The 55161-nt window shown below is 65.3% G+C and carries 57 protein-coding genes (2 of these 57 only partly in view); 30 read left to right on the top strand and 27 right to left on the bottom strand.

Annotated features, from left to right (window positions below; translation table 11 throughout):
* From KUH32_RS13245 to KUH32_RS13235, 3 genes are all read right to left on the bottom strand, one after another.
* Positions 1–133, bottom strand: partial view of a cation:proton antiporter gene (locus KUH32_RS13245; protein WP_217779104.1) — the start only. It extends 1688 nt beyond the left edge of the window; 133 of the gene's 1821 nt are visible here — the first part of the coding sequence; its start codon is at positions 131–133; its stop codon lies off the left edge, out of view.
* Positions 134–174: 41 nt separating this feature from the next.
* Positions 175–726, bottom strand: a complete 552-nt coding sequence (locus KUH32_RS13240; protein WP_217779103.1) for a hypothetical protein — start codon at positions 724–726, stop codon at positions 175–177.
* A 133-nt stretch (positions 727–859) separates the two neighbouring features.
* A complete protein-coding gene (locus KUH32_RS13235; RefSeq protein WP_348541139.1) occupies positions 860–2062 on the bottom strand; it encodes a deoxyguanosinetriphosphate triphosphohydrolase in 1203 nt (400 codons plus the stop codon).
* Positions 2063–2103: 41 nt separating this feature from the next.
* On the opposite strand from KUH32_RS13235, the gene KUH32_RS13230 reads away from it, so the two are divergent.
* Positions 2104–2427 carry a HesB/IscA family protein gene (locus KUH32_RS13230; protein WP_217779099.1) on the top strand — a complete coding sequence of 108 codons (324 nt, stop codon included), beginning with the start codon at positions 2104–2106 and terminating at the stop codon, positions 2425–2427.
* 26 nt (positions 2428–2453) lie between these two features.
* On the opposite strand, the gene KUH32_RS13225 is transcribed toward KUH32_RS13230, so the two are convergent.
* The 3 genes from KUH32_RS13225 to KUH32_RS13215 all read right to left on the bottom strand — a co-directional run bounded on the left by KUH32_RS13225 (position 2454) and on the right by KUH32_RS13215 (position 4981).
* The gene (locus tag KUH32_RS13225) at positions 2454–3344 is read right to left on the bottom strand and encodes a DMT family transporter (protein ID WP_217779097.1); all 891 of its coding nucleotides are present in this window, start codon (positions 3342–3344) and stop codon (positions 2454–2456) included.
* Positions 3341–4402, bottom strand: a complete 1062-nt coding sequence (locus KUH32_RS13220; protein WP_217779095.1) for a DUF6902 family protein — start codon at positions 4400–4402, stop codon at positions 3341–3343. Before KUH32_RS13220 ends, KUH32_RS13225 begins: the two co-directional genes overlap by 4 nt.
* An 87-nt stretch (positions 4403–4489) precedes the next feature.
* Entirely contained in the window at positions 4490–4981 is a 492-nt protein-coding gene (locus KUH32_RS13215; protein WP_217779093.1) for a DUF6749 family protein, read from the bottom strand.
* Between the two features lie 308 nt (positions 4982–5289).
* Between KUH32_RS13215 and xth the strand changes: the two genes are divergently transcribed.
* Positions 5290–6072, top strand: a complete 783-nt coding sequence (gene xth, locus KUH32_RS13210) for an exodeoxyribonuclease III (RefSeq protein WP_217779092.1) — start codon at positions 5290–5292, stop codon at positions 6070–6072.
* 38 nt (positions 6073–6110) lie between these two features.
* Positions 6111–6806, top strand: a complete 696-nt coding sequence (locus tag KUH32_RS13205) for a M48 family metallopeptidase (RefSeq protein ID WP_217779090.1) — start codon at positions 6111–6113, stop codon at positions 6804–6806.
* Positions 6807–6837: 31 nt separating this feature from the next.
* Here KUH32_RS13205 and KUH32_RS13200 read toward each other — a convergent pair whose 3' ends face one another.
* The 3 genes from KUH32_RS13200 to KUH32_RS13190 form a co-directional block, all read right to left on the bottom strand.
* A complete protein-coding gene (locus tag KUH32_RS13200) occupies positions 6838–8097 on the bottom strand; it encodes a DEAD/DEAH box helicase (protein WP_217779088.1) in 1260 nt (419 codons plus the stop codon).
* Positions 8098–8399: 302 nt separating this feature from the next.
* Positions 8400–9536, bottom strand: coding sequence for a hypothetical protein (locus KUH32_RS13195; protein WP_217779086.1), 1137 nt, complete (start codon positions 9534–9536; stop codon positions 8400–8402).
* Entirely contained in the window at positions 9536–10315 is a 780-nt protein-coding gene (locus tag KUH32_RS13190; RefSeq protein ID WP_217779083.1) for an SDR family oxidoreductase, read from the bottom strand. The genes KUH32_RS13195 and KUH32_RS13190 overlap by 1 nt, the downstream gene beginning before the upstream one ends.
* Positions 10316–10452: 137 nt before the next feature.
* Here KUH32_RS13190 and KUH32_RS13185 point away from each other — a divergent pair, with 137 nt between their 5' ends.
* Positions 10453–11469 (top strand): Hint domain-containing protein, encoded by a 1017-nt coding sequence (locus KUH32_RS13185; protein ID WP_217779081.1) that lies wholly within the window; start codon positions 10453–10455, stop codon positions 11467–11469.
* Positions 11470–11475: 6 nt separating this feature from the next.
* On the opposite strand, the gene KUH32_RS13180 is transcribed toward KUH32_RS13185, so the two are convergent.
* On the bottom strand, positions 11476–11838 hold the full coding sequence (locus KUH32_RS13180; RefSeq protein WP_217779079.1) for a nuclear transport factor 2 family protein: 363 nt from the start codon (positions 11836–11838) through the stop codon (positions 11476–11478).
* Between the two features lie 133 nt (positions 11839–11971).
* Between KUH32_RS13180 and KUH32_RS13175 the strand changes: the two genes are divergently transcribed.
* Complete coding sequence (locus KUH32_RS13175; protein WP_217779077.1) at positions 11972–13579, top strand: peptide chain release factor 3; 1608 nt, start codon at positions 11972–11974, stop codon at positions 13577–13579.
* Between the two features lie 289 nt (positions 13580–13868).
* Here the strand turns inward: KUH32_RS13175 and KUH32_RS13170 are convergent, their stop codons facing one another.
* Both KUH32_RS13170 and KUH32_RS13165 read right to left on the bottom strand, forming a co-directional pair.
* On the bottom strand, positions 13869–15122 hold the full coding sequence (locus KUH32_RS13170; RefSeq protein WP_217779076.1) for a vWA domain-containing protein: 1254 nt from the start codon (positions 15120–15122) through the stop codon (positions 13869–13871).
* 64 nt (positions 15123–15186) lie between these two features.
* Positions 15187–16095: an AAA family ATPase gene (locus KUH32_RS13165; protein ID WP_217779074.1), complete on the bottom strand. Its 909-nt coding sequence runs from the start codon at positions 16093–16095 to the stop codon at positions 15187–15189.
* Between the two features lie 222 nt (positions 16096–16317).
* On the opposite strand from KUH32_RS13165, the gene KUH32_RS13160 reads away from it, so the two are divergent.
* From KUH32_RS13160 to KUH32_RS13135, 6 genes are all read left to right on the top strand, one after another.
* On the top strand, positions 16318–17346 hold the full coding sequence (locus KUH32_RS13160; protein ID WP_217779072.1) for a glycosyltransferase family 2 protein: 1029 nt from the start codon (positions 16318–16320) through the stop codon (positions 17344–17346).
* Entirely contained in the window at positions 17343–17978 is a 636-nt protein-coding gene (locus KUH32_RS13155) for a sulfotransferase family protein (protein ID WP_217779070.1), read from the top strand. Before KUH32_RS13160 ends, KUH32_RS13155 begins: the two co-directional genes overlap by 4 nt.
* Positions 17978–20341, top strand: coding sequence for a glycosyltransferase family 2 protein (locus KUH32_RS13150; protein ID WP_217779068.1), 2364 nt, complete (start codon positions 17978–17980; stop codon positions 20339–20341). The genes KUH32_RS13155 and KUH32_RS13150 overlap by 1 nt, the downstream gene beginning before the upstream one ends.
* A 1-nt stretch (position 20342) precedes the next feature.
* Positions 20343–21041 (top strand): FkbM family methyltransferase, encoded by a 699-nt coding sequence (locus KUH32_RS13145; protein ID WP_217779066.1) that lies wholly within the window; start codon positions 20343–20345, stop codon positions 21039–21041.
* A gap of 87 nt (positions 21042–21128) precedes the next feature.
* Positions 21129–22178, top strand: coding sequence for a glycosyltransferase family 2 protein (locus tag KUH32_RS13140; RefSeq protein WP_217779064.1), 1050 nt, complete (start codon positions 21129–21131; stop codon positions 22176–22178).
* A 101-nt stretch (positions 22179–22279) separates the two neighbouring features.
* Positions 22280–23212 carry a phosphoadenosine phosphosulfate reductase gene (locus KUH32_RS13135; RefSeq protein WP_217779062.1) on the top strand — a complete coding sequence of 311 codons (933 nt, stop codon included), beginning with the start codon at positions 22280–22282 and terminating at the stop codon, positions 23210–23212.
* Here KUH32_RS13135 and KUH32_RS13130 read toward each other — a convergent pair.
* Positions 23209–23478 carry a hypothetical protein gene (locus tag KUH32_RS13130; RefSeq protein WP_217779060.1) on the bottom strand — a complete coding sequence of 90 codons (270 nt, stop codon included), beginning with the start codon at positions 23476–23478 and terminating at the stop codon, positions 23209–23211. The genes KUH32_RS13135 and KUH32_RS13130 overlap by 4 nt on opposite strands.
* A 100-nt stretch (positions 23479–23578) precedes the next feature.
* Here KUH32_RS13130 and pyrC point away from each other — a divergent pair, with 100 nt between their 5' ends.
* A complete protein-coding gene (pyrC, locus tag KUH32_RS13125) occupies positions 23579–24613 on the top strand; it encodes a dihydroorotase (RefSeq protein WP_217779058.1) in 1035 nt (344 codons plus the stop codon).
* Between the two features lie 85 nt (positions 24614–24698).
* Positions 24699–25376, top strand: coding sequence for an orotate phosphoribosyltransferase (locus KUH32_RS13120; RefSeq protein WP_217779056.1), 678 nt, complete (start codon positions 24699–24701; stop codon positions 25374–25376).
* Positions 25377–25380: 4 nt separating this feature from the next.
* Here KUH32_RS13120 and KUH32_RS13115 read toward each other — a convergent pair whose 3' ends face one another.
* Complete coding sequence (locus KUH32_RS13115; protein WP_217779054.1) at positions 25381–26142, bottom strand: vWA domain-containing protein; 762 nt, start codon at positions 26140–26142, stop codon at positions 25381–25383.
* A gap of 227 nt (positions 26143–26369) precedes the next feature.
* On the opposite strand from KUH32_RS13115, the gene KUH32_RS13110 reads away from it, so the two are divergent.
* Entirely contained in the window at positions 26370–27863 is a 1494-nt protein-coding gene (locus KUH32_RS13110) for a replicative DNA helicase (protein WP_217779053.1), read from the top strand.
* 74 nt (positions 27864–27937) lie between these two features.
* Here KUH32_RS13110 and KUH32_RS13105 read toward each other — a convergent pair whose 3' ends face one another.
* The 3 genes from KUH32_RS13105 to cobT are packed head-to-tail and all read right to left on the bottom strand — an operon-like array spanning position 27938 to position 30219.
* Positions 27938–28441, bottom strand: a complete 504-nt coding sequence (locus tag KUH32_RS13105) for a histidine phosphatase family protein (RefSeq protein WP_217779051.1) — start codon at positions 28439–28441, stop codon at positions 27938–27940.
* Positions 28432–29199, bottom strand: coding sequence for an adenosylcobinamide-GDP ribazoletransferase (locus KUH32_RS13100; RefSeq protein ID WP_217779049.1), 768 nt, complete (start codon positions 29197–29199; stop codon positions 28432–28434). The genes KUH32_RS13105 and KUH32_RS13100 overlap by 10 nt, the downstream gene beginning before the upstream one ends.
* Positions 29200–29202: 3 nt before the next feature.
* Positions 29203–30219 (bottom strand): nicotinate-nucleotide--dimethylbenzimidazole phosphoribosyltransferase, encoded by a 1017-nt coding sequence (cobT, locus tag KUH32_RS13095; RefSeq protein WP_217779047.1) that lies wholly within the window; start codon positions 30217–30219, stop codon positions 29203–29205.
* A gap of 103 nt (positions 30220–30322) precedes the next feature.
* Here cobT and alr point away from each other — a divergent pair, with 103 nt between their 5' ends.
* The 13 genes from alr to KUH32_RS13030 all read left to right on the top strand — a co-directional run bounded on the left by alr (position 30323) and on the right by KUH32_RS13030 (position 41799).
* Positions 30323–31360, top strand: coding sequence for an alanine racemase (alr, locus tag KUH32_RS13090; protein ID WP_217779045.1), 1038 nt, complete (start codon positions 30323–30325; stop codon positions 31358–31360).
* On the top strand, positions 31357–32139 hold the full coding sequence (locus KUH32_RS13085; protein WP_217779043.1) for an MlaE family ABC transporter permease: 783 nt from the start codon (positions 31357–31359) through the stop codon (positions 32137–32139). The genes alr and KUH32_RS13085 overlap by 4 nt, the downstream gene beginning before the upstream one ends.
* On the top strand, positions 32136–32882 hold the full coding sequence (locus KUH32_RS13080; protein ID WP_217779041.1) for an ABC transporter ATP-binding protein: 747 nt from the start codon (positions 32136–32138) through the stop codon (positions 32880–32882). Before KUH32_RS13085 ends, KUH32_RS13080 begins: the two co-directional genes overlap by 4 nt.
* On the top strand, positions 32879–33268 hold the full coding sequence (locus KUH32_RS13075) for a hypothetical protein (RefSeq protein ID WP_348541119.1): 390 nt from the start codon (positions 32879–32881) through the stop codon (positions 33266–33268). Before KUH32_RS13080 ends, KUH32_RS13075 begins: the two co-directional genes overlap by 4 nt.
* 213 nt (positions 33269–33481) lie before the next feature.
* The gene (locus KUH32_RS13070) at positions 33482–34237 is read left to right on the top strand and encodes a DNA repair protein (protein WP_254899166.1); all 756 of its coding nucleotides are present in this window, start codon (positions 33482–33484) and stop codon (positions 34235–34237) included.
* Between the two features lie 59 nt (positions 34238–34296).
* Positions 34297–35664, top strand: coding sequence for a DNA repair protein RadA (gene radA / locus KUH32_RS13065; protein ID WP_217779037.1), 1368 nt, complete (start codon positions 34297–34299; stop codon positions 35662–35664).
* Between the two features lie 28 nt (positions 35665–35692).
* Positions 35693–36265, top strand: a complete 573-nt coding sequence (locus KUH32_RS13060) for a CvpA family protein (protein ID WP_217779035.1) — start codon at positions 35693–35695, stop codon at positions 36263–36265.
* Positions 36266–36464: 199 nt separating this feature from the next.
* A complete protein-coding gene (purF, locus tag KUH32_RS13055; protein WP_217779821.1) occupies positions 36465–37919 on the top strand; it encodes an amidophosphoribosyltransferase in 1455 nt (484 codons plus the stop codon).
* Positions 37920–38070: 151 nt separating this feature from the next.
* Positions 38071–38349: an amidophosphoribosyltransferase gene (locus tag KUH32_RS13050; RefSeq protein ID WP_254899165.1), complete on the top strand. Its 279-nt coding sequence runs from the start codon at positions 38071–38073 to the stop codon at positions 38347–38349.
* Positions 38350–38420: 71 nt separating this feature from the next.
* On the top strand, positions 38421–39059 hold the full coding sequence (locus KUH32_RS13045; RefSeq protein ID WP_217779033.1) for an SDR family NAD(P)-dependent oxidoreductase: 639 nt from the start codon (positions 38421–38423) through the stop codon (positions 39057–39059).
* A gap of 67 nt (positions 39060–39126) precedes the next feature.
* Entirely contained in the window at positions 39127–39912 is a 786-nt protein-coding gene (gene surE, locus KUH32_RS13040; protein WP_217779031.1) for a 5'/3'-nucleotidase SurE, read from the top strand.
* Positions 39909–40550: a protein-L-isoaspartate(D-aspartate) O-methyltransferase gene (locus KUH32_RS13035; protein ID WP_217779029.1), complete on the top strand. Its 642-nt coding sequence runs from the start codon at positions 39909–39911 to the stop codon at positions 40548–40550. Before surE ends, KUH32_RS13035 begins: the two co-directional genes overlap by 4 nt.
* An 82-nt stretch (positions 40551–40632) precedes the next feature.
* Positions 40633–41799, top strand: coding sequence for a peptidoglycan DD-metalloendopeptidase family protein (locus tag KUH32_RS13030; protein ID WP_217779028.1), 1167 nt, complete (start codon positions 40633–40635; stop codon positions 41797–41799).
* Between the two features lie 162 nt (positions 41800–41961).
* Here the strand turns inward: KUH32_RS13030 and KUH32_RS13025 are convergent, their stop codons facing one another.
* Genes KUH32_RS13025 through KUH32_RS13010 form a run of 4 tightly spaced genes read right to left on the bottom strand, consistent with a single transcriptional unit; the run spans position 41962 to position 44404 of the window.
* Positions 41962–42759, bottom strand: coding sequence for an ATP-binding protein (locus tag KUH32_RS13025; RefSeq protein ID WP_254899218.1), 798 nt, complete (start codon positions 42757–42759; stop codon positions 41962–41964).
* A 38-nt stretch (positions 42760–42797) separates the two neighbouring features.
* Complete coding sequence (gene tatC / locus KUH32_RS13020; protein ID WP_217779024.1) at positions 42798–43739, bottom strand: twin-arginine translocase subunit TatC; 942 nt, start codon at positions 43737–43739, stop codon at positions 42798–42800.
* A complete protein-coding gene (tatB, locus tag KUH32_RS13015) occupies positions 43736–44185 on the bottom strand; it encodes a Sec-independent protein translocase protein TatB (RefSeq protein WP_217779022.1) in 450 nt (149 codons plus the stop codon). The genes tatC and tatB overlap by 4 nt, the downstream gene beginning before the upstream one ends.
* A 3-nt stretch (positions 44186–44188) precedes the next feature.
* Positions 44189–44404, bottom strand: a complete 216-nt coding sequence (locus KUH32_RS13010; RefSeq protein WP_217779020.1) for a twin-arginine translocase TatA/TatE family subunit — start codon at positions 44402–44404, stop codon at positions 44189–44191.
* 159 nt (positions 44405–44563) lie between these two features.
* On the opposite strand from KUH32_RS13010, the gene KUH32_RS13005 reads away from it, so the two are divergent.
* Positions 44564–45241, top strand: a complete 678-nt coding sequence (locus tag KUH32_RS13005) for a helix-turn-helix transcriptional regulator (protein WP_217779018.1) — start codon at positions 44564–44566, stop codon at positions 45239–45241.
* On the opposite strand, the gene KUH32_RS13000 is transcribed toward KUH32_RS13005, so the two are convergent.
* The 4 genes from KUH32_RS13000 to KUH32_RS12985 all read right to left on the bottom strand — a co-directional run bounded on the left by KUH32_RS13000 (position 45214) and on the right by KUH32_RS12985 (position 49657).
* Positions 45214–46119: a fructose bisphosphate aldolase gene (locus KUH32_RS13000; protein WP_217779016.1), complete on the bottom strand. Its 906-nt coding sequence runs from the start codon at positions 46117–46119 to the stop codon at positions 45214–45216. The two genes, KUH32_RS13005 and KUH32_RS13000, sit on opposite strands and share 28 nt — an antisense overlap.
* A gap of 107 nt (positions 46120–46226) precedes the next feature.
* Positions 46227–47576 (bottom strand): cytochrome P450, encoded by a 1350-nt coding sequence (locus tag KUH32_RS12995; protein WP_217779015.1) that lies wholly within the window; start codon positions 47574–47576, stop codon positions 46227–46229.
* On the bottom strand, positions 47573–48838 hold the full coding sequence (locus tag KUH32_RS12990; protein ID WP_217779013.1) for a hypothetical protein: 1266 nt from the start codon (positions 48836–48838) through the stop codon (positions 47573–47575). Before KUH32_RS12990 ends, KUH32_RS12995 begins: the two co-directional genes overlap by 4 nt.
* A gap of 69 nt (positions 48839–48907) precedes the next feature.
* Entirely contained in the window at positions 48908–49657 is a 750-nt protein-coding gene (locus KUH32_RS12985) for a cytochrome c biogenesis CcdA family protein (protein WP_217779011.1), read from the bottom strand.
* 93 nt (positions 49658–49750) lie between these two features.
* Between KUH32_RS12985 and KUH32_RS12980 the strand changes: the two genes are divergently transcribed.
* Complete coding sequence (locus KUH32_RS12980) at positions 49751–49984, top strand: sulfurtransferase TusA family protein (RefSeq protein ID WP_217779819.1); 234 nt, start codon at positions 49751–49753, stop codon at positions 49982–49984.
* A gap of 21 nt (positions 49985–50005) precedes the next feature.
* On the opposite strand, the gene KUH32_RS12975 is transcribed toward KUH32_RS12980, so the two are convergent.
* Positions 50006–52798: an Rne/Rng family ribonuclease gene (locus KUH32_RS12975; RefSeq protein WP_217779009.1), complete on the bottom strand. Its 2793-nt coding sequence runs from the start codon at positions 52796–52798 to the stop codon at positions 50006–50008.
* Between the two features lie 500 nt (positions 52799–53298).
* Here KUH32_RS12975 and KUH32_RS12970 point away from each other — a divergent pair, with 500 nt between their 5' ends.
* Positions 53299–54330, top strand: coding sequence for a trans-3-hydroxy-L-proline dehydratase (locus tag KUH32_RS12970; protein WP_217779007.1), 1032 nt, complete (start codon positions 53299–53301; stop codon positions 54328–54330).
* Positions 54331–54334: 4 nt separating this feature from the next.
* Here the strand turns inward: KUH32_RS12970 and KUH32_RS12965 are convergent, their stop codons facing one another.
* Positions 54335–55161: the 3' portion of an NAD(P)-dependent oxidoreductase gene (locus tag KUH32_RS12965; RefSeq protein ID WP_217779005.1), read on the bottom strand. 46 nt of this gene lie beyond the right edge of the window; 827 of the gene's 873 nt are visible here — the last part of the coding sequence; its start codon lies off the right edge, out of view; its stop codon occupies positions 54335–54337.

Raw genomic sequence — 55161 nt, 5'->3', positions numbered from 1 at the left:
GACCCGCGGCCAGCATCAGGACGATGGCCGGCATCCGCAGACGCCAGGCCAGCCATTGACTGCCAACCCCCAGGGCGCCCACGAGCGCGAAACCGAGTACCGGGTCGAAACCACCCGCCGCAGGGATTGCCATGCCGAAATCCTTCGCTGTCCTGCAAAGGTTCTAACGCGGCTTCAGGGCGCCTGCCAGTCGATCACCGCCCCCGGCGCCACTCCGCGCGACACCGGGTGGCACAGCATGAGCGCGGCATCGCCGGCCGACAGCAGCGCCTTGCGATCCCAGTCGGCGACCGGAGACAAACGCAAGCCGGCGATCCTTGCCGGCCGCGCGCGTTTGCCGATCTGCGACGAAAGACCGGCAAACCCGGCGCCGCGGGCGACCGTGAGCGTCGGCGCCAGGGGATCGACGGCTTCGAAGATGAACCCGCCAAGGGCGCGGCCCGACCCCAGCCCGTCGTGAAGCGCCGCCGCAAGATGCGCGGACCGTTCGATATCCGGTGCCGGGTCCGACGCTTCGGCCGTCGCGATCAGCGGCATCAGGTCGAGATAGATGTGCAGCGGATTGGCCGCCCAGGATTCAGACAGAACGCCGAACAACGTGCGCGGCTTGGAATCGAGCGTCAGGGTTTCGACCCGGTTGGGCATTTCGTGCGCCAGCGCCTCGAGCGGGGCCGACCGCACGCCGAGCGCGACGACCGCGGCACCGAAAGTCGAAAGCCGCTGCACCAAGGCCTGGCCAAGCGGATGATCGGCACCTGCGACAAACGCAATGCGGTTCTTAAAATACGATACGCCGAACACGAAAATGACGTCCTGAAATAACTTCCGACATCCATTGCGAACGGAAATGGGCGTTGTGTCAAACCCCGTCGTGCAAAATATCCGTACCGGTCAACTGCGCATGCTGTTGCAACGCGTAGCGGTCGGTCATCCCTGCGATGTAGTCCGCGACGATCCGCGCCAGCGCCGTTCGCGTCCGGGCGGCGGCGATCTCGGCCCGCCAGCCATCGGGCAGGAATTCGGGATTCGACATGTAGATCGGGAACAGACCGTTCACCACTTCGGTGACGCGTTCGCGTTGTTCCATCACGCGCGGCGCGCGGTACATGTTTGCAAAAAGAAAGGCTCGTATTTCCTTGATATTGCTATGCATTTCATTCGAAAAGCAGGCGACTGGGAACCCCAGTTCGCGCAACGCCTGGACCGAGTCGGGACGCGCTTCGGCCAGGCGGTTCCTGGTGGTCTCGATGACGTCGGACACCATGGCCCCGAACACTCGCCGCAGGGCTTCATGGCGGCGGCGCGATGCCCCCAAACCGGGGTAGTGACGGTCGACCTCGGCATAGGCCGAACCTACCAGCGGCAGGTCTGAAATCGCCTTTTCCGTGAAAAGTCCGGCCCTCAAACCGTCGTGCAAATCGTGGTTGTTATACGCGATATCATCGGACAGCGCTGCAACCTGTGCTTCAGCGCTGGCATGGGTGTGCAACTCAAGGTCGTGACAATCGTTATATTCGGCCAAAGCCAGCGGCAAAGGGTGCGCGACAGGCCCGTTATGCTTGGCGATTCCCTCAAGCGAATCCCAGGTCAGGTTCAGCCCGTCGAACTCGGCATAGTGGCGTTCCAGCGCGGTGACGATCCGCACCGTCTGCGCGTTGTGATCGAACCCGCCATAGGGCGCCATCAGCGCATCCAGGGCGTCTTCGCCGGTATGGCCAAAGGGTGTGTGGCCCAAGTCATGGGCCAGCGCCACCGCCTCGGTCAGGTCGGTGTTCAGCCCCAGAGCGCCGGCGATGGTGCGCGCCACCTGCGCCACCTCGATCGAATGGGTCAGTCGCGTGCGATAGAAATCGCCTTCGTGTTCGACGAAGACCTGGGTCTTGTGTTTGAGCCTGCGAAACGCCGAGGAATGTATGATCCGGTCGCGGTCGCGCTGGAAACACGATCGGAACGCGCTTTCTTCTTCTGCAACCAGACGACCGCGGGCCGCCGCGGGTGTGCAGGCATAGGGCGCGTGCATGGCCTCTCCTGTTCTTGTCGCCTGTCTCTGCCGCGCATATATTACAGCTTGCGCAACAGTTAAACCGTCCCGCGAGGCCAGCGATGCAACTGCCCCCCAAGGTCACCACCCGTGCCTTCGAACGCCTGTCCGAAATCGGCGCGGGCGCGCAGGGCAAGGCGCTGCGCGTCGCGGTCGAGGGTGGCGGCTGTTCGGGCTTTCAATACGAGATCAAGCTGGACGAACCGGCTGCGGACGATCTCGTGCTCGAGGCGGATGGCGAACGGGTGGTTGTCGACCAGGTGTCGCTGCCCTTCCTGGCGAACGCAGTGATCGACTTTTCCGACGAACTGATCGGCGCGCGCTTCGTGATCGAGAACCCCAACGCGACCAGCAGCTGTGGCTGCGGAACGTCGTTTTCCGTCTGAACGGCGAACGCCGCCGAACGCCGCTGTCACTCGGCGGGGACGATCCGGCTGCGACGCGGCAGCGCCTCGTCGGCCACCAGCCACAAACCCGACCCGATGACCAGCGCGACGCCCAGCAGCGTGGCGAGCCCCGGCATCTCGGCAAAGCCCACGTAGCCGATCACGACCATCCAGGCGAATTGCAGGTTCATCAGCGGCGTGGCGACATAGGCCGGAAGCAGGCGAAACGCCTCGGCCACCACGTAGCGGCCGGCGAACAGCAGCACGCTGTAGAACGCCACCCAGATCAGATCGGCCCCGGTCATCGGTTGCCACACGAAAGGCAGTGCAAGGCCCATCGTCACCAACAGCGCCAGGTTCGGCCAGAATACCTGCGCCAACGGCACGCGCTCGGCCCGCGCGATGTAGCGGCCCAGCAGCATCGACAAGGTGCCGGTCACGGCGGCGAGCAAGGCCCAAAGGTGCCCGAGTTGCACCGAACTGGGCCCGCCGGGCATCAGGAACAGGATACCAGCCGCTCCGATCGTCACGGCAATCCAGGCCGTTGGCCGGGGATGTTCGCCCAGGATCGGCCCACTGAACGCGGCGGCGAGAACGGGGATCAGGCCGATGAAAAGGAACACGTCGGCAAAAGGCAGATGCCGGAACGCCTGAAAGAAACCGATGGCGGCCAGCACGGTCAGACCCGACCGCAGGGCCATCACCCTGGGAAACCGGGTACGCAGGCCGTGCACGCCACCGTCTTGGCGCCGCAACAGCGTCATCAAGAGCGCCAGACCCAGAACCAGAAGCGCCGAGACGGCGAACAATTGCGGTGCCTCGAACTGCCCGGCGATCATCTTCGTGATGCCGTCCGCCCCGGCCATCATGCCGGTATAGACGACGATCAGCAGCGCCCCGAGGGTCAGCCCATTCATGCCTGACCCGCCCGTGCGAACCCGGCGAAGAACGCCTCGAAATGGGTGGAACTGGCCTCGGCCGCGTCCAAGACGTCCAGCGCCACCGGCGACAGGCTGTCGGCGATGCGGCGGCGCATCGCGGGCCAATCCGGCGTGCGCGCACCGTCCATCTGGAACAGCGCCTGGGACATCTCGCGCAACGCCGCGGCACGGCGCGGATCGCGATCAAAGCGCATCCGGCCGTCTTCCATCGGCTTGCGGAACGCAGCCCCGCCGGACGCGGCCTCGTGCCAGTTGCACACCAAGAATTCGTGGTAGTCGTCGGTCACCGAAACGCCTTCGCCGCTGGTCACCTCGAACAGATGCGTGGCGCGTGACAAAAGCGCCGTCCAGGCCTGGGGTGGCGTTTCGCCGGCATAGACCATCGCGGTGCAGATTTCGGCCAGCAAGTCGGCGTTCTGGTCCAGATAGGCCAGGATGCCGGCGAAATGCAGGCTTTGACGCGCCTCGAGCGGCATGTCCGGATCGCGGCGCCCGTATTCGCTGAGATAAAAGACAATGTGGGTCAGTTCATAGGCGGCCTTCTTGTTCGGCAGCGAAAAGGTTTCGCTGCGGGACGCAAAGGCGCGCAGACGGTCGTCAAGGCCCCGATCGCCGATCGGGTCGACGCCGCGCCGCGCCATGAGGCGCCGCGCTTCGGCCCGCTGCAAGTCGGACAGCTCAGCTCTCGCGAGATTCTGACCCATGGCCCAATCAACCATGCGTTGTCCCACCTGTCCAGAAAATCCAAGCGCTTCGAGATCGAGCACCATGGACAGCAGAAAACGGTAGTATTGCGGAAAGAATTCGAGGCGCCGCAAGGCGCTTTCGTAGAACGGCGCAAGCGGCGCAAGGCTTTCGACCGGGGGCGCGATGCCCGTGCATTCCAGGATGTTCAGCAGCTCGGCGTTTTCCTTCATCCAGAAAACATCGTCCGGGCGGCGCCGGTGGGTCGCGAAACTGCTGACCAGCGCAGCCAGACGGTCTGGCTGGGATCCGATCCGGGACCGCGACTGAAACGCGATGACGTTGCTCATGGCGTGACTCCCCTTGGTCTGACGACGCTTGTTGGCGTTTCGTGGCGCCCGGAGCGGCGCGCTGCTGCACCGCTCCGGTCACGCAGATCAGACCTTGCGGGTCTTGGGGCCGGACCACGAGGTGAACGCCTCGACCGCATCGCCGCTGTCGATCCGGTCTCCGGCCGGGCCGGACCAAGAGGTGAAAGCTTCGACCGCGTCGCCGCTGTCGATCCGGTCGCCGGCCGGGCCGGACCACGAGGTGAACGCCTCGACCGCGTCGCCGCTGTCGATCCGGTCGCCAGCCGGGCCGGACCACGAGGTGAACGCCTCGACCGCGTCGCCGCTGTCGATCCGGTCGCCAGCCGGGCCGGACCACGAGGTGAACGCTTCGACCGCGTCGCCGCTGTCGATCCGGTCGCCGGCCGGGCCGGACCACGAGGTGAATGCCTCGACCGCATCGCCGCTGTCGATCCGGTCGCTGGCCGGGCCGGACCACGAGGTGAACGCTTCGACCGCGTCGCCCATCAGGGCCGATGCACTGGTGTCGTTGCTGACAAGAATTTCTTCAGAAATGGTGTGCTTGAGTTTGGCCGACATGGAACCTTCTCCCGTTTTGGCATGGTTGGTTTCGATGTCGAAAACGCTGCATCTATAGCTTGAATATTTAAAACGTTTTTATCGCTATGATTGATGGATGCTGATTTTTCCACAGAAAGGACGGATCGCAGAAAACCGAGAAGCCAAAGCTAATCGGTTTACCAACAACAAGAAGAAAATTGTGGATATCCTTCGCCGGAACCCTCGCAGAAGTCTGTCTTCCGGTGAATTTCGGCCGAATCGAGCACCGTTGCTTGCGGATTTACCGATGCCTTGCGATACGGATTCGTCGGTTTCGGGAGGACGGGATGAAGATCGCGAGTTTCAACATCAACGGCATCAAGGCCCGGATCGGCGCTTTGACGGATTGGCTGGACGAAGCGCAGCCGGACGTCGCGTTGTTGCAGGAAATCAAATCCGTGGACGAGGGTTTCCCCCGCGAACTGTTCGAGGATCGCGGCTATGTCGTCGAAACGCACGGGCAGAAAAGCTTCAACGGCGTGGCGATCCTGTCCAAGCATCCGCTTGAGGACGTCAGCCGCGGCCTGCCCGGCGACGATGGCGACGAACAGGCGCGCTGGATCGAGGCGACGGTGGTCGGAAACACCCATGCCGTGCGGCTTTGCGGGCTGTATCTGCCCAACGGCAACCCGGCGCCGGGTCCGAAATACGACTACAAACTCGCCTGGATGGCGCGGCTCGAAGCGCGCGCCCGGCAATTGCTGGCCGATGAGATGCCGGCGCTGATGGCGGGCGACTACAACGTGATCCCGCAAGCCGAGGATGCCGCCAATCCGAAGGCCTGGGAAACCGATGCGCTGTTCCTGCCGCAAACGCGCGCCGCGTTCCGTCGGATCGTCAACCTGGGATTCACCGAAGCCTTCCGCGCCCGAAACCAGGCACCGGGGCACTATTCGTTCTGGGATTACCAGGCCGGTGCCTGGGAAAAGGACAACGGCATCCGCATCGACCATTTCCTGCTCAATCCCGCCTGCGCGGACCTGATGCAGGATTGTCAGATCGACCGCGCCATCCGCGGCCGCGAAAAGCCGTCCGACCATGTGCCGATCTGGGTGGAACTGGCACTGTGAACCCTTGGCAGCGGCGACCTCGCCCCCATATCTGAACCATGTTGAAATTCACCCCGATCCTCTTGGCCATACTCTATGCGCTGGCGATGTACCGCTTTTCGGCGTGGCGCACCGCGCGCGAACTGGACGAACGGTCGACCGAACTGGCCGATCCGCGGCTCAAGGCACTGACCGACCGGATGGCGGCGGCGCTGGATCTGCCGCGCATCCGCGTGCATGTCTACGAGATCGACCCGGTGAACGGGTTGGCCGCCCCGGACGGGCGGATATTCATCACACGGGGGTTCTTCCGCAAATACCAGAACGGCGAGGTGTCGGGCGAGGAACTGGCCAGCGTGATCGCGCACGAGCTGGGCCATGTCGCCCTGGGCCATTCGCGCCGGCGGATGATCGATTTTTCCGGCCAGAACGCGCTGCGCACGGCGCTGGCGATGATCCTGTCGCGGTTCCTGCCCGGGATCGGCGTCTGGATCGCCAACATGCTGACGACGCTGCTGGCCGCGCGGCTGAGCCGGGCTGACGAATACGAGGCCGACGAATATGCCGCCGCCCTGCTGGTCAAGGCCGGCATCGGCGTCGCACCGCAGAAATCGCTGTTCCGCAAGCTCGAGGATTTGACCCGCTCGCGCGCGGGGGCCGTCCCGGCCTGGCTGATGTCGCATCCCAAGACCGAGGAACGCATCGCGGCTCTGGAAAAGCTGGAAGCGAAATGGGCGGCCGTGCCGCAGCGCTGACCGCCCATTCCAATCCCTATTTTTCGCCGGATCAGGCTGCGCGACGCCGGCGCGAACGCTGCCGCTTGGCCGGGGCCGCAGGCGCCGAGGCCGCGCCGCCGGAATTGCCGCCCCGCCGCCGCCGTCCGGGACGGCCCGCGCTGGATTTGCCCTGCGCCATTTGCGGACGCGTGCCGCTGCCGGTGGGGATCTCGATCTTCATCAGCTTTTCGATCGCCGCCAGCAGATCGGTTTCCTCGGGCGCGCAAAAGGCGATCGCCTCGCCTTCGCGTCCGGCGCGGGCAGTCCGTCCGATGCGGTGTACATAGTTGTCCGGCACCTCGGGCAGATCGTAGTTCACCACATAGGCCACGCCGGGGATATCGATGCCGCGGGCGGCGACATCGGTCGCCACCAGCACGGTGATCTCGCCTTCGCGGAAGGCCTTGATCGCGCGGTCGCGCTGGCCCTGGCTCTTGTTGCCGTGGATCGAGGCGGCATTGAAGCCGTCGGCCACCAGCCCCTTCATCAGCTTCTCGGCGCCATGCTTGGTGCGCGAAAAGACCAGCGTCAGGGCATCTGTATCGGCCGACAGGATTTCACGCAGGCGCGTGGGCTTGGCGGCCTTGTCGAGGAAATGCACCGATTGGGTGACCTTGTCGGCTGCCTTGCCCGGGGGCGCGACCTGAACCTTGCGGGGATTGGTCAGATAGGCGCCCGAAAGCTCTTCCATCTGCTTCGGCATGGTGGCCGAGAACAGCATGGTCTGGCGCGGGCTGCCCAGGCGTGGCGCGATTTTGCGCAGCGCGTGGATGAAACCAAGGTCGAGCATCTGGTCGGCCTCGTCCAGAACCAGGTGGCGCACCTGGCCCAGATCGACGGCACGGCGGTCCATCAGGTCGATCAGCCGGCCCGGCGTCGCGACCAGGATGTCTGTGCCGCGCGACAATTGCGCGATCTGGCGGCCGATGGATTGCCCGCCAACCACCGTCACGACGCGCAGCTTGGTGCCATCGGTCAGACCGCGCAGGTTGTCTGCGATCTGGTTCACCAGTTCGCGGGTCGGGGCCAGGATCAGGGCCTTGGCGGTTTTCGGCGCCGGCTTGGCCGGTTGGGCCAGCAGATGCTCTACCAGCGGCAGGCCGAAGGCCAGTGTCTTGCCGGTGCCGGTCTGGGCAAGGCCCATGATGTCGTGACCTTCCAGCGCCAGCGGGATCGCCTGGTTCTGGATCGGAGTGGGTTGGGTCAGGCCGGCGCGGTCAAGCGCGGCGTTGAGTGTCGGCGAGAGGCCGAGCATGTCGAAATCGAACAAACGGTATCCTTCATGGGCCGCGCATCCTGCGCGACCACGGTTGCGGCCGCTGCGAGGCGGCCCGGTAGGGTGCATGCGGCCTCTGGAAAGGCGGGCGTATCCCGCCGCAACCGGCCGTCATGTCAGGAACCCTGCGTGATGGGGAACTGAAAACTGTCTGTGCTGGTGGCCCGTCCGGTTCAGTGTCGGGGCGCGGCAAGCTCACGCGGCTGCGCAGCACTGGGCGGGCTATGCGGCATCGCAGCGTTGACGTCAAGGGAAAGTTTCCGCCGGGTCGGAGTACGGGCACCGCGCGGCGATCGTCATTCGGTCAGGTCGAAGCCCGCCTCGGCCACGTCGCGACCGTTGACCTGAACGATCAGGCTGTGCGGGCCGGGATGCAGCCGGTAGGTGGTGGCGTCGCCCTTCAGCCGGTGGGCCTTTCGCATCCGCAGCGGCTGACCGGGTTTCAGCTTTGCGGTCTTCAGCTTGAAGACCTTCTCGCCACGTCCGTTCGGGCGATGGAAATGCAGCCTGTAGTCGACCAGCACCGGCAGCGCCTGGTCCGCCTCCAGCGTCACCGAGAATTCGAGCGTGCCGCCGACCCGCACGGTCGCCGGCACATCCAGTCGGGCCGAGACATGCCCTTCGCGATAACCCAGCAGATCGAGCGCCCCGCGTTCGCCACGCTTGACCGCGGTGCGCAGGGCGTGACGGGTGATCCAGTCGATCTCGTCAGAATTCTGGTGCCCGGCGGCGGCCCAGCGGCGCAGGCGATCGACCACCACATCGGGCATGATCCTGGACAAATCGTTCATGTGATTGGCGACGGATCGCGTGACGTAGCGCGTGGGATCGGCTTGAAGACGGTCGAGAAAGCGCAGTGGCACCGCCGGGTCCAGCGTGATGTTGGCCGCCCAGGGCAGCCGCGGGCGGGTGCCTTCGCTGACCAGCCGCCGCACGTGGTAGTTGGGATCGCCGCACCACAGATCGAGCCGCGCGAGCGTCTGATCCGGCCAGCGGTTCAGGAAAGGGCGGATGTAGTATTCCATCGAAAACCGTTGCGTCGCGGTGTGCAGCAGGTCGAGCGCGCGGTCACGATGGTTTTCCAGCCCGTGCCGCACCGCGAGAATGCCCGGCACGGCGTGGATGAACCGTCCGAAATCGTCGTCGGTCCGGTTTGGGTCGAGCGGCGGTGGCATCGCAGCCTCCAGCGCGTCGGCCATGGCCGGAAAACCGGTAGGCAACTGCGCCTCGGCGCAGGTGGCCAGCCAGTCGAGCCGTTCCAGCAGCCCGCGATCCGTGAACCCCGCCACCGCGTCGCTGGCAAAGCGATCCGCATCGAAGCCCGGCAACACCGCGAATTCGCCGGCCAGGTCAGCGACGGTGTCGGCGTTGAACAGCTGGTCGGCCAGCGAAAAGCCCGCGCCGCCGCCCTTCCCGTCCGGGCCGCGCGCCATCAGATCGTCGCGTTGGTGGCGCCGCCGTCCAGCAGGATGTTCTGCCCGACGATGAAACCGGCGTGCTGCGAGCACAGGAAGGCGCACATCTGGCCGAATTCCTCGATGGTGCCGTAGCGGCGGGCGGGGATGGTCTGGGCACGGGCCGCCGCCGCTTGCTCGACGCTGATCCCCTGCTCCTCGGCATCCTTGCGCGCCAGCGTCAAACCACGGTCGGTTGCGTGGATGCCCGGCAGTAGGTTGTTGACGATCACCCCCATGGGCGCCACCTGCCGCGCGGTGCCCGCGACGAACCCGGTCAAGCCGGTGCGCGCGGTGTTCGACAGGCCCAGTTGCGGGATCGGCGCCTTGACCGATTGCGATGTGATATTGACGACCCGCCCCCAACCCTTGTCCGCCATGCCCGGCATCAAGGCCTGCATCAAGGCGATGGGTGTCAGCATGTTGGCGTCGATGGCGGCGATGAAATCGTCGCGGTCCCAGTCCGACCACAGCCCCGGCGGCGGTCCGCCGGCATTGGTCACCAGGATGTCGACGTCACCGGCGGCCTTCAGCACCGCCGCGCGGCCATCGCCGGACACGATATCGGCGGCCACCGTGGTGACCGTGACGTTATAACGATCGCGAATGGCCTGCGCGGTCTGCTCCAGGGCCTCGGCGCCGCGGGCGTTCAACACCAGGTCGCAGCCCGCCTCGGCCAGAGCCTGCGCGCAGCCCTTTCCCAGCCCCTTGGACGATGCGCAAACCAGCGCCCTTTTGCCCCGAATTCCCAGGTCCATTGTCACCCTCCCCTTTGACATGGCCGACAAAACGTCGGTCCGGCGTCCATATCACGCCATATTCCGCGTGCATACCGGCCCTACCCCCGTATAGTGCCCTGCGCCCCGCAGGCGAACCAGACACGGAACTCCGGCCGATGAGCGATCCCAGTCCCCTCCGCCCGACCCAAAGCGTGCAGGTCTATTCCGGCGCGATGCTGCGGGTTGCGAACGGCGCCAATCTGGGCGACGGGCTGAGCATTGCCGACGAACTCATGCTGGACGACATCTATCGCCTTTCGCCGCTGGCCAGCGCCCGTCGATTGGGGCTGATCGTCGGTGCGAAACCGCCCTTCCGGGTCGCGGACGATTCCGAAACCGGCACGCCGGGCGGCGCGCTGCACCTGGATTGCTGCGTGACCTTCATGTCCGGCGACGGTGAAACGACCGAAGCCATCATCGTCGTCGAAACCGACGACGCGAACGACATCGGTGGAATTTACCTGCTGCCGCTGGCACCGATGTCCAGCAATGTCGATTATGCACTGGTCGGCATCGACACCCGCGCGGCCCTGCAGAAATTCGCGCAGATCGCCTGCGTCTCGTTCACCCGCGGCACGCTGATCACGCTGGCTTCGGGCGCGCAACGTCCCGTCGAGGAACTCAAGGTCGGCGACCTGATCCTGACCCGTGACGATGGCCCGCAGGCGATCCGCTGGATCGGCCAGAACACCGTGCGCGCGATCGGTGCGTTCGCGCCGGTTCTGATCAAGGCCGGAACGCTCAACAACAGCCGCGACCTGGTGGTCAGCCCCGACCACCGGCTGTTCATCTACCAGCGCCGCGACCGGCTGGGCGCCGGCCGGGCCGAGCTTCTGGTGCGGGCGAATCACCTGGTGAACGGCGACAGCGTCACCCGGCGCATGGGTGGCTTCGTCGACTATTTCCAGATGCTGTTCGACCATCACCAGATCATCTATGCCGAGGGGATCGCCGCGGAATCGATGCTGGTCGACAGTCGCACCAGCGCCGCGCTGCCCGATGAACTGACCGACCAGCTTGACGCATTGCTGCCGGATCACCGCAAGTCCGAGCCGCGCGACTTCGAAGTGCGCGAAACCCTGCTGAACCGGCCCGACGCCGCGGCGCTGCTCAAGAAGTCGTCAAGCGGCTGACGCGTTTCAGTAAAAGAACTCCTCTCGCACGATCTTGCCGCCCTTGACTTGGTAGATGCCAAGCTCGCGCATCTGCATCCTTTCGCCGTTTTCCTTGTTGGTGGCGTCGATCTCGAAGACCACGCCGAACCGGTCCTCACCATGCAGGAACGGACCTTCGACCTTGGCATCGTGCACCTCGAACGAGCTGTCCCACCAGGCATGTTTTCCGCGGATCGCCTCCAGCCCGGACACCTCGCGGCCCGAACCATCGTAATCCATTCCCTCGACCGATACGGCCTTGGCGTCGTAAAGCTTTCCCAGGTTCTCCGTCGTGCGGTTCTCGCGGCATCCGGCAACCAGTTCGTCTGCGATCTCTTTGAGTTCCATGTCATCCTCCCAGTCGATTGTGCTTTGTTCACTATATGTTCACTTTATCGGGTCGCAGTAACGAAAACAAGACACGCCGCTGTGAGCACGCGCTTTCTTGCCAACCGCCCGGGCGCCGCCTATAGCGCGCCTCATGTTGGACAAAGCCGCAAACCGCCCTGCCCTGCCGCCGGAAATCGCCCGGCGCCGGACCTTTGCGATCATCTCGCATCCCGACGCGGGCAAGACCACGCTGACCGAGAAATTCCTGCTGTATGGCGGCGCGATCCAGATGGCCGGGCAGGTGCGCGCCAAGGGCGAGGCCCGGCGCACCCGATCGGACTTCATGAAGATGGAACAGGATCGCGGCATCTCGGTTTCGGCCAGCGCGATGTCCTTCGATTTCGGCAAGTTCCGCTTCAACCTGGTCGACACGCCGGGCCACAGCGATTTCTCCGAAGACACCTATCGCACGCTCACGGCAGTGGACGCGGCGGTCATGGTGATCGATGGCGCCAAGGGCGTGGAAAGCCAGACCCAGAAGCTGTTCGAGGTCTGTCGCCTGCGCGACCTGCCGATCCTGACCTTCTGCAACAAGATGGACCGCGAGGCGCGCGACACCTTCGAGATCATCGACGAGATCCAGGAAAACCTGGCCATCGACGTCACGCCCGCCAGTTGGCCGATCGGCATTGGGCGCGATTTCCTGGGCTGCTACGACATGCTGAACGACCGGCTTGAACTGATGGACCGCGCCGACCGCAACGTCGTGGCGCAATCGGTGCGCATCCAGGGCCTAGACGACCCCAAGCTGGCCGATCACGTGCCCGCCCATCTGCTGGAGAAACTGCGCGAAGAGGTCGAGATGGCGCGCGAATTGCTGCCCGCGCTCGACCCCCAATCGGTGCTCGAAGGGCACATGACCCCGATCTGGTTCGGTTCGGCGATCAATTCCTTCGGCGTGCAGGAACTGATGAACGGCATCGCCACCTACGGCCCCGAACCGCAGCCGCAATCCGCCGCGCCGCGGCAGATCGCACCCGAGGAAGACAAGGTCGCGGGCTTCGTCTTCAAGGTGCAGGCCAACATGGACCCCAAGCACCGCGACCGCGTGGCCTTTGTCCGGCTCGCCTCGGGGCATTTCGAACGCGGCATGAAACTGACCCATGTGCGGTCGAAAAAGCCGATGGCGATCACCAATCCGGTGCTGTTCCTGGCCGCCGACCGCGAGCTGGCCGAAGAAGCCTGGGCCGGCGACATCATCGGCATCCCGAACCATGGCCAACTTCGTATCGGCGACACCCTGACCGAGGGCGAGGCGCTCAAGGTCACAGGCATCCCGAGCTTTGCGCCGGAGCTGCTGCAGGGCGTGCGGGCGGGCGACCCGATGAAGGCCAAGCATCTGGAAAAGGCGCTGATGCAGTTCGCCGAGGAAGGCGCCGCCAAGGTCTTCAAGCCGATGATCGGCTCGGGCTTCATCGTCGGCGTCGTGGGTGCGCTGCAATTCGAGGTGCTGGGCAGCCGGATCGAACTGGAATACGGCCTGCCGGTGCGCTTCGAGGCCAGCCAGTTCACCTCGGCCCGCTGGGTGCACGGACCGCGCGAGGCGGTCGAGAAATTCGCCCAGGCCAACAAGCAGCATATCAGCACCGACCACGACGGCGACGTGGTCTACCTGACCCGCCTGCAATGGGATATCGATCGCGTGGCCCGCGACTACCCCGACATTACCCTCCACGCGACCAAGGAGATGTCGGCCTAGGCTTTGCTTCGGAGCCGTCCCTCGCTTGAGACGACCGGGACGGGGCGATGGCGGCAAAGCAAGCAGAATTGCCGAGGGGCCCCGCTCGCGGGGATACGGCCATTGTGCTTGCTTTGGCGGCAGCGCCCTGTCACGCCAAGTCACAAGCGAAGGACGGCGCGGGAGCATTGCTTGGGTGAGTCCCGAAGCCCTGCTACACGACCACCCGCACCCCGCCGGACCACAGGGCTCGCACCGCCACACGTCCCGGAAACCTGCGCGCGCAAGCGCACAATCGGATCGGCCCCGCTCAGAGCAAAGCCAGCAGCCGGGCCTTCTCGCCCATGTCGTCGGGTTTGGAGATCGCTGCGGCCAGATCTTCCAGCGACGCGATCGAATGCCCGGCACGGAAGCTGTCGACATGGGTCAGCATGGCGCGGATGCCGGTGGCCCGGGGCGCAAAGCCTTCCCATCGCAGCAGCGGGTTCAGCCAGATCAGCCGGCGCGCGGACAGGTGCAGCCGCTCCATTTCGTGCGCCAGGGCACCCGCATCGCCGCGGTCCAGACCGTCGGTGATGACCAGCACCACCGCCCCCTGCCCCATGACCCGACGCGACCAGTCGCGGTTGAACGCATGCAGGCAGTCGCCGATCCGCGTGCCGCCCTCCCAATCCTGGGCCTCGGCCCCCGCGGCCTTCAGCGCCGCATCCACGTCGCGCGTCGCCAGGTGCCGGGTGATGTTGGTCAGGCGCGTGCCGAAGGTGAAGGCATGCACCTTGGCCCAGCCGGCACCCTTGTGGTTCGACACCGCGTGCAGGAAATGCAGCACCATCCGGCTGTATTGGCTCATCGAGCCTGAGATGTCGCACAGCACCACCAGGTTCGGCCAGCGCGGGCGGGGTCTCATCTCGGCCACCGACCGGATCTCGCCGCCCGTGCGCATCGCCGCGCGCAGGGTGCGGCGGTAGTCGATCCGCGGGCCGTGATGGGTGGCCATGCCGCGGCGTGACGCGATCGGCTTCACCGGCAAGCTCAGGCGTGCCAGCATCCGCTTGGCCTCGGCCATCTCCGCCGCCGACATCTGCTCGAAATCGAGGCTGCGCAAGCGTTCTTCGGCCGACATCGTCAGCGAGGCGTCGACTTCGATCTGGGTGCCGTCTTCTTCGTGATCCGGCGCTTCCGGCAGGTCGGGCATCTGGTCGCCCAACAGCGCCTGCGCGGCGCGCTTCTCCGCGGCTTGCGCGCTGCGTTCCTCCTGGACGCCGCGCACCGCCGGCAGCATCATCGACATCATGTGTTCGAGATAGCGCGGGTCGCGCCAATACAGCCGGAAGATCTGGCCGAACACCGCGCGATGTTCGGGCCGGTTGACGAAACAGGCATGCAGCGTCCAGTAGAAATCCGTCCGGTCGGTGAACCCCGCCGTCTCGACCGCGCGGATCGCGTCGATGGTGCGGCCCGGCCCCACCGGCAAACCGGCCCGGCGCAGGGCGCGGGCGAAATGGATGATGTTCTGAGCCAGCCGCGGGTTGTCGGGAATATCGATCGGAGCGTATTCGGGCATCAACCGTAGACCGGGGGTTTTGCACCCCCGGACCCCCGCAGAGTTTTTCCTGCAAGATGAAGCATCAAGCCGGCTCGAGCGTGGCCTTGGCCTCGTCCAGCAGGCGCTTGGCCTCGGAGCCTTGCAGTTTCTGGATGTCGTCCTGGTATTTCAGGATCGCGCCCAGCGTGTCCGAAATCACCTCGGGCGACAGGTTCACCACGTCGAGCGCCAGCAGGCATTTCGCCCAGTCGATCGTTTCGGCGACGCCGGGTTTCTTGAACAGATCCTCGGTGCGCAGACGCTGCACGAAGGCCACGATCTGGCGGCTGAGGGTCTCGGCCGCCTCGGGCGCGCGGGAATGCAGGATTTCCACCTCGCGGTCGAAGGTCGGGTAGTCGACCCAGTGATAGAGGCAGCGGCGTTTCAGCGCGTCATGCACTTCGCGCGTGCGGTTCGAGGTCAGGATGACGATGGGCGGTTCGGGCGCGGTGATGGTGCCAAGTTCGGGGATCGTCACCTGGAAATCCGACAGGGCCTCGAGCAGGAAGGCCTCGAACGGTTCGTCGGTGCGGTCGAGCTCGTCGATCAGCAGCACCGGTGCGCCGTTCTCGTCCGGGCGCATGGCCTGCAGAAGCGGCCGTTCGACCAGGAAATCGGGTCCGAAGAGTTCGCGCTGCAAGAGCTCGCGATCGGCGTTGCCGGCGGCCTCGGCCGTGCGAATGGCGATCATCTGGGCGGGAAAGTTCCATTCGTAGACCGCGCTGGACGCGTCCAGCCCCTCGTAGCATTGCAGCCGGATCAGACGGCGGTTGAGCGCCGCGGACAGCGCCTTGGCGATCTCGGTCTTGCCCACGCCGGCCTCGCCTTCGAGGAACAGCGGCCGACCCAGGCGCAGCGACAAAAAGACAACCGTGGCCAGCGCGCGTCCGCAGACATAGCCGGTTTCGGCCAGCATCCGCTGCACCGCGTCGATCGTATCGGGTTTGGTCATGGCACCCCTCCTGGTCCCGGATTGCCCGCCCCCGGCCCCTGGGTCAATAGCGCCAAGGTCGCACAAGGCCGGAGAAAAAAGCAGAAAAGTTGACGGGTTACCCAAAATGATGCGATGATTCGGTCAGAATGCGAGCCGGGGCCAACCCCGGCCAGGCGTGGCCCGGCGCCACAGCGGTTGCGGACGAGCAGGTATGATCAGCACGAAGGCGGCGGCGCAGGCATGCGCATAACCGCGGTGACATGCGTGAAGAACGAAGGGCCCTTCCTGCTGGAATGGGTGGCCTTCAACCGTTTGCTGGGCGTGACCGATTTCCTGTTCTATTCCAACGATTGCGACGACGGCACCGACAGGCTGCTGGATGCGCTGGCGCCCTTCGGCGTCGTGCACCTGCCCAATCCGGCCGAGGGGCGGAACTATCAGATGGAGGCGCTGAAGGACGCCGCCCATCAGGGCGTGGTCAAGGATGCCGACTGGGTCTGGATCGCCGATGTCGACGAATTCCTGAACATCCATGTCGGCGACCATACGATCCCTGCGTTGATCGCGGCCTGCGGCGACCCGCAGGCGATTTCGGTCACCTTCCAGTTCTTTGCAAATGACGGGGTCGAGCGCTTCGAGGACCGGCCGGTGATCGCGCAATTCACCCGCTCGCACAATCCCGACCTTTGGTGCGCCGAAAGCGCGATCGAGGTCAAGACGCTGATACGCAAGGATTTTCCACTGCAGTATTACGGGGCTCACCGCCCGTTCTTTCGCAGCAGGCTGGACAAGAAAAATCACCCCTCCTGGACCGACGGATCGGGGCGCCGCGTGCCGCACAAGTTCCTGGTGGCCGCCAATCCCCGCCGCATCCGCAAGTTCCCCGCCACCGGGGCGCGGGACTTCGCCACGCTCAATCACTACGCGCTGCGCTCGCTCGACAGCTATCTGGTCAAGAATGACCGCGGCGACGTGAACCGCGAAAACCGCGCCTTCGACGATACCTATTGGCGCGAACGCAACGATCCGGCCTGGAAAGACATCTCGATCCACCGCTATTTGCCGCGTCTCGAACAGGCGCTGGCAAAGATGAAGGCGGACCCGGTCATCGGCGCGCTGCACGACGAGGCCGTGCGCCTGCACCGCGCCAAGCGCGACGCGCTTTTGGCCCAACCCGCCTATGCCGAGATGCAGGCGCATCTGAAATCGCTGCCCCCCTATCCGCCGGGCGAGCTTGAGCTCATGCGGGAACTGGGGCTGGTGGCATGAGGGTGAAGCTGGTCAATCTGGGCTTGCCGAAATCCGGCACCACGACGCTGGCGACGGCCCTGCGCAAAGGCGGCTGGAGCGTGGCGGACCACAAGGTAAGGCGCAGCGACAGCACCGAACAGGGGGTGGCCGGCACCTTTATCGGTCGGCAGCTTTACCGCGGCTATTTCGAAACCGGCAACCCGTTTGAATACCTGCCCTTCTACGACGCCCTGACCGAGATCAGCGCGCTGCGCGGGCCGTTTTCGTTCTGGCCGCAATGCGATTTCGCGATGATCAAGGCGATGCGCGCCGCCGATCCCGGTCTGCGCTTCGTCGCCAGCTGGCGCCCGGCGGTGGATATCTCGGACAGCATGCGGCGCTGGAACAACCTGGGCCAGGACCGGCTGCCCGACGGATCGATCCCCGGCCTGCCGCACGGCTTTGGTGCACGCGATCGCGACCGGGTGCGCTGGATCGACGGGCACTATGCGATGCTCGACGACATATTCGGCGACGACACGCGATACCTGCGGCTGGACATGGGCGCAGGGGACGCACGCCAGCGCCTGTCCGAGCACGCCGGCATCGACCTGCCCTGGTGGGGCCGCGTCAATGTCAACGATGCCGAACCGGATTCCGGGGCGGCTTGATGCGGATCCTGGTGCATATCGGGCTGGACGGTGCCGCCTCGGATCGGATGCAACGCATCCTGGACGCCAAGCGCGAGCAGCTTCTGGGCAAGGGCGTGCTCTATGCCCGCTCGCCCGGCGCCCGGAACCATACCCGGCTGTTCATGGCGGTGACCGACGCCGACAACGTCGACAGCCTGCGTTTCAACCGCGGCTACATCACCGCCGAGAAACAACAGGTCCTGCGCGAGGACGTGGCCCGCAGCCTGGCCGCCGAAGTGGAGCGCGCCAAACCCGACCTGCTGATCCTGTCGGCGCACCAGCTGGGTGTATCGCTGCGCAGCCGGTCCGAGCTGGAGCGTCTGCGCGCACTTCTTTTACCGCTGTCCGACGACATCGGCATCGCCGCCCACCTGGACGACCCCGCCCGCCTGCTGCTGCGCCGCTATCCCGCGCAACTGATGGAGGGGCGCAACCGGTCGCTGGACCTTGAACTGGGCCTGTTGGATGCGCCGGATTTCTGGCAGGCCGCCCTGGACACCGCACCGCCCTGTGATCCGCAGGCAGGTCAGTTCGCCGAGGTGCAGGGCGCCTGTTTCTGGCTGGATTTCAAACGGTTGCAAGATGAATGGGAAGCGGTATTCGGACCGGGATCGGTGGCGTTCCACAGCCTGGACCTGGAGCGCCTGACCAGCGACGCGGCGACCGAGACCGTTCAGGACAGCTTTGGTCTGCCCGACCAGATCGGCAAGGCCGAGCCCGAGGAACCGCCCGTGCCGCCCGCCGCCGCCTGGCTGACGCGCTGCCGGCTTTACAACGACACGCTGTTACGGCTTCTGGCCCAGAAAGAGGTGATCCTGCCCCGTCAGCTGTGGCGCAAGTTCCTGGTCGAGGTCAAAGTGCATGGCGCACCGATCGCACCAGGCAGCCTGTCGAGACTGTCGCGGCGTTTCGAGGCGGATATCAAGGCGCTGGTCAAGGCACATCCGGGTCTGCGTGCGGCTGAAATGAAACGAGACCGCAAGCTGCCCGACTGGCAAGAGGCCGATCCGACCAGGGGGTTCCGCGCGACGCAGTATCTGATGGCCAGCCGCTGGCGCATCAAGCAAGCCACCAAGGAGGCCATGGCCACCAAGGCGGACGACCTTGCCGCGTTGAACGGCGAGACGGACGCGCCGCCCGCAGCCGACGATCCCGGATTGTCGCCCGGTGCAAGGGCGGTGATGCCGCCATTGGCGAAACAGAACTTCGCCAAGCTGCAGCGGTCGGTCTTTGCGCCGCACAACCGCTTGGGCCGGGTGAACGAAGAAGAGCTGGCCGCCGCCTATACCCCCGCGCCGCCGCGTGTCCTGCCGGACGGCGCGACCGGCAACGTCATCGTCGGATGCATGAAGAACGAGGCCCCCTATATCCTGGAATGGGTGGCCTATCACCGCGCCATCGGCGTCGACGATTTCCTGATCTACACCAATGGTTGCGAAGACGGCACGGTCGAGATCCTCGACCGCCTGCAGGCGATGGGCCTGTTGCAACATCGCGACAACGACAACTGGTCGGGCAATTCCCCGCAGCAGCACGCACTGGATGCGGCGTTGAGCGAACCGGTGATCCTGAACGCCGACTGGATCCTGCATATCGACGTGGACGAATTCGTGAACGTGCGCTGCGGCAACGGCACGCTGGACGATTTCCTGTCCCGCGTGCCCGACGCCACCAACGTCGCCATGACCTGGCGGCTGTTCGGGCATAACGGCGTGACACGGTTCGAAGACAAGCTGGTCATCGAACAATTCGACACCTGCGCGCCGAAATACTGCCCCAAGCCGCACACGGTCTGGGGGTTCAAGTCGATGTTCCGCAATATCGGCGCCTATGGAAAAATCAGCTGCCACCGTCCGAACAAACTTACGGAAGGGTATGAGAACAAGGTGAAATGGGTCAACGGTTCGGGCCAGGACATGACCGCCGAAGCCATCAAGAACGGCTGGCGGAATTCCAAGAAATCCATCGGCTACGACCTGATCCAACTGAACCATTACGCGCTGCGGTCGGCCGAAAGCTTTCTGATCAAGCGCCAGCGCGGCCGCGCACTGCATGTCGACCGCTCGATCGGGTTGAACTACTGGATCCGCATGGACTGGTCGGTGCATCGCGACATCACCATCAAACGCAACATCCCGCGCGTCCGCGCGGAACTGGATCGGCTTCTGGCCGATGACACGCTCCGGCACTGGCACGACAAGGGGCTGGCCTGGCACCGCGCGAAAGCGGACGAGCTGCACGCCAATCCCGAGTTCGAGGAGCTTTTCCGGCAGGCCACCACGCTGGACCTGACCGAAACGGAGCGGGTTGCCTATGCGCTCGCCCTCGACATGGAGAGCTGACATGGATGGAAGCCCCCACCCCCGGAACCCGTTCATCAAGTCGCGCGGGCTGAAGATTCCCAAACACCCCGACATCACCGTGGGCCGGATCCGCGGCGCGCTGCGCGAGGGCACCTATGAACGCAAGGAATGCGACGCGGTGATGCGCGTCGTGCGCGAAGGCGACGTGGTGCTCGAACTGGGTGGCGGCATCGGCTACATGTCGACCCTGCTGGCCCGGAAAAAGAAGGTTGCCAAGGTCGTCAGCTACGAGGCCAACCCGGGGCTGATCCCCTATATCCACTCGGTTCACGAAGCCAACGGGATCGACAATGTCGAAGTGCGCAACGCCCTGCTGGCGCCGCGCGCCGGCAAGGCGGTGCCGTTCCACGTGCGGCGAAACTTCCTGGCCTCGTCGCTGGATGGCGAGATCGACGCCGACGCGATCATCGAAACCGTCGAGATCGAGAAACACGGTATTTCACCGACGCTGAAAGAGCTCAAACCGGATGTGCTGGTCTGCGACATCGAGGGCGCCGAAGCCGACCTGATCCCCGCCGCCGACTGGTCGGGCCTGCGTGCCGCGGTGATCGAGCTGCACCCGCAATGGATCGGACAGGCCGGCGTCCAGGCGGTATTCGACGCGATGCACAAGGCCGGGCTGAGCTATTTCCCGAAGGCATCAGAGGCCAAGGTGGTGACCTTTCTCAAGGGATGGTGACCGAAGCGAGGGGGCCAGCCCCCTCTGGCGGCAAGCCGCCATTCACCCCCGGAGTTTTCCGGGCAAGATGAAGACAGGGGCGGGTTCGTGAAGATCGTCGCGGTGCTTTGCGTTCGGAACGAGGCGGCCTTTCTGCTGGACTGGCTGGCGCATCACCTGGCCTGTGGCGTGAGCCATGTGGTGGCGCTGTCAAACGATTGCGACGACGGAACGGACGCCATGCTGGACCGGTTGGCCCAGCTTGGCCATGTCACCCATATCCGCAATGACGGGCCGTACGAGAACGGCGGCATCCAGTTCACCGGTTTGAAACTGGCTGACAAGGCTGCCGCGGTCAGGGAAGCCGATTGGCTGTTGCCCGTCGACATCGACGAATTCGTCAATGTCCATGTCGGCGACCGAACCCTGCCCGCCCTGATCGCCGCCTTGCCCGAGGCCACGGCCATCACGCTCACCTGGCGTCTGTTCGGCAATGCCGGAATCGTGCGCTACGAAGACCGCCCGGTCCCGCATCTGTTCGACCGCGCGGCGCCCGCGGTGATGTACTGGCCCTGGCGCGCATCGATGTTCAAGACGCTGTACCGCAACGACAAGACCTACCGGAACCTGGGCGTGCACCGCCCGCGCAACCCGCATCCCGACCGGATCGAAGCCGCGCGCTGGTTCGACGGCGAAGGCCGCGAGCTGGAAGCGCTGTTCCGCGAGCGGCGGATCTTTTCCACTTATGGCCGGTCCAACTATGCGCTGGCGCAACTGAACCACTATCCGCTGGGCGCGATGGAAAGCTACGTGCTGAAGGCCGATCGCGGGCGCGCGGTGCATGGCGACCATGTGCTGGGCCTGGATTACTGGGTCGAGCGGAATTTCAACACCGACGAAGACCGGTCGATCCGCGCGCTGGACGCCGGCGTGGCCTCGAAGCGCGCCGAGCTGGCGGCCGATCCGGTGCTGGCGCAACTTCACCTTGCCGCCGTCGCCTGGCGCCAGACGCGATTCGAAACTCTGATGGCGCAGGAGCCGTTTCGCGCGCTTTTCGGCCGCTTGCTGATGGCGCCGCCATCGCGACCGGTGTCGCTGCGCGCCGCGCGGCTGCTGGCCCATCACGCCACCCGGGCGCGCGTGGACAACGAAGGCTGAACGCCACGATTTTTCACGATCCGAGCACAATTTCGCCCGAAACCCCTTGCAAGGTCCGACCAAGCCGCGGGGTACACCGCGGGTCGTGAGGACGTGCAAGGATGACGAACGGCACAGACAGCTTTCCGCCGGACCTGTCCGGTCTGAGCCGCGCCGACTGGCTGAAGGGCCTGCGGCGGATCGGCCAGGACGAAGGCTTTGCCGAACCGCTGGGCAAATCCCATGCCGGGCTTTTCGTCGAACGCGGCGACACGCTTCTGGTCAGCTTCGAGAACATGGCCGAGATCGATCGGCAATCGCCCACCCGCACGCCCTTCGGCTTCGAGATGGTCGCACGCAACGACTGGTCCAGCCTGTCTGTGCTGAGCCACGGCAACACCTGGTTCCGCGACCCGATGGTCTACGGCTTTTTCGACCAGATGCTGGATGACGGGTTTTTCGACGATTTCGAGCGCGTGATCTTCTACGGAGCGGGTTCGTGCGGCTATGCCGCCGCCGCCTATTCCGTCGCCGCACCGGGTGCCCGCGTGCTGATCCTGCAGCCGCAGGCCACGCTGGACCCGCGCGTCACCGAATGGGACGACCGGTTTGCCGAGATGCGGCGAACCTCGTTTACCGACCGGTACGGCTTTGCCCCTGACATGCTGGATGCCGCGCATCGTGCCTATGTTCTGTACGACCCGCGAGAGCGGCTGGACGCGATGCATTCGGCGCTGTTCAATCGCCGCAATGTCGAGCGGTTCCGCCTGCCCTTCATGGGCCAGGCGTTGCAGGACGAATTGCTCATGCTCGACCTGTTGCCCGGTATCCTCGAGGCCGCCGCCGAAGACCGTCTGGATACCGCCCGCCTAGCCCGCCTGATGCGCGCGCGCCGCAACCACCCGCCCTATCTGCGCCGCCTGCTGGCACAGACCGATGCGGACAACCGGGTCGGCCTGTCCAGGATGCTGTGCCGCAACGTGGTGTCGCGCATGAACGCACCGCGCTTCCGTCGCCGGCTGGCACAGCTCGAGGCGCTGGACGACCGCAGCTAGCGCCGGAGCATCGCGCGGCGGATTTCCTCGTGGAAATAGCCGACCGCGATTCCCATCACGAAGGCGACCGGCCGCGCGCCGTCGGCCCCGAGCCCCAGAACCATGGCCGCAGCGAAGGCCAGGATCAGCAATGTCGCCACCCGGCGATCTGCGGCATCGGGCAACCGGTCTTCGCCCAGTTGTCGCACCAGGAATTCGGTCACTTTGGGTTCGGCGGGCTTGACAGCCCAACCGGCGGCCGCCGCCAGGATCAAGGTCAGGATCATCGGAGCGCATCCTATTCTTCGACAGGCCCGGTCTTAGCGCGGGTCGGCACCGGCGACAATGCGCTGGCACCGCATCCGAGGCCGTGCTAACGCGGCGGACATGCAAAGACTGACGATCCGCCGCCCCGACGACTGGCACCTGCATCTGCGCGATGGCGCGATGTTGCGCGCCATGGCCCCCGAAAGCGCCCGGCATTTCGGCCGCGCGATCATCATGCCGAACCTCGTGCCGCCGGTCGTGACCGGCGCCCAGGCCGCCGCCTATCGTGACCGTATCCTGGCCGCACTGCCGGACGATGCCGATTTCACCCCGCTGATGACCTTGTACCTGACCGAAGACACCGATCCCGACGACGTGGCAAGCGCCGCGGACGCGGGGATCGTGACGGCGGTCAAGTTGTATCCCGCGGGCGCGACGACCAATTCGGCGTCCGGCGTGAGGGATTTCGACAAGGTGCGCGGCGTGCTCGAACGCATGGCCGAGATCGGTCTGCCGCTTTGCGTCCACGGCGAAGTGGTGGACGCCGATATCGACATCTTCGACCGCGAGGCGGTGTTCATCGACCGCGTGCTCGATCCGTTGCGCCGCGCCACGCCGGGCCTGCGCGTGGTGATGGAGCATATCACCACCCGGCAGGGTGTCGATTATGCCCGCGCGGGCGGCCCGGACCTTGGCGCCACGATCACCACGCATCACCTGGTCATCAACCGCAACGCCATCCTGGTCGGTGGGATCAAGCCGCACTATTATTGCCTGCCCGTGGCCAAGCGCGAGGAACACCGCCTGGCGCTGCGTGCCGCCGCCACCAGCGGCGATGCGGCGTTTTTCCTGGGCACCGACAGCGCACCGCACAGCGATCCGGCAAAGGAACAGGCCTGCGGTTGCGCAGGCTGCTTCACCGCGACGAATACCCTGTCGATCCTGGCCGAGGTGTTCGAACAGGAAGACGCGCTGGACCGCCTGGAATCGTTTGCGTCGCTGAACGGTCCGGCCTTTTACCGGCTCCCGGTGAACGAGGCGACAGTGACGCTGCAAAAGGGCGAGCCGGTGGTCTACCCGGTCAAGATCGCCTCGGGCGAAGGGCCGGTCACGGTGTTCGACCCGATGATGCCGCTGCACTGGCGGGTGATGTGAAGGCGCGCTGTCGCTTCGGTCACCAGTGCCATCATTCACCGCATGGAATTCCTTGAAGCACAGACGACAAGACGCGGAGGCGCAGATGATCCCTTCCTCATATCCCGACAAGGCCGAGATGGCGCGCCTGACCGCGCGCATGCTTTGGGAAATCGAAGCGGTGCATTTCATGGAGGATGCGCCATTCAAACTGGCCTCAGGCCTGCCGTCGCCGGTCTATATCGATTGCCGCAAGCTGATCTCGTACCCGCGCATCCGGTCGACGCTGATGGATTTTCTGACCGTCACCGTGCTGCGCGATGTCGGATTCGAGGCCTTCGACAACATCGCCGGCGGCGAAACCGCGGGCATTCCGTTCGCCGCGCTGGTGGCTGAACGGATGGCTCTGCCGATGACCTATGTGCGCAAGAAACCCAAGGGATACGGCCGCAATGCCCGGATCGAAGGGGTCATGAGCGAAGGTCAACGGGTTCTGCTGGTCGAAGACCTGACCACCGATGGCGGCTCCAAGCTGAGCTTCGTCGACGCGATCCGCGAAACCGGCGCGACCTGCGCACATACCGCGGTGATCTTCTATTACGGGATCTTCACCGAGACCGAGAAGACGTTGGGCGACCATGGCGTCAGCCTGCACCACCTTTGCACCTGGTGGGATGTCCTGGCAGCCGCAAGAGAGGCCGGCACCGTCGCCGCCGCCACTTTGGCGCAGGTCGAGGCGTTTCTGAACGACCCCCGCGCCTGGCAGGAAGAAAACGCGTTCTGAACCGTCAGCCCGCGTGGCGGGCCCGTGGAACAGCACCATAGACCGGGCAGCCCAGCGTGGCGCTCAGTGCCTCGGTCAGCGCACTGACGCTTTCGGCGACGACGTAGCTGCCACCGGTGATCTCGGCCATGCAATCGGCGCTTTCGCCCGAAAGGGCCGGAGCTGACCGCTTGCGCACCGGCGCGCCGGTGGTCGAGGGCGCGCGCTCGGGCGGGCGCGTCTCGAACCCGATCACATGCACGGTCAGGTCGACGGCGTCGGATTTCAGGGCACTGGCCAGCGCACAAGGCGACCCGCCGCAATTCTCGCGCCCATCGGTGACGAGAACGACAACGCCGGGCTTGCGGCGGTATTCGAGGATTTCGGCCGCTTGCTGCACGGCACTGGTGAGGGGCGTCTCGCCGCGCGGCGCCAGCGTATCTATGGTCGACAGGATTTGCGGCGCGGCATCGATGCGGGGCGGGAAGTTCAGTGTCACGTTGGTGCAGCGGTCGCCGCTGCCGGGGCCATAGATCATCATGCCGACGCGGCGAAACGCGGCGATATCGGGTGCCGCGGCGCGCACTGCCTGCCGGGCACGGGTGATGCGGCTCTCGCCGATCCGACCGATCGACATGCCCGCCATCGACCCCGACCCGTCGAAGACAAGCATCGCGTCGACCGTGCAATCGGACGCCGCCCGAGCGGCCTGTCCGAATCCCAGGGACGCGGCCAGCGTCGCACACAACGCGGTGCGGGCCAGGCGCGTGGATTTTCCCGAGAACATTGCCTTCCTCCCGAAACAGCTGCGACAATCTGTCAAGTTAGCGCATCCGCGGTCGAATTCAACACGTGGAATTTCAAGCCTGAGCTTACCACATTCGGTAGCATTCCGCGAAATGCCTTCCAGATCTGGTGTATCCGTGGTAACCCACACACTATCCACAGAAACATACAATTTGCGCCCCGCGCGGCACGTGCTCTATGCCGCGGTCAACGAGCGGAGAGGGGACAATGAACGAGATCACCGCCTTCAATCCCACGGGGGTCGAGGTACAGGCACCAGAAACGATGCCGCATTCGATCGAAGCCGAGCAGCAATTGCTGGGCGCGATCCTGAACGACAACAACGATTACGATCGGGTATCGGCGGTCATCGGGCCGCAGCATTTCTACGATCCCGTTCATGCGCGCATCTTCGAAATCGCCTCGGCGCGGATCGCCAAGAACAACCTGGCCTCGCCGGTGACGCTCAAGGCCTTCATGGAAGACGACGAGGGGCTGAAGGAACTGGGCGGGCCGGCCTACCTGGCCCGCCTCTCTGCCGCGGCGATCAGTTCCTTCGCGGTGCGCGACTACGCGCAGATGATCTATGACCTGGCAATTCGGCGTGACCTGATCCGGCTGGGGCAGGATATTTCGGCCAAGGCGGCCAAGGTCGATGTCGCGTCGGAACCGCGCGAACAGATCGTCGAGGCCGAACAGGCGCTTTACGCCCTGGCCGAACAGGGACAGACCGAAAGCGGCTTCCAGTCCTTCCTTCGGGCCGTCACCGATGCCGTGAACGTCGCCAACGCCGCCTATCAGCGCGAAGGCGGGTTGGCGGGTATTTCCACCGGCCTGGTCGATATGGACAAGAAGCTGGGCGGCCTGCACAAGTCCGACCTGCTGATCCTTGCCGGGCGACCGTCGATGGGCAAGACATCGCTGGCCACCAACATCGCCTTCAACATCGCCAAGGCCTACAAGAAAGGCACGCGGCCCGACGGCAGCGAAGGCGCCATCGAAGGCGGCGTCGTGGGCTTCTATTCGCTGGAAATGAGTGCCGAGCAGCTCGCCGCGCGGATTCTGTCCGAAGCCGCAGAGGTTCCCTCGGAACAGATCCGACGCGGCGACATGACCGAGACCGAATTCCGCCGCTTCGTGGACGCGGCCAAGTCGTTGGAGGCCTGCCCGCTCTACATCGACGACACCCCCGCCCTGCCGATCAGCCAATTGGCGGCACGGGCGCGGCGGCTCAAGCGCACACATGGGCTGGACGTTCTGATCGTCGACTACCTGCAGCTGGTCCGCCCGGCAACGGCCAAGGACAGCCGCGTCAACGAGGTCAGCGAAATCACCCAGGGTCTCAAGGCCATCGCCAAGGAATTGGACATCCCGGTGATCGCACTCTCGCAGCTGAGCCGTCAGGTGGAAAGCCGCGAGGACAAGCGCCCACAACTGTCTGACCTGCGGGAATCGGGCTCGATCGAACAGGACGCGGACGTGGTGATGTTCGTGTTCCGCGAAGAATACTACAAGGAACGCGAGAAACCCGGCGACCACGACCTGGAAAAAATGGCCGTCTGGCAGGATGAGATGGAACGCCTGCACGGCAAGGCCGAAGTCATCATCGGCAAGCAACGGCACGGACCCATCGGCACCGTGGAACTGAGCTTCGAAGGCCGCTTTACCCGCTTCGGCAACTTGGCCAAGCCCTGGCAGCAAGACGACGGCCAGTCGTTCTGATTGTCCTTCGAATCCAATGGCCTGACGAATGCTGTCCAGGTGTCAGCCGGGCGTTGAACACCTGACTTGTCGCGTCAGAGCGTCACGAAGCCGCCGAACGGAGTTTTGTGATCCCATGCGCCCGGGCGTCCCGCGACGTCCAGCGCCGCCTTGATGCACCCTGCATGGGTGACGACCAGCGCCCCATCCGGCAGATCGCTCAGCCCGCGTTCGACCCGAGCGCGCAGCGCCGCGACGCTTTCGCCGCCATGGCCGTCATAGCCCAGGAAATCCATCGCCCAGGCATCTATCTCGGGCCGCGGGATAGCCTCCCAGGCAACGCCTTCCCACATGCCGAAATCCATTTCTTGCCAATCTCTTGCAAGCGATACCTCATGTTTCGTGCGCACCGAAAGCCGCGCCGCGAGCCGGCGGCACCGGGTCAGCGGAGAACTGACCAGGCACGAAAAAGGCGGCAGCACGTCCATCACCGCCGCCACTTCGGTGTCAAAGCTGTCGGCCAGGTCGAGATCGGTTCGCCCGTAACACACGCCATCGGCCACCGCCGGACGGGTGTGCCGCAGCAATGTCACAGCCACGCGACGACCCCGAGATAAAAGCCCAGCTCGCCCATCTGCTGTGTGCCGCCCAGGCAATCGCCGGTATATCCGCCCAGCTTGCGGACAAAGACAAGGCGGAAGGCCTGCGCCAGCAGAATGCACAGGGCCATGCCGGCGAACGCCTCGCCGGTGCCGATCACAAGAACGCTTGCGATCAGGATGACAAAGGCATTGGCAAGCGCGATCCGATAGCCGTCCGGCGTGACCGAAGGCGCCACGAATTTCGCCCCCTGGTCGCGGGCGTAACGCGTCGTGGCGATGACATGAACGGTCGCCATTCGCCCCAACCCATGCCCGGCGATCAGCACGAAGCCGGCCACCGAGACAGGCATAGCGGCAAGCAGCGCCACCTTGAGCGCCAGCGTCAGCCCGAGCGCCACCGCACCGTAGGTGCCGATGCGCGAGTCGCGCATGATTTCCAGCGCGCGATCCGCGGTCATCCCGCCGCCCAGCCCGTCGACCGCGTCCGCCAGCCCGTCCTCGTGAAAAGCGCCGGTAGCCAGAAGGGTCGCGGCCAGAGACAGCAGAACGGCGACCAGCGGCGGAAACCACAGCGACGCAACCCAAAGAACAACCGCTCCGATCGATCCGACAAGGCACCCGACAAGCGGGTAAAATCGCGTGGCACGGATCAGCAGATCATCGGAAAACGGCAGGTTTCGCGGCACCGGCAGCCGGGTCAGGAACTGCACGGCCAGCAGGAACAGGTGCCATTCCGTCCTCAGCAGCGCACGCATGGGTCAGGCCGGCCCGGACACGCCGGCATCCTCGAACGAGGCCATGTCGTTCAGCATCGCCACCGCCGCGCGCACCAGCGGCCAGGCCAGCGCGGCGCCGGTCCCCTCGCCCAAGCGCATGTCGAGCGCCAGCAGCGGGTCGGCCTGCAGCGCCGCCAGCAGCGCCGCATGGCCCGGTTCGGCCGAGCGGTGGCAGAACACCATCGCGCCACGCGACCCGGGTTCGATCCGGGCGGCCAGCAACGCGGCCGCGGTTGCGATGAAACCGTCCACCAGAACGACGCGACGCGCCTGCGCCGCGCCCAGCATGGCGCCGGTCATCATGGCGATCTCGAACCCGCCGAACTCGGTCAGCGCCTGCAGCGGCGCCAGCGGACCCGTCACCCGCGCCACCGCGCGGCCAAGAACGGACCGTTTGCGAGCCAGGCCGTCATCGTCCAGCCCGGTTCCACGCCCCACGACCACATCCAGTTCGACGCCGGTCAGCAGATGCGTCAGCACCGAGGCCGACGAGGTATTGCCGATGCCCATCTCGCCGCAGGCCATCGCGTCATATGCGCCCTCGGCCCCGATCCGCCGACCGGTTTCCAGCGCGTCGCGGCATTGGTCGGATGTCATCGCCGGGCCACGCAGGAACGATGCCGTGCCCGGTCCGATCGGTGCGTCGTATATGCCGGCCATGTCGAACGGACCGCCCTTCACGCCGGCATTCACCACCCGCAGATCGAGCCCGTTCACGGCGGCGAATACGTTCGCCGCGGCGCCACCACCGGCGAAATTCAGAACCATCTGCCGTGTCACTTCGGCCGGGTATGCCGACACGCCATCGGCGGCGATGCCGTGGTCCCCGGCGAAGATCGCCAGTTGGGCACGACCCATCCTTGGCGTCAGCGTCCGTTGCAGCCGCGCCACCTGCACGGCCAGTGTCTCGATCCGGCCAAGCGCGCCCTGCGGCTTGGTCTTGAGGTCGATCTTGCGCTGCAGCGCGGCTTCGAAATCGGTCTGGGTCTGGTTGTCCATCCTGCCGATTTAGCGCGCTGTTCCCGGCGGCACAATCGCTGCCGGTCGGCCGGGCGGCATTTCCCGCTTGACCCCGCTGCCAAAGCCCGCGAAGCCAAGGCCCATGGCCACGGCGACACTGACAATCGATCTTGCGGCGCTGCGCAGCAACTGGCGCGCGCTGAACGAAATGACCGGCTGCGAAACCGCGGCGGTGGTCAAGGCCAACGCCTATGGGCTGGGCGCGGCCCCGGTGGCCAAGGCGCTGGCACAGGAAGGCGTGCGGCGTTTCTTCGTCGCCGTCGCATCCGAGGGCGCGGCGTTGCGTGACGCGCTTGGACCGGGGCCCGAGATCTGCGTCTTTTCGGGGCACATGGAGGGCGACACGGCCCTGATCCGCGACAACGCGCTGGTGCCGATGCTGAACTCCATCGACCAGATGTTGCGCCATGTCGAGGCGCTTCCGGGGACACGCTTTGGCATCCAGCTGGACAGCGGCATGAACCGGCTGGGGATGGAGCCGGCCGAATGGTCCGCGTTGCGCGACCTGGCACTGGCTCAGAAACCGGTGCTGGTGATGAGCCACCTGGCCTGCGCCGACGAACCCGACCATCCGATGAACGCGCACCAGCTGCGCATGTTCCGCGAGATGACCGACGGAATCGAAGCCCCCCGGTCGCTGGCGGCCACCGGCGGCATCCTGCTGGGGCGCGACTACCACTTCGACGTGACCCGCCCGGGCATCGGCCTGTATGGCGGTCTGCCTTTCGTCGACGCCTTGCCCGTGGCGGCGCTGGATTTGCCGGTGGTGCAGGTACGGCCCGTCGCCGTCGGGGAATCGGTTGGCTACGGCAACTCGTGGGTTGCCCGTGTCCCGGGGCGGATCGCCACCGTCTCGGCCGGCTATGCCGATGGGATCCTGCGCGCCATCGGTCCCAAGGCCAGCCTTTGGGCTGGTGAGACCCGTTGCAAGGTGGTGGGCCGGGTGTCGATGGACCTGATCACCGTCGACGTGACGGCGCTCAAGGACGTGCCGGACACCCTGGAACTGCTGGGACGGCATCAAAGCGTCGACACGCTGGCCGATTGGGCCGGCACCATCGGTTACGAGATCCTGACCTCGCTGGGCGGACGCTACGATCGCCGCTATTCCGGCGCATGACCGCGCTGGCGCCTTTGGGCACGCTGGGTCGCGCCTTTCTTGCCTTCGTGGCGGCGGTCGGCCGGGTCAGCCTGTTCGGCCTGTCGGCGCTCAGCCACAGCCTGCGCCCGCCCTTCTATGGCCGGGAACTGGCGCTTGCGCTTTTGAACGTGGGCTGGCTGTCGCTGCCCGTCGTCGGATTGACGGCGATCTTCACCGGCGGCGCGCTGGCCTTGCAGATCTACGCCGGCGGCGCGCGTTTCAACGCCGAGGCGGTGGTGCCGCAGATCGTCGCCATCGGCATGGTACGCGAATTGGGGCCTGTGCTGGTGGGGCTGATGATCGCGGCACGCGTGACGTCTTCGATCGCGGCCGAAATCGCCACGATGAAAGTGACCGAACAGATCGACGCGCTGGTCACCTTGTCCACCAACCCGATGAAATACCTGGTGGCGCCGCGGGTGCTGGCCGGATTGATCGTGGTGCCGATGCTGGTGGGCGTGGGCGACGTGATCGGTATTTTCGGCGGCTACGCGGTGGCCACCGGAACGCTGGGGTTCAACGCCGCGGCGTATGTCAAGAACACCGTCGATTTCCTCGAGCCGCTCGACATCGTGTCGTCGTTGGTCAAGGGCTGCGTCTTTGGCGGCCTTGCGACGCTGATGGGCTGCTATTTCGGCATGAATTCAGGACGTGGCGCGCAAGGGGTCGGGCGCGCGACCAAGGGCTCGGTCGAAGCGGCCGCAGTGCTGATCCTTGCCGCGAACTTCCTGCTGACGGGGGCGTTCTTTTCGCTATGATCCAACTGGCCGGTGTCAAGAAAGCGTTTGGAAGCAACGTGGTGCTGCGTGATGTTCACCTGAATGTCGCCAAGGGCACCTCGGTCGTCATCATCGGCGGATCGGGCACCGGCAAGTCGATCCTTCTGAAATGCATCCTGGGTCTGGTGCAACCCGATGCCGGCACGATCCGGGTCGACGGCGTGGATGTCGGCACCGGCGATCGCGATGCCTTTCTTGCCCGCTTCGGGATGCTGTTCCAGGGATCGGCCCTGTTCGACAGCCTGCCGGTCTGGCAGAACGTGGCCTTTCGCCTGCTGCGCGGCAGCCTCAAACGACCGCGCGACGAAGCCCGTGCCATCGCCATCGACAAGCTGCGCCGCGTCGGACTGAAACAGGACGTGGCCGACCGTTTCCCGGCGGAACTGTCCGGCGGCATGCAGAAACGCGTGGGCCTGGCGCGCGCCATCGCCGCCGACCCCGAGATCATCTTTTTCGATGAACCGACCACCGGGCTGGACCCGATCATGGCCGGGGTCATCAACGACCTGATCCGTGAGATCGTGACGGAACTGGGCGTCACCGCGATCACGATCACCCACGACATGACCAGCGTGCGGGCGATCGCTGACAACGTGGCGATGCTGCATGACGGCGTTATACAGTGGACCGGTCCGATCGGCGATCTGGAAACCAGTTCAGACCCTTATGTCGATCAGTTCATTCATGGCCGAGCCACCGGCCCGATCGAGGCGGTGCGGTGAGCAGCCTGTTCGAACCCAGCCCGGTGCTGTTGGCCTTCGTCTTCGTCAAACGCTTCGTCTTTCTTGAATTGCTGGCCTTGCTGGCCCTGGCGCGGGTGATCGCGGGGGGGCCGCACGCACGCCGGCCCGCGCTTGTCGCCCTGCTGCTGAGCCTGGCAGGGCTGGCCGTAATCTTTGCACCGGCGGCGGGCATGAACGACGGGATCATCTACGCATCCGGCGCCCGCCTGATGGCACATGGCGGCGGGATGACTGCCTTGCTGCCCGCTTCTGCATTGATGCTGGTTTCGGCCGTCGTAACGGACTGCCGCGGGCGATGGATCGATGTGCTGCACGTCGCGTTGCTGGCGGGGTTGCTGGGCTTGTGGGTGGCATCGCTGCTCTGACGGTTCGCCCCATCCGGTGACGCAAGCGAAACAATCCGCACATTTTCATCACGATTGACTGCGATTCCCGGCACTTGTTCGAGCCCGGATTCTTTCCCGTATGAAAAACCTCCGCTTCGGCATAAAATCGCCGATACTGGGTAAGAACTGATTTTTGGGGCTAGTAAAATGATTTCGACGCTTCGCGATTTGGCTGCGATCGTCCGGTATTTGATGGAACGTCTGGCGTTTGCGCTGATGCTGTCCTTGGGGCTGGGATTATCGGCCTACAGCCTGGCCTGCGCGCTTGGATACGCGCCCTGGCTGACCTTGTCGGTGGCCTTCGGTCCATATGCTATTGACGATGCGGGGATGTACCTGCAGCTGTTGGTTTCGGGTTTCGCGCTGTCCTTGTGCTTTTTCCTGCCTGCGAACGCGCGGATGATGCGGCTTGAGACGTCGCACCGGAATTTCCACATGGGTATGCGCGACGTGGCGCGCGCCTACGCGGCCGCACACAAGGCCGACCGCGAAGGCGTGTTCACGCTGTCCTCGGAATTCGACTCGGTCCGCGAACGCATGGCGTTCCTTCGCGATCATCCCGACCTGTCCGATCTCGAACCGTCGGTTCTGGAACTCGCTGCGCAGATGAGCCACGTGAGCCGCGAACTGGCGCATGTCTATTCCGACCGAAACGTCGCCCGCGCCCGCGATTTCCTTTTGCAACGTCAACAGGAACTGGACGTCTTCAACAGCAAGATCGACGATGCCAAGGCCGTCGCCAACGACATGCGGCACTGGCTGAACCGGCTGGATACCGACGAAGCAGTGGCACGCGCCCAGCTGGAACGGGTCAGCGCGCAGATGACCGAACTGATGGCGGCCATCGATGCCCGCAAGGACGGCGCCGACAAGGGCTTTACCGCGCGCGACGACCAGCCCGCCGAGGACCGCGTCATCGACCTGCCCCAGCAGCGCGCGGCGGAATAGCCGCGGGCACCGCGCCACGACCCCTTGACGCGCGCGCCTTCTGACCGCAGTCAAGCGCCATGGCCAAGGCAAGCGCGACCTTTCTCTGCCAATCCTGCGGCGCGGCGACGACGAAATGGTCGGGCCGCTGCGAATCCTGCGGACAGTGGAACACCATCGTCGAAGAAGCGCCGCTGGCAGCCGGACCGTCGGGCAAGACCCTGGGCAAAAGCCGCGGACGTGCTGTTGCGCTGCTCGATCTCGACAGCCCCGAAGCCCCGCCGCCGCGCACCCGATCGAATCTGGACGAACTCGACCGCGTGCTTGGTGGCGGGCTGGTGCCTTCCTCGGCGGTGCTGGTGGCCGGCGATCCCGGTATCGGCAAGTCGACGCTGCTGTTGCAGGCCGCCGCCGCCTTTGCCCGGTCCGGCCTCAAGGTGGTTTATATCAGCGGCGAAGAGGCCAGCGCCCAGATCCGGCTGCGCGCGCAACGGCTGGGATTGGCGGACGCGCGGGTGTCGCTGGCGACGGAAACCAACCTGCGCGACATCCTGACCACGCTGGATGCCGAACGACCCGATCTGGCGATCATCGATTCGATCCAGACGATGTGGGCCGACAACGTCGACAGTGCACCGGGCTCGGTCAGCCAGGTGCGCGCCGCCGCACACGAATTGACCACTTTTGCCAAGCGCAGGGGCAGCGCGGTCTTCATGGTCGGCCATGTCACCAAGGACGGCCAGATCGCCGGCCCGCGCGTGGTCGAGCACATGGTCGATACGGTGCTGTATTTCGAGGGCGAACGCGGCCACCAGTTCCGCATCCTGCGCAGCGTCAAGAACCGCTTTGGCCCGGCGGACGAAATCGGCGTTTTCGAGATGACCGGCGCGGGCCTGTCCGAGGTCACCAACCCGTCGGCGCTGTTTCTGTCCGAACGCGGCACGCCCGCGCCGGGCAGCGCGGTCTTCGCCGGGATCGAGGGCACGCGGCCCGTTCTGGTCGAGTTCCAGGCGCTGGTGGCCCCTTCACCCCATTCCCAGCCCCGCCGGTCGGTCGTTGGCTGGGATGGCGGCCGCCTGGCGATGATCCTGGCGGTGCTGGAGGCGCGCTGCGGCATCCCCTTTGCCGGGCTTGACGTCTATCTGAACGTCGCCGGCGGCATGCGCGTGGGCGAACCGGCCGCCGATCTGGCTGTGGCCGCTGCGCTACTTTCCGCCCGCGAGGACGCAGCCCTGCCCGCGGAAACTGTCGTTTTCGGCGAGATTAGCCTATCAGGGGCCCTGCGCCCGGTCAGCCAGACGGAAAACCGGTTGAAAGAGGCGCAAAAACTTGGTTTCTCCACGGCCATCCTGCCGGCAGGCGGGAAAACCGCGGGGTTCGGCGGCATGGCATTGACCGAAAAGGACAGCCTGACCGCTTTCGTGGGTGACATATTCGGCGCCGGCTGAGCGCCAGAACGAAAAGGCAGACGAGCGGATGGAAGGCTTTACCATTGTCGACGGTGTGGTCGCCGTCATCATCGTTTTGTCCGCCGTTCTGGCCTATTCCCGGGGTCTCGTGCGCGAGGCGATGGCGATCGCGGGCTGGATCGTCGCGGCGATCCTGGCCTTCATGTTCGCCGACCAGGTGCAGCCACTGGTCAAGGAAATTCCTGTCATCGGCGAATTCCTGTCCGACAGTTGCGAGTTGTCGGTGATCGCAGCCTTCGCCGCGGTATTCACGGTAGCGCTGGTTGTGGTGTCGCTGTTCACGCCGCTTTTCTCGTCGCTGGTACAGCGCTCGGCCCTGGGCGGGCTGGACCAGGCGCTTGGCTTCCTCTTTGGCGTGGTGCGGGGCGTGTTGTTGGTGGCCATCGCCTTTTTCGTCTACGAGACGGTGATCACGGCACAGGACATCCCGATGATCGATGACAGCCGCTCGGCCGCCGTCTTTTCGCGCTTCACCGGCCGGATCGAGGAACAGAACCCCGAACAGGCGCTTGGCTGGATCACCGCGCAATATGAACAGCTGGTCGGTATCTGCGAAGCACCCGCCGCGAACGACGCCTGATTTCCGCACGGACAGGTTGCATCGAACGCGGAGAGCGTCCGAAATCCACGCAAAACGCATGGCTGATGGATGCACGCGACGCGATTGCGCCACGTTGCGCAGCGGAAACGTGATCCTTTCGTGACAGACACGGCCCGACACTCTAAGTACAACAGCGAATGCCAAACGGATTCGGGACGCTGCCTTGACCGACCGCCAAATGCCCCCAGCTCACCCCTTCGATGACGACAAATTGCGCGAGGAATGCGGGATATTCGGCGTCGTTGGCGTCACGGACGCCGCGAATTTCGTGGCGCTTGGCCTGCACGCCCTTCAGCATCGCGGCCAGGAAGCCGGCGGGATCGTCACCTACGCCCAAGACACCGGATTCAACTCGGCGCGCCGCTTCGGCTATGTGCGCGACAACTTCACCTCGCAATCGCTGATGCAAACCCTGCCGGGCAGCATCGGCATCGGTCATGTCCGCTATTCCACTGCCGGATCGAAAGGTCAGACCGCGATCCGCGACGTGCAGCCCTTCTTCGGCGAATTCAGCATGGGCGGCGCGGCGATCGCCCATAACGGCAACATCACCAATGCCGACGCGCTGCGGCGCGAACTGATCGAGCGTGGCTCGATCTTTCAATCCTCGTCGGACAGCGAATGCATCATCCACCTGATGGCGCGGTCGATGGGCCGGTCGATCCCCGACCGCATGGAAGAAGCGCTGCGCAAGGTCGAAGGCGCGTTTTCCGTGGTCGCCATGACCCGAACCAAGCTGATCGGCGTGCGCGACCCGCTGGGCGTTCGGCCGCTGGTGCTGGGCCAGATCGGCGATGGCTGGGCGCTGGCCTCGGAAACCTGCGCGCTGGACATCATCGGCGCCGATTTCGTGCGCGAGATCGAACCGGGCGAGATGGTCGTCATCACCGAAAAGGGCGTGGAAAGCCACCACCCCTTTCGCCGGGCCAAACCGCGCTTCTGCATCTTCGAGCATGTCTATTTTTCGCGGCCCGACAGCATCCTGGGCGGCCGGTCGGTCTATGAGACGCGGCGCCAGATCGGCGTCGAACTGGCGCGTGAGGCGCCGGTGGCGGCCGACCTGGTCTGCCCGGTGCCAGACAGCGGCACACCCGCTGCGATCGGCTATGCGCATGAATCGGGCATTCCCTACGGCATGGGGATCATCCGCAACCAGTACATGGGCCGGACCTTTATCGAACCCACCGAACAGATCCGCAACATGGGCGTGCGGCTCAAGCTGAACGTCAACCGCGCGCTGATCCAGGGCAAGCGGGTCATCCTGGTCGATGACAGCGTGGTGCGCGGCACCACGTCGCGCAAGATCAAGGAGATGATCCTCGATGCCGGCGCGGCCGAGGTGCATTTCCGCATCGCCTCGCCGCCCACCGCCTGGCCGTGTTTCTACGGCGTCGACACGCCGCAGCGCGAAAAGCTGCTGGCCGCCACCATGTCCGAGGACGAGATGCGGGAACATCTGGGCGTCGACAGCCTCAAATTCATCTCGCTCGACGGGCTTTATCGCGCCGTCGGCGAAGCATCGGGTCGCAACGCGGTGCAACCGCAATACTGCGATGCCTGTTTCTCGGGTGAATACCCGGTGGAACCCGCCGACCAGATCGAAAAGGGCTTTCGGATGAAGGCGGCCGAATAACGCAGCGTCCGATCTGCCGCGATGGGCAATCAGGCGCCGATCCGGTCGATTTCTAAGCGTCTTTCCGCCCGCCACGGGGCCCGCGCGGACCCACCGCCTTTCTTCTTGCTGCAATGCAGCATAGACGGCGCCGACTCATCCGGAGCCCGTCATGGCACAGCCGCAGCCGAAATCGAACGAAACCCCGACACTTGCCGCCGAACATGCCACCCGGCAGGCCGATATCCCCGAACGGGGACTGATCCTGCTTGGCACCTTCGGCAAGGACAGCGCGCCGCAAGCGCTGGTGCGTCTGCCCGATGGGGCGACCCGGGCCATCGCAGTGGGCGACGCCGTGAACGGCAAGATCGTTCTGGCCATCGAAACCGGCCGCCTGGCCCTGCGCGTGGGTGACATGGCCGAATGGATGGAGCCTCCGGCCTTTCGCTGATCCGCGACAGCGCGGCGCGGTGACGCCGCGCACTCTTGACCTTCGGCGCAAAGCCGGTCATCCGCCACCCCATGACAAAGATCGCCCTCATCACCGGCGCCTCGCGCGGACTGGGCTTTGCCCTTGCCGAAGCGTTGGCCCCGGAACATCACATCGTCGCCGTCGCACGTACCGTTGGCGGACTGGAAGATCTGGACGACCGGATCAAGGCCAAGGGCGGCGACGCGACGCTGGCACCCATGGATATCACCAAGCGCGACGCGATGGCCCAATTGTGCCGGTCGATCCATGACCGTTGGGGTGGTATCGCGCTTTGGGTGCATACGGCGATCCACGCCGCGCCGCTGACCCCCGCGGCTCATCTCGACCAGAAGGATTGGCAGAAATCGCTGGCGATCAACCTGGACGCGCTGGCCACGCTGATCCCCTTCGTGGCACCTCTGCTGGGCAATGACGGCCGCGCGGTGTTCTTCGACGATCCGCATGGTGGCCAAAAGTTCTTCGGCCATTACGGCACGACGAAATCGGCCCAGATCGCGCTGGCGCGCAGCTGGCAGGCCGAGACCGAAAAGACGGGACCCGAAGTGCGCATCCTGACGCCCGCGCCGATGGCCTCGGCGACCCGCGCGCGGTTCTATCCCGGCGAGGACAAGACCCGGCTGGCCTCGCCCCACGACGAAGCGCACAGGCTCTTGCCGCAACTCCTGTAGGCGCCTGTCCGCTTGCCCCGGTAGCCCCCTTCCCCTATGGAATTGCAAACGGGCAAGGGCACACGCGATGCGCATTCTCATCACCAACGACGACGGCATCAATGCGCCGGGGCTCGAGGTCATGCAGGCCATCGCCGAGGAAATCGCCGGCGGGCCTGACGATGTCTGGACCGTGGCGCCGGCCTTCGAGCAGTCGGGCGTCGCCCATTGCATCTCGTACACCCATCCGACGATGATCGCCCAACTGGGGCCGCGCCGCTTTGCTGCCGAGGGCAGCCCCGCGGATTGCGTGCTGGCGGGCGTGCATGACGTGCTCAAGGACAACCCGCCCGACCTGATCCTGTCGGGCGTGAACCGCGGCAACAACTCGGCAGAAAACGCGCTCTATTCCGGCACGTTGGGCGGCGCGCTGGAAGGCGCCCTGCAAGGCATCCGCGCGATCGCCCTGTCGCAGTATTACGGGCCCGCAAACGCGCATGCCGACAACCCGTTCGAAGCCGCCGCGGCGCACGGTGCCGAAACCGTGCGCCGCATCCTGGCCGCCGATCCGAAAGACCAGAACGGATACCGGCTGTTCTACAACGTGAATTTTCCGCCCGTTCTCGCGACCGACGTCAAGGGAACGCGACTGGCACCGCAGGGCCTGAGACGCAACACCTGTTTTCAGGTCGAACCGCACCTGTCGCCGTCGGGCCGACGGTTCGTCTGGATTCGCGGTGGTGACCAGCGCGCGCCGACCGAACCGGGATCGGACGCCGACATCAACCTCGACGGCTACATCTCGGTCACGCCGATGCGCGCCGACCTTACCGCCCACGACGCGCTCATCGCTCTCAAAGACGCCTTTGCATGACCTTCGACGCCGACGCCAAGATGCAGTTCCTGTTCGCCCTGCGCTCGCGCGGAGTGACCGACAGCGCGACGTTGAAAGCGATGGAGGCGGTGGATCGCGGAATATTCGTGCAAGGCTATTTCGCCGACCGCGCCTATGAGGACATGCCGCTGCCGATCGCCTGCGGGCAGACGATATCGCAACCATCGGTGGTCGGATTGATGACGCAGGCGCTGAAGATCGCCCCACGCGATACCGTGCTCGAGATCGGCACCGGTTCGGGCTATCAGGCCGCAGTCCTGGCACAGCTGGCCCGGCGGGTCTATACGATCGATCGCCACCGCCGGCTGGTGCGCGAGGCCAGGGCTGTCTTCGACCGGCTGGGCCTGACCAACGTCACCGCCTTCACCGCCGACGGATCGCACGGGCTGCCCGACCAGGCACCGTTCGACCGGATCATCGTCACCGCCGCCGCCGAAGATCCGCCCGGGCCGCTCTTGGCCCAGTTGAAGATTGGCGGTATCATGGTCGTGCCGGTGGGCCAGTCGGATGCGGTGCAAAGCCTGATCCGTGTCACCCGGTCCGAAACCGGGTTCGAATACGAGGAAATGCGCCCGGTCCGGTTCGTGCCCCTGGTCGAGGGGCTGGGCAAGGACTGAGCTGCCCGATGCGAGTGGCCGCGACCCGCGGCGCCAACCAGACGCTCCGGCCAACAAGGGGCGCGATGTGAGGATACGAGCGATGGCGACACCCCGCCCATTCCCGATTCTGGCCATGTTCGGCCTCAGCGTCAGCCTGTCGGCCTGCGCGGATTTCGACCTGGATGTCCGTGACCGTATCGGCGGCCCCTTCAGCACCGCCCAGGCGGCGCGCGAAGCCACAACCCGGCGCCCGGTGCCGGATGACCGCGGTGTGCTGTCCTATCCCAGCTACCAGGTCGCCATCGCGCGGCGCGGCGACACGCTTGCCGATGTCGCGGCCCGCGTCGGCCTGCCTGCGGACGAAGTGGCGCGCTTCAACGGCATCCAGCCCGGCGACACGCTGAACCGGGGCGAGATCGTCGCGCTGCCGCGCCGCGTGGCCGAACCGTCCCCGGCCACGGGCGCCACGACGACCGGGCCGATCCTGCCACCGGCCGTGGACGTGACGACGCTGGCCAACGACGCGATCGAGCGCGCGCCGGCGACCCCGGCGGCCACGTCGCCGCAAACCGGGATCGAGCCGGTGCGCCACAAGGTCGAACGCGGCGAGACCGCCTTTACCATCGCCCGGCTTTACGGCGTCACGCCACGAGCCCTGGCAGATTGGAACGGGCTCGACCGCGACTATACCCTGCGGGAAGGCCAGTTCCTGCTGATCCCGCCCAAGGCCGAAATCACCGCCGCAGCCGCGCCGGCGGCGGTGCCGGCACCGGGCAGCGGCAGCACCACGCCCCAGCCGCCTTCGGCCTCGACCCCGCTGCCTTCCGAGACGCCGCCCGCCGCGTCGGTCCAGACCGCCACAGCCGCAGCACCCAAACCGCCGGTGGCCGATATCGGCCAGTCCGCCGCCAGACCGGAGGCACAGATGACCATGCCGGTCAGCGGCCGGATCATCCGCGACTACGCACCGGGCCGCAGCGAAGGCATCGATATCGGCGCACCGGCCGGAACGCCGGTCGTGGCCGCCGCCAGCGGCTCGGTCGCCGCGGTCACCCGCAACGACGAAAACGTGCTGATCGTGGTCATCCGCCATCCCGGCGATCTGCTGACCGTCTACACCCATCTGGATGACCTGACGGTCAAGAAGGGTGACGCCGTCAGCCGCGGTCAGACCATCGGCAAGGTACGCGCCGGCGATCCGAGTTTCCTGCACTTCGAGATTCGCAAGGGCTTCGACAGCGTCGATCCCATGGGTTACGTCAGCTGACGGCATGCCGCCCTTGCCGGGCAAACCGCTGGTCGGCACCGGCGTGCGGCGTATTTTTCAAAGAGAAGAAGACCTTGCTTGCGCGCATCGGTCCTGCTTCTTCTCTTTTTCAAATACGCATTTTCCATATGCACCGGCGCGCGCTGCGCCGGTCTCGGACGCTCAGCCGAACGTTACACCGCGGCGCCCCGCGAGATCGATGAAATACTGCCAGGCAACCCGACCCGAACGGGCGCCGCGCGTGGCTTGCCATTCGATCGCTTCGGCCCGAAGCGTGTCGTCGTCGATGGGCAGGCCATAGGCGTCGCAATAGCCGCGGATCATCGCCAGGTATTCGTCCTGCGAACAGGGATGGAACCCCAGCCACAGGCCGAACCGGTCCGACAGCGACACCTTTTCCTCGACCGCCTCGGAGGGGTTGATCGCGCTCGAGCGTTCGTTCTCGATCATGTCGCGCGGCATCAGGTGGCGGCGGTTCGACGTCGCATAGAAGATCACGTTGTCGGGCCGGCCTTCGACCCCGCCATCCAGCACCGCCTTGAGCGATTTGTAATGCTGGTCGTCATGGCTGAACGAAAGGTCGTCGCAGAACAGCACGAAGCGGGCATCGGACGCGCGCAGCAACGCCAGCAGCCGGCCCACGGACGGAAGGTCTTCGCGATGCAGTTCCACCAGTTTCAAGGCGAGCCCGGATCCCGTAACAGCGCCATGCACCGCCTTGACCAGGCTCGACTTGCCCATCCCGCGGCTGCCCCAAAGCAGCGCGTTGTTGGCGGGCAGACCCTTGGCGAACTGCACCGTGTTTGCCAGCAGCGTGTCGCGGGTGCGGTCGATGCCGACCAGCAGCGACAGATCGATCCGGTTCACCTGCGCCACCGGCTCGAGGCGGTCGGGATCGACATGCCAGACAAAGGCCTCGGCCTGCGCGAAATCCGGTGCGGCCATCGGCGCGGGCGCCATCCGTTCCAGCGCAGCGGCGATGCGGTTCAGCACGTCGCTCACCGGGCCTTGCCTTCCTCGTCGGTCTCGTCGAATTCGGCCATCAGCGGGTCTTCGTCCTCGTCGTCTTCGAACCAGACGCCTTGCGCGCGCAATTCGGCCTCGCGCTTCTTCTCGACGCGGCGGACAAGGAAGATCGACACCTCGTAGAGCCCGTAGACCACGGTGAACAGGATCAGCTGCGTGACCACGTCCGGCGGTGTCACCAGGGCAGCCAGCACCAGGATGCCGACCATGGCGTATTTGCGCACGCCGCCCAGCCCTTCGGCGCTGACCAGCCCGGCCTTGCCCATCAGCGTCAGCAGAACCGGCAACTGGAAGCACAGGCCGAAGGCCAGGATGAATTTCAACGAGATGTCGAGCGATTCGTTGACCTTGCCGAAAAAGGTGATGCGAATACCCTCTTCGGTCTCGGGCACCACGGCGGTGTCCGGCGGCAGGCTCTGCACGCCTCCGGCAAGCAGGTTGGCAAAGATCGAACTGACATCGGCGAAGCCCAGAAAGAACGCCATGGCCAGCGGCGTCACGATGAAATGGGCAAAGGACGCGCCCAGCAGGAACATCACCGGAGAGGCGATCAGGAAAGGCAGAAAGGCGTTCTTTTCCGATTTGTAGAGCCCGGGCGCCACGAAGCGCCACATCTGGTGGCCGATCACCGGAAAGGCCAGCGCGAACCCGAAAACCATCGAGATCCGGAACAGCGTGAACAGGTATTCCTGCGGGCTGGTGTATTGCAGCGTCGGCGACGGGTCACCCAGATCGCGCAGCGTTTCCTCGATCGGGCCCAGAAGGAATTGCAGGATCGGTTCGGCCACGACAAAGGCCAGAACGATGCCGATCAGAAAGGCGATGACCGATCGGATCAGCCGGGTGCGCAGCTCGGCCAGGTGTTCGATCAGCGGCGCGGAGCTGTCTTCGATCTCGTCGTTCGGGGAACTCATGTGTCGCCCTTCGGCGTGTCGGGCTGCATCGCGGCCTCCATCTCGGCCACCTTCTTGGCTGCGGCTTCGGCTTCGCGCTGCGAACGGGCCGCGGCGGCCTTGGCGGTGGCCAGTTCGATCTTCTTCTTGGCCTCGGCGCGCTCGGCAGACAGCTTGCCGGTTTCACTGGCAGGGTCGAGATTGGTCATCGACTTGGCCGCATCCTTGACCCCGTCCATCGCCGAACTCACCGGGTTCGTCGCGGTCTTGAGGCTTTTGGCGACATCCTTCACGCCGGCCTCGTCAGCGGCGTCGTTCATGGCGCGGCTGAATTCGCGGGCCATGCCGCGGGCCTTGCCGACGAAACGACCGACCTGGCGGAACATCACCGGCAAATCCTTGGGGCCGACCACGATCAGCGCGACGATTCCGATGACCAGAAGCTCGGCGAACCCGAGATCGAACATGACTTACGCCTTGTCCTTGTCTTCCTTGGGCGTGACGTCCTTGGCAAGATCGGCCTGGTCGGCCTCGATTTCCTCGGTGCCGTCTTTCACGCCCTTCTTGAAGGCGGTGATCCCCTTGCCGACCTCGCCCATCAACGACGAGATCTTGCCGCGACCGAACAGCACCAGCACCACGACGGCGATCAGAAGAAGGCCCGGAAGGCCGATATTGTTGAGCATGGCTCATCTCCCACTTGCGGGCCGGGGCCGGCGCCGCGTTCAACTATCACGTGGTATCTAATGATTCCCGCGCGCCGCGAAAAGCGCCAAAGCGCCGCGACCGGCGGTCATGTGTGTCATGAGCTTGTCAGGTGACGGATTTTTGTCAGTATGTCGGTCATGAATCGCAAGGACCGCCTTTTCGCCCTGATGCAACGGCTGCGCGACGGCAAACTGCACACCGCCGAGGCGATGGCGCAGGATCTGGGCGTGTCGGTGCGCACGATCTACCGTGACATGGAACTGCTGGCGGCCTCGGGCGTGCCGGTCGAGGGCGCACGCGGCCTGGGCTACACCGCGCAGGCGGCGATCACCCTTCCGCCGCTGAACCTGACCGAAGGCGAACTGGCGGCGCTGCATCTTGCCCTTGCCGCGCTCGGGCAGACCGCCGAAACCGAGATGGCGGATGCCGCGCGCAGCCTTTCGGCCAAGATCGAGGCGGTACTGCCGGAGGATACCGGCCCGCCTACCCGCTTCGGCTTTGCCGTGGGCGCCTTTTCCGAAGCCGCGCGGGGTTTCGCGTTGATGCCGCTGATCCGTACCGCGATCCGGGCGCGGCAGAAATTGCGTGTCACGCTCGAAGACGGCGCCCCGCACGACATCCGTCCGCTGCATCTCGACTATTGGGGTCGGGTCTGGACCTGCGTCGCCTGGGACGAAACCGCAGGCACCTTCCGCAACTTCCGCATGGACAGGGTCACCGCCATCACGCCCCTTCCCGGCCTCTTCGTGGATGAACCGGGCAAGACCCTGGCGGATTGGCGGGCGCGTCAGGCGCCCGCGACCGACGCGCGATAGATCTGGTCGATATTGGCGCCCAGGGCATCATTGAATTCGGCATCCGACATCTGCTTGGTCAGCCCTTCGGTCAGCGCGCGGCTGAAAGACGCGATCATCTTGGGTTGACGTGCAAGACGCGCGCAGGCCTCGTCGGTCGAATAGCCGCCCGACAGCGCCACAACCCGAACAACGCGCGGGTGGTCGGCCACGGCGTCATACAGACCGTCCTGCGTCGGGATCGTCAGCTTGAGCATGATGTTCTGACCGTCCTGCAGCGTGTCGAGATGGGACAGGATACGCTCTTTCAGGATCGTTTCGGCCTCGACCTTGGTGGGCGAATGGATATCCACCTCGGGTTCGAGGATCGGCACAAGACCACAGGACAGGACGGTGCGACCGATGTCGAATTGCTGGGACACGATGGCTTCGATCCCCTTGGCGTTGGCCTCGTGGATGACCGACCGTTCCTTGGTCCCGAATATCCCCGAACCCTCGGCCTCGCGCAGCGTGTCGACCAGGCCGGGAATCGGTTTCATCAACTGCACGCCGTCGGATTTGTCCGTCAGGCCCTTGTCGATCTTGAGAAACGGCACGATGCCCCGGTCTTCCCACAACAAGTCCGCTGTCGGCTTGCCGGCCACCTCGCCGCGCATCGTGCGTTCGAACAGGATCGCGCCGATCACCTTTTCGCCGGTAAATCCGGGCGACAGGATGATCCGGGACCGCATCGCGTGGATCTCGTCGAACATCGCCTCTTCGCCGTCATACATGTCCTCGGTCACGCCGTAGAGCCGCAGCGCCTTGGGGGTCGACCCCCCGGACTGGTCCAGCGCGGCGATAAAGCCCTTGCCGGTATGCATCCGCTCCATCTGGGCGGCAAATCTGTCCTGGGCCATGGCGCATTCCTCGTATCAGATGCTGTTTGGCGATCTGATACAGGCTTGCAGGCGGGTCCGGTAGAGCCGCGCGCGGGCTTTATCGCTAACAGGCGAAATTTGCCGCGTCAGCGTTTCGACACCCGCAGCCAGATGCCATCGCGCGCCCGCACCGTCAGGTGCGCCTCGGGCACCGGATCGCGTCCGGGGATGCGTTCGACCCGCAGGTCGCGCAGCAGAAGCGACAGCAAGAGCGGGCCTTCGACCATGGCGAAACCCGCCCCCGTGCAAACCCGCGGCCCCGCGGAAAACGGGATATAGGCATCGCGCCCGCAGGTCTTGCCGTTCTCGGTCTGCCAGCGACCCGGATCGAAATCGTCCGGCCGGTCCCACAGCCGCTCGTGGCGGTGCAGATGCCAGGGTGACAGAACGATCTGCGCACCGGGCGCCACGTCGCGGTCGCGGAAACGTTCCGGGCGGGTGGCCTGACGCACCATCATCGGAACGGGCGGGTAAAGCCGCAGCGCTTCGCGGAACACGTCACGGCTGACACGCAGCTTGCCCACCTCGGCGAAGGCGCCGGTCTGCAACACCTGTGCCTCGTCGGCCACGCGATCCTGCCAGTCGGGGAAAAGCCCCATCATGTACAGCGTCCACGCCAGGGCCGAAGCGCTGGTTTCGTGTCCGGCCAGAAAGAAGATCGCCACCTGATCGACCATTTCCGCGGTCGAGAACGTCTCGCCCGTCAACGGGTCCGGCGTGGTCATGATCTTGGTCGCCAGGTCGTCGGGCGCGGTGCCAGACGCGATCTCGGCCATGCGCCGTTCGGTCAACCGGGCGATCAGCGCACGGATGCGGCGCGCGGCGGCCCGTGTGTCGGCCCGAAAAAACCGCGGCAACCAACGCGGCAACGGTACGAAAGCGGCAAGGTTCAGGATCGGCTGACTGCGCTGATAAGCGCGGAATTCGTGAAACACCGCTTGCGCGATCTCGTCCTCGATCGGGATGGAAAACAGCGTGCGAAAGATCACGTCCGCCGCGGCGTGGCTGGTGATCTCCTCGATCTCTACTTCCTGCCCCGCACGCGCCGTCAGCCGCGTCAACGCCGCCTGCGCCGCGGCCCACATGGCCGGATAGGTTTCGCGCAAGCGCCCCCCTTCGAAGGCCGGGTCGATGATGCGGCGCTGACGTTCCCATGTCTCGCCGTTGGTCAGGAACACCGAATTGCCCAGCAATGGCCGCAGCCCTTCGCTGATCCGGCCGGACTTTGGGAAATCGCCGGGCCTGTCCCTGAGCACGGTTTTCACGAGCTCCGGCTGGTTCACCAGGTAGGACCGGAAGAACGGCGTCCTGAATTCGGCCATCCACGCGCGATAGAGCCGCGCAGGCTGTGCCGACAGGATATCCTGGCGGAACAGTTTTGCGTATCGCCACAACGAAACGCGATCGCGCCGCGCCGTCGGTTTCGGCGGGGTCATGCGGCGACGCTCGTGTATTTCGACACCGCGCGGTCGATCCGGCTGGCCGAGGGCGGGCGGCCGGCATAGCGGTCGGCCAACGAAACGGGACCTGCGGTGATCTGAAAGTAGTCATAGTCCAGCGGCCGGTCGAAGGCGCAGAGATACTGGAAATGCAGCCGGAAGAACCGCCAGCGCAGCGCCTTCCAACGTTCCGGGCTGAGGGCATTTGTGAACTGCGCCGAAAAGACCAGAGGCCAGCGTTTGTCCGACGGCGCCACGCCCGACACGCTGACCGGGTCGCACAGCGCGAAGGCGCAGCCATCGCCGGGCGCGGTTACGTCCACCCAGGTCAACTCGGTCCGCGCCGACAGAAACTGCAGATCGGCACGCAACCGGTGCGCATCGCGCAGGAACGATACCATCGGCACCACCTGCCCAAGCGAAAGAAAGGCCAGTTTCGGCCCGTTCGCCGGCACCCTTCCCTGCCGGATGATATCGGCGAGGATCGACACCGCCAGATGCGCGCCCGACGAATGACCCACCACCAGCACCTCGTCGACATCGTCGGTCAGCGCGTGGGCGATCGTATCGGAGAACTCGGCCATCCGCGCCTCCAATTCGGGCGGGTTGGCGCCGCGGAATTGCGCCGAATAGGCATAGTCATGCATCAGGTAGTAGGCAAAGAGCTTGCCATCCCGCGCCTTGAACCAGCGCAGCAGCGCCCAGCCGGCGCCGAGCCCGAGCGCGAGGGCAAGATAATTGCGCAACGCAAAAAACGGTCCGAATACCGTCGGTCCGGTAAAGAGTTCCGTTGTACGGTGCATGCCCCAGGCCGACGCCATCGCAACCCCGTAGAAAACCGCGCCCGCCAGCAGCAACTGCCCCAGCAGCATCCCGATCGGATAGAGCGCCGCGATAACCGGCCCTTTGCGCAACTTCATCAGCCGCCACAGCGCGCCGGTGGCGATGTATTCCCAGGCCGTCCGAACCAGTTGCCAGTAGGTCGCGGGGATGCTGTTCGACATGCTGTCGCGCACGATATCGGACCAGACCAGCACCTCGATATCGGCGTCCACCTCTGCCCCGTCGATGGTCGCAGACACGTGCCAGCCGTAAGGCCCCTTGGTTGTCTTGGGTTTCAAACCGATCTCGTAACCCGAAATGCCTGCCTGCGCAGCGCCTTCCTTGCGGTACAGCTCGCGGTAGCGGCGGGGGTGGATCGGGTCGTAGCCGGGGATGTAGAACACCCGCCGCCTGGCAATCGTCTGCTCTGGGTCCATCGCGCACCTCGTTTGGCGCGCAGCCTAGCGATTTCGTGGGGCAAGAGTAAGGCGCAAGCGCAGGCCGGATCAGCCGACCGTCGCCAGCAGCGGAAAGGTTTCCAGAAGCCAGAAGGCCAACGCCGAGAACGCCCCCGTCAAAAGGGCGACCCCCACCGCGACCAGCAGCAGCCCCATGACCTTTTCGATCACAGCCATGTGGCGTTTGATCCGGTTCATCAGCCCCATGGCACGGGTCAGAAAGATCGCTGCCAGAAGAAACGGAATACCCAGCCCCACCGCGTAAACCGCCAGCAGTGCGGTGCCCCGCGCAACCGACGCCTCTGATGCCGCCATCGACAGGATCGCGCCCAGGATCGGGCCGATACAGGGCGTCCAGCCAAAGGCAAATGCCAGCCCCAGAACATAGGCGCCAAAAGCCGATCCGCCGCTGTCGCCCGCCTCCATCCGTGCCTCGCGGTCCAGGAAACCGATGCGGAACACACCCAGGAAATGCAGGCCGAAAACGATCACCACGACGCCCGCGACACGCGAAAGCAGAACCTGGTTCTGCAGAAACAGCATGCCGATCCAGCTGGCGGTGAAACCCAGGAAGATGAAGACCGTCGACAGCCCCATGACGAAGAACAGCGCCGCGGTCACCACGCGCCGCCGATCCTGCCCACTGGCGACATCCGACATGCTCATGCCGGACATGAAGGCCAGGTAAGGCGGCACGATGGGCAGCACGCAGGGGCTGAGGAATGACAGGAACCCCGCCAACAGCGCCACGAACATGGCGGGCAGTAGGGCCGCGTCGATGATCTCGATTCCGAACATGGCTTTCCCTTACGCGCTGACGTGGCCTGCGTCACCTGCACGCGGTGTCACATCCTTGTGGACGACCTGAAACATCGTCGCTATCTCAGCGGCATGAATGACGTTCTGGATGCCACCGGGCTGCTATGCCCCCTGCCGGTCCTGAAGGCGCGCAAGCGGCTGATGGCGCTGCCTGAGGGCGGCGTGCTCGTGCTGCAGACCGACGATCCGGCCGCCATCGTCGACGTGCCGCATTTCTGCGCCGAAGCCGGGCATTCCCTGGAAGACAGCCGCGAAGACGGCTTGGTCACGACCTGGACGATCCGCAAGGCCGGCCGGACCGCCTGAGACGGCCCGACCGCTTGGCGTTCACCGGCCCAGCGACCACCAGCCGCGGCGCTTGGGCTTGTCGGACTCGGGTTCAGCAGACTCGGTCGTGTCTGCCGTCTCCAAAGGCGCTTCGGTCACGGTTTCGCCGGCTTCCGTCACCGCTTCGGCGATCACCGCTTCGGCCTTCTTGCGGGTGCGCTTGGGCTTGGGTTTCTCGGCGGGCGCCTCGTCGGCCTTGGTTTCCGCAACGGGCGCGGCATCGGCCTCGGAGGGTTCCGCCTCTTCGGCCTTGGTCTTTTTCGCGGTGGTTTTGGTCGATTTCGTCGACTTCGTCGACCGCGATCGCGTGACGGTTTTCTTGGGCTTTTCCGCGGGTTTGTCTTCGGCGGCATCGGTCGCTGCATCCGCTGCGGGCGCTTCCGGGGCCGGCTCTTCCGCGGCGGCCTCGGCGGGCGCCTCTTCGGCCTTCTTCTTCGACCGTGACCGGCTGGAGCGCGAGCGGGACGTGGTTTTCTTGGGCTTCTCGTCCGCCCCGGCGTCCACTTCGGTTTCGGCCTCGGCCTCAACCGCGACATCCGCCGTGTCGCCATCCGCAGCGGCGGCTTCGGTCTGTGCAGGTTCCGAGGGCGCATCCTCGTCACCGGCAGCATCTCCGTTGTCGCCGTTGTCACCGTTGTCGCCGTTCTCCGCATCCCGCGATTTGGACGACCGGCGGCGGCGGCGGCGGCGGCGCTTCTTGGGTTTCTCCTCGCCCGAGCTTTCCTCGGTCTCGGCGGTGGCTTCGGCTTCGGTTTCGTCTTCCTCCTCGGCCTCAAGCGCGTCTTCGTCGACCGCATCCATGATCGAGGTATCGACCGATACGACCGGCGCCGCCTCGGGCACTGACCGGGTCGCGGTCTTGAATTTCTCCATCGAGAAGTCGGGAGACACCAGCGCCGGATCACCTTCGATCCGCACCGACATGCCGTAGCGCGCCTCGATCTGGGCGATGTGCTCGCGTTTCTGATTCATCAGGAAGTTGGCGATCCCGACCGGGCATTTCACCAGCACCTCGCGGGTGCGTCGGCGAGTGCCTTCCTCTTCGATCTGGCGCAGCACCATCAGCGCCATGTTGTCGTCGGACCGGATCAGCCCGGTGCCGTGACAATGGGTGCAGGGCTGGGTGGTGGCCTCGATCATGCCGGGCCGCAGGCGTTGGCGGGACATCTCGAGCAGGCCGAACCCGCTGATCCTACCCACCTGGATGCGGGCGCGGTCGGTCTTGAGCTTGTCTTTCAGGCGCTTTTCGACGGCGGCGTTGTTCTTGCGCTCGTCCATGTCGATGAAATCGATCACGATCAGCCCGGCAAGGTCACGCAGGCGCAACTGGCGGGCCACTTCCTCGGCCGCTTCCAGGTTGGTCTTGAGCGCGGTTTCCTCGATCGAACCTTCCTTGGTGGCCCGGCCCGAGTTCACGTCGATCGCCACCAGCGCTTCGGTCACCCCGATCACGATGTAGCCGCCGGATTTCAGCTGAACGGTGGGATTGAACATCCCCGCCAGGTAGCTTTCGACCTGGTAGCGCGCGAACAGCGGCAACTGGTCCTGGTAGTGCTTCACGTTCTTGGCGTGGGACGGCATGATCATCTTCATGAAGTCCTTGGCGATGCGGTAACCGCGGTCGCCTTCCACCAGAACCTCATCGATGTCACGGTTATACAGATCACGGATCGACCGTTTGATCAGGTCGCCTTCCTCGTAGATCTTGGCCGGCGCGATGGATTTCAGCGTCAGTTCGCGGATCTGTTCCCACAGCCGCTGGAGGTATTCGTAGTCGCGCTTGATCTCGGTCTTGGTGCGCTGCGACCCGGCGGTGCGGATGATCAGCCCGGCGCCTTTCGGCACCTCGATCGAATTGGCGATCTCCTTGAGCTTGGAGCGATCCGACGCGTTGGTGATCTTGCGCGAGATGCCGCCCCCGCGTGCGGTGTTGGGCATCAGCACGCAATAGCGCCCGGCCAGCGAAAGGTAGGTCGTCAGCGCGGCGCCCTTGTTGCCGCGTTCCTCCTTGACCACCTGGACCAGCATGATCTGCCGAACCTTGACGACTTCCTGGATCTTGTAGCGGCGCGGGCGCGGCTTGCGTGCCGGGCGGATGTCTTCCTCGGTGTCGTCGTCGGATACCGATTCGATGCTTTCGTCCTTGGACGCGGCATCGCCCGCATCGCCGTTGTCGTCGTGCTCGGCCTCGTCCGCCTTGGACTTGCCGCCCGCGACTTCGTCGCTGCCGTCTGTATCGTCGGGTTCCTCGACCGGAGTTTCCTGCACCGTCTCCATCGGCGACAGGCCTTCGCCCGCGTCCGCGGCGGTGGTTGCGTCCTCCGCATACTCGTCATCGCCGAGGTCGATCGTTTCCATACCCGAAATGTCGCCCGCCGCCTCGGCGCTGGTCACCTTGTCGGCAGGTTTGCTGGATTCGGCCCGGGACGACGATTTGCGTCGCGACCGCGACCGCGACCGCGAGGATTTCGGCTTTTCCTTCTCGTCCTCGTCCTCGGCCGCGGCCAACGCCGCCTCTTCCTCCATCAGCGCCTTTCGGTCGGCAACGGGGATCTGGTAGTAATCCGGGTGGATTTCCGAGAAAGCCAGAAAGCCGTGCCGGTTGCCGCCGTAATCGACGAAGGCAGCCTGCAACGAGGGTTCGACCCGCGTGACTTTCGCTAGATAGATGTTGCCGGCGAGCTGGCGCTTGTTTTCCGATTCAAAGTCGAATTCCTCGACCTTGTTTCCGTCCACCACCACGACGCGGGTCTCTTCCGCGTGGGTGGCGTCGATGAGCATTTTCTTTGGCATAGTGTCCTGAAGCACGCCGGACGACCGCGCGCCCCTGGAGGAGCGGCGGATCGGTGGGCGTGGCTGTTTCGGGCGAAGTGGCGCGCATGGGAACGGGGGGACGGTCTGCCCTCACCCGGTTGCCTCGCATCGCTTGCGCGCGTCATCGCGGTTCTTCTCCGACGCTCGCCACGGCGTAAGCCGCGCGGCGCCCGTTGCGTGCCCGTCTCGCCATGCGGTCGGGGCTGTGGAATGTGGCCCTGGGGCCGGATCGGTCTGACCGGGACGCGGGTTTTAGGCGCACACGCCAGCGGTCAGCGAAACTCTGGGCGATCGACCAAGCCGTCGCCTGACGTTCAACATAAGGGCAGCAACAGGGAAAAGACAATGGACAATCGCATCGGTCGGGTTGGAAATCGGTCCACGCCCGGTGCTTCCGAAGACAGAAATCGGCCCCTTGCCTTCGCGCGCAATGCCCTCAGACTCGACTTTGCACCAATTGAACCGGAACAGGAACCCGCATGCGCAGCCGCTCGGTGATCCACGTCGTTTCCTGCCATGCCGAAGGCGAAGTCGGCGACGTGATCGTGGGCGGCGTCGCACCGCCTCCGGGGGACACGCTGTGGGATCAGCGGGCGTGGATCGCGCGGGATCAGTCCTTGCGCAATTTCGTCCTGAACGAACCGCGCGGCGGTGTCTTCCGGCATGTGAACCTTCTGGTGCCGCCCAGGCACCCCGACGCGGACGCGGCCTTTATCATCATGGAGCCCGAAGACACCCCGCCGATGTCCGGCTCGAACGCGATCTGCGTGGCGACCGTGCTGCTGGACACCGGCATCCTGCCGATGACCGAACCGGTGACCGAACTGTGCCTGGAGGCGCCGGGCGGGCTGGTTCGGGTGCACGCCGATTGCGCCGACGGCAAGGCGCGCCGGATCAGCGTGGAAAACCTGCCGTCCTTCGCCGGTCTGATGGATGTCGCGCTGGAGGTCGAGGGGCTGGGCACGCTGCGCGTCGACACCGCGTTCGGCGGTGACAGCTTTGTCGTTGTCGACCCCGCCGCGCTTGGCATGGCGCTGGAACCCGACGCGGCGCGCGAGATCGCCGAGTTGGGCGTGCGCATCACCAATGCGGCCAATCGGCAGCTGCGGTTCGCCCATCCCGACCGTCCCGACTGGACCCACCATTCCTTTTGCCTGTTCGCGGCACCGCTCAAACGCGACGGTGATCACCTGACCGCGCAATCGGTCGTGGCGATCCAGCCCGGCAAGCTGGATCGCTCGCCCACGGGCACGGCGGTATCGGCACGCATGGCGCTTCTGCATGCCCACGGTCAGATGACAGAAGCCGACCGGTTCACAGCCATCTCGATCATCGGTTCAACCTTCGAGGGGCGCATCCTGGGAACGACGCAGGTCGGCGACCGCGCGGCGATCCGCCCGCAGATCAGCGGACGCGCCTGGATCACCGGCACCCACCAGCACATGCTGGACCCCGACGATCCCTGGCCCGCCGGATACCGCCTGTCCGATACCTGGCCGCGCATCCGCTGAGCGTTCAGCCTGCTTCGTTCAGGCGCTTGATCAGGCTGGACGTATCCCAGCGGCCGCCGCCCATTTTCTGGATGTCCTTGTAGAACTGGTCGACCAGCGCCGTCACCGGCAACGACGCGCCGTTTTCATTGGCAGTGCTCAGGCAGATGCCCAGATCCTTGCGCATCCAGTCGACGGCAAAGCCGTGGTCGAACTTGTCGTCCAGCATGGTTTCGTATCGATTGACCATCTGCCACGACCCCGCCGCACCGCCGCCGATCACCTCGACCACCGCGCGCCCGTCCAGCCCGGCCTTCTGGGCGAAATGCAGCCCTTCGGACAGGCCCTGCACCAACCCGGCGATGCAGATCTGGTTGACCATCTTGGTCAGTTGCCCCGAACCGCTGTCGCCCAGCCGCTTGCACAGCTTGGCATAAGCCTGCATCACCGGTTCGGCGCGCGCATAGATATCCTCGTCGCCGCCGCACATGATGACCAGCTGGCCGTTTTCTGCACCGGCCTGCCCTCCAGAAACCGGCGCATCGACGAAATGCAGCCCCAGGCCGCCGGCCGTGCTGTGCAATTCGCGGGTGATCGCCGCCGAGACCGTGGTGTGATCGACGAAAACCGCGCCCTGTTCCATCCCGGCAAAGGCACCGTCCGCGCCTTCGCAGACGCCCCGCAGGTCGTCGTCATTGCCGACGCAGGCCATCACGAATTCGGCGCCGGCGGCGGCCTTGGCCGGGCTGGCAGCCGACCGTCCGCCATGCTGGGCGACCCAGGCGTCGGCCTTGGCGGCGGTGCGATTGTAGACGCAGACGTCGTGCCCCGCCTTGGCGAGGTGACCGGCCA

Source organism: Thalassococcus arenae (assembly GCF_019104745.1).
In the GTDB taxonomy this organism is placed as follows: Bacteria; Pseudomonadota; Alphaproteobacteria; order Rhodobacterales; family Rhodobacteraceae; genus Thalassococcus_B; species Thalassococcus_B arenae.
This window is presented reverse-complemented; position numbering and strand designations above follow the sequence as displayed.

Excerpts from the sequence above, each read along its gene's own strand:
- KUH32_RS13230 (WP_217779099.1), top strand. The coding sequence starts at position 2,104 with ATGCAACTGCCCCCCAAGGTCACCACCCGTGCCTTCGAACGCCTGTCC.
- KUH32_RS13225 (WP_217779097.1), bottom strand. The coding sequence starts at position 3,344 with ATGAATGGGCTGACCCTCGGGGCGCTGCTGATCGTCGTCTATACCGGC.
- KUH32_RS13220 (WP_217779095.1), bottom strand. The coding sequence starts at position 4,402 with ATGAGCAACGTCATCGCGTTTCAGTCGCGGTCCCGGATCGGATCCCAG.
- KUH32_RS13215 (WP_217779093.1), bottom strand. The coding sequence starts at position 4,981 with ATGTCGGCCAAACTCAAGCACACCATTTCTGAAGAAATTCTTGTCAGC.
- xth (WP_217779092.1), top strand. The coding sequence starts at position 5,290 with ATGAAGATCGCGAGTTTCAACATCAACGGCATCAAGGCCCGGATCGGC.
- KUH32_RS13205 (WP_217779090.1), top strand. The coding sequence starts at position 6,111 with ATGTTGAAATTCACCCCGATCCTCTTGGCCATACTCTATGCGCTGGCG.
- KUH32_RS13195 (WP_217779086.1), bottom strand. The coding sequence starts at position 9,536 with ATGGCGCGCGGCCCGGACGGGAAGGGCGGCGGCGCGGGCTTTTCGCTG.
- KUH32_RS13190 (WP_217779083.1), bottom strand. The coding sequence starts at position 10,315 with ATGGACCTGGGAATTCGGGGCAAAAGGGCGCTGGTTTGCGCATCGTCC.
- KUH32_RS13185 (WP_217779081.1), top strand. The coding sequence starts at position 10,453 with ATGAGCGATCCCAGTCCCCTCCGCCCGACCCAAAGCGTGCAGGTCTAT.
- KUH32_RS13180 (WP_217779079.1), bottom strand. The coding sequence starts at position 11,838 with ATGGAACTCAAAGAGATCGCAGACGAACTGGTTGCCGGATGCCGCGAG.
- KUH32_RS13175 (WP_217779077.1), top strand. The coding sequence starts at position 11,972 with ATGTTGGACAAAGCCGCAAACCGCCCTGCCCTGCCGCCGGAAATCGCC.
- KUH32_RS13170 (WP_217779076.1), bottom strand. The coding sequence starts at position 15,122 with ATGCCCGAATACGCTCCGATCGATATTCCCGACAACCCGCGGCTGGCT.
- KUH32_RS13165 (WP_217779074.1), bottom strand. The coding sequence starts at position 16,095 with ATGACCAAACCCGATACGATCGACGCGGTGCAGCGGATGCTGGCCGAA.
- KUH32_RS13160 (WP_217779072.1), top strand. The coding sequence starts at position 16,318 with ATGCGCATAACCGCGGTGACATGCGTGAAGAACGAAGGGCCCTTCCTG.
- KUH32_RS13155 (WP_217779070.1), top strand. The coding sequence starts at position 17,343 with ATGAGGGTGAAGCTGGTCAATCTGGGCTTGCCGAAATCCGGCACCACG.
- KUH32_RS13150 (WP_217779068.1), top strand. The coding sequence starts at position 17,978 with ATGCGGATCCTGGTGCATATCGGGCTGGACGGTGCCGCCTCGGATCGG.
- KUH32_RS13145 (WP_217779066.1), top strand. The coding sequence starts at position 20,343 with ATGGATGGAAGCCCCCACCCCCGGAACCCGTTCATCAAGTCGCGCGGG.
- KUH32_RS13135 (WP_217779062.1), top strand. The coding sequence starts at position 22,280 with ATGACGAACGGCACAGACAGCTTTCCGCCGGACCTGTCCGGTCTGAGC.
- KUH32_RS13130 (WP_217779060.1), bottom strand. The coding sequence starts at position 23,478 with ATGATCCTGACCTTGATCCTGGCGGCGGCCGCCGGTTGGGCTGTCAAG.
- pyrC (WP_217779058.1), top strand. The coding sequence starts at position 23,579 with ATGCAAAGACTGACGATCCGCCGCCCCGACGACTGGCACCTGCATCTG.
- KUH32_RS13120 (WP_217779056.1), top strand. The coding sequence starts at position 24,699 with ATGATCCCTTCCTCATATCCCGACAAGGCCGAGATGGCGCGCCTGACC.
- KUH32_RS13115 (WP_217779054.1), bottom strand. The coding sequence starts at position 26,142 with ATGTTCTCGGGAAAATCCACGCGCCTGGCCCGCACCGCGTTGTGTGCG.
- KUH32_RS13110 (WP_217779053.1), top strand. The coding sequence starts at position 26,370 with ATGAACGAGATCACCGCCTTCAATCCCACGGGGGTCGAGGTACAGGCA.
- KUH32_RS13100 (WP_217779049.1), bottom strand. The coding sequence starts at position 29,199 with ATGCGTGCGCTGCTGAGGACGGAATGGCACCTGTTCCTGCTGGCCGTG.
- cobT (WP_217779047.1), bottom strand. The coding sequence starts at position 30,219 with ATGGACAACCAGACCCAGACCGATTTCGAAGCCGCGCTGCAGCGCAAG.
- alr (WP_217779045.1), top strand. The coding sequence starts at position 30,323 with ATGGCCACGGCGACACTGACAATCGATCTTGCGGCGCTGCGCAGCAAC.
- KUH32_RS13085 (WP_217779043.1), top strand. The coding sequence starts at position 31,357 with ATGACCGCGCTGGCGCCTTTGGGCACGCTGGGTCGCGCCTTTCTTGCC.
- KUH32_RS13080 (WP_217779041.1), top strand. The coding sequence starts at position 32,136 with ATGATCCAACTGGCCGGTGTCAAGAAAGCGTTTGGAAGCAACGTGGTG.
- KUH32_RS13070 (WP_254899166.1), top strand. The coding sequence starts at position 33,482 with ATGGAACGTCTGGCGTTTGCGCTGATGCTGTCCTTGGGGCTGGGATTA.
- radA (WP_217779037.1), top strand. The coding sequence starts at position 34,297 with ATGGCCAAGGCAAGCGCGACCTTTCTCTGCCAATCCTGCGGCGCGGCG.
- KUH32_RS13060 (WP_217779035.1), top strand. The coding sequence starts at position 35,693 with ATGGAAGGCTTTACCATTGTCGACGGTGTGGTCGCCGTCATCATCGTT.
- purF (WP_217779821.1), top strand. The coding sequence starts at position 36,465 with ATGCCCCCAGCTCACCCCTTCGATGACGACAAATTGCGCGAGGAATGC.
- KUH32_RS13050 (WP_254899165.1), top strand. The coding sequence starts at position 38,071 with ATGGCACAGCCGCAGCCGAAATCGAACGAAACCCCGACACTTGCCGCC.
- KUH32_RS13045 (WP_217779033.1), top strand. The coding sequence starts at position 38,421 with ATGACAAAGATCGCCCTCATCACCGGCGCCTCGCGCGGACTGGGCTTT.
- surE (WP_217779031.1), top strand. The coding sequence starts at position 39,127 with ATGCGCATTCTCATCACCAACGACGACGGCATCAATGCGCCGGGGCTC.
- KUH32_RS13035 (WP_217779029.1), top strand. The coding sequence starts at position 39,909 with ATGACCTTCGACGCCGACGCCAAGATGCAGTTCCTGTTCGCCCTGCGC.
- KUH32_RS13030 (WP_217779028.1), top strand. The coding sequence starts at position 40,633 with ATGGCGACACCCCGCCCATTCCCGATTCTGGCCATGTTCGGCCTCAGC.
- KUH32_RS13025 (WP_254899218.1), bottom strand. The coding sequence starts at position 42,759 with ATGGCGCCCGCGCCGATGGCCGCACCGGATTTCGCGCAGGCCGAGGCC.
- tatC (WP_217779024.1), bottom strand. The coding sequence starts at position 43,739 with ATGAGTTCCCCGAACGACGAGATCGAAGACAGCTCCGCGCCGCTGATC.
- tatB (WP_217779022.1), bottom strand. The coding sequence starts at position 44,185 with ATGTTCGATCTCGGGTTCGCCGAGCTTCTGGTCATCGGAATCGTCGCG.
- KUH32_RS13010 (WP_217779020.1), bottom strand. The coding sequence starts at position 44,404 with ATGCTCAACAATATCGGCCTTCCGGGCCTTCTTCTGATCGCCGTCGTG.
- KUH32_RS13005 (WP_217779018.1), top strand. The coding sequence starts at position 44,564 with ATGAATCGCAAGGACCGCCTTTTCGCCCTGATGCAACGGCTGCGCGAC.
- KUH32_RS13000 (WP_217779016.1), bottom strand. The coding sequence starts at position 46,119 with ATGGCCCAGGACAGATTTGCCGCCCAGATGGAGCGGATGCATACCGGC.
- KUH32_RS12995 (WP_217779015.1), bottom strand. The coding sequence starts at position 47,576 with ATGACCCCGCCGAAACCGACGGCGCGGCGCGATCGCGTTTCGTTGTGG.
- KUH32_RS12990 (WP_217779013.1), bottom strand. The coding sequence starts at position 48,838 with ATGGACCCAGAGCAGACGATTGCCAGGCGGCGGGTGTTCTACATCCCC.
- KUH32_RS12985 (WP_217779011.1), bottom strand. The coding sequence starts at position 49,657 with ATGTTCGGAATCGAGATCATCGACGCGGCCCTACTGCCCGCCATGTTC.
- KUH32_RS12980 (WP_217779819.1), top strand. The coding sequence starts at position 49,751 with ATGAATGACGTTCTGGATGCCACCGGGCTGCTATGCCCCCTGCCGGTC.
- KUH32_RS12975 (WP_217779009.1), bottom strand. The coding sequence starts at position 52,798 with ATGCCAAAGAAAATGCTCATCGACGCCACCCACGCGGAAGAGACCCGC.
- KUH32_RS12970 (WP_217779007.1), top strand. The coding sequence starts at position 53,299 with ATGCGCAGCCGCTCGGTGATCCACGTCGTTTCCTGCCATGCCGAAGGC.